This is a genomic window from Phenylobacterium sp. FG114 (genome assembly GCF_057809855.1).
This window is the reverse complement of record NZ_JBMDKU010000001.1, coordinates 273,484-328,324: the sequence shown is the minus strand read 5'-3', so window position 1 is coordinate 328,324 and position 54,841 is coordinate 273,484. Positions and strand designations below refer to the sequence as shown.

General features: G+C 68.5%; 54 protein-coding genes, 2 tRNA genes and 1 pseudogene (2 of these 57 running past the window's edge). 28 read left to right on the top strand and 29 right to left on the bottom strand.

Going from position 1 to position 54,841, the window contains the following annotated elements:
• From ACODSY_RS01725 to ACODSY_RS01710, 4 genes are all read left to right on the top strand, one after another.
• Positions 1-196 carry the 3' portion of a DUF167 family protein gene (locus tag ACODSY_RS01725; protein ID WP_488950152.1) on the top strand. It extends 95 nt beyond the left edge of the window, so 196 of the gene's 291 nt are visible here — the last part of the coding sequence; its start codon lies beyond the left edge, outside the window; its stop codon occupies positions 194-196.
• 170 nt (positions 197-366) lie between these two features.
• Complete coding sequence (locus tag ACODSY_RS01720) at positions 367-717, top strand: BON domain-containing protein (RefSeq protein WP_488949897.1); 351 nt, start codon at positions 367-369, stop codon at positions 715-717.
• Positions 718-742: 25 nt separating this feature from the next.
• Positions 743-1,489, top strand: a complete 747-nt coding sequence (locus tag ACODSY_RS01715; RefSeq protein WP_488949896.1) for an SIR2 family NAD-dependent protein deacylase — start codon at positions 743-745, stop codon at positions 1,487-1,489.
• Positions 1,490-1,567: 78 nt separating this feature from the next.
• Positions 1,568-1,978, top strand: coding sequence for a hypothetical protein (locus ACODSY_RS01710; protein WP_488949895.1), 411 nt, complete (start codon positions 1,568-1,570; stop codon positions 1,976-1,978).
• A gap of 59 nt (positions 1,979-2,037) precedes the next feature.
• On the opposite strand, the gene ACODSY_RS01705 is transcribed toward ACODSY_RS01710, so the two are convergent.
• A complete protein-coding gene (locus ACODSY_RS01705; protein ID WP_488949894.1) occupies positions 2,038-2,859 on the bottom strand; it encodes a LytR/AlgR family response regulator transcription factor in 822 nt (273 codons plus the stop codon).
• Positions 2,856-3,905: a sensor histidine kinase gene (locus tag ACODSY_RS01700; protein ID WP_488949893.1), complete on the bottom strand. Its 1,050-nt coding sequence runs from the start codon at positions 3,903-3,905 to the stop codon at positions 2,856-2,858. The genes ACODSY_RS01705 and ACODSY_RS01700 overlap by 4 nt, the downstream gene beginning before the upstream one ends.
• A gap of 293 nt (positions 3,906-4,198) precedes the next feature.
• Between ACODSY_RS01700 and ACODSY_RS01695 the strand changes: the two genes are divergently transcribed.
• Together ACODSY_RS01695 and ACODSY_RS01690 are read left to right on the top strand one after the other, a co-directional pair.
• Positions 4,199-5,092 (top strand): LysR substrate-binding domain-containing protein, encoded by an 894-nt coding sequence (locus ACODSY_RS01695; protein WP_488949892.1) that lies wholly within the window; start codon positions 4,199-4,201, stop codon positions 5,090-5,092.
• Positions 5,093-5,133: 41 nt separating this feature from the next.
• On the top strand, positions 5,134-5,922 hold the full coding sequence (locus ACODSY_RS01690; RefSeq protein WP_488949891.1) for a transglutaminase-like domain-containing protein: 789 nt from the start codon (positions 5,134-5,136) through the stop codon (positions 5,920-5,922).
• On the opposite strand, the gene ACODSY_RS01685 is transcribed toward ACODSY_RS01690, so the two are convergent.
• Together ACODSY_RS01685 and ACODSY_RS01680 are read right to left on the bottom strand one after the other, a co-directional pair.
• Entirely contained in the window at positions 5,919-6,086 is a 168-nt protein-coding gene (locus ACODSY_RS01685; RefSeq protein WP_488949890.1) for a hypothetical protein, read from the bottom strand. The two genes, ACODSY_RS01690 and ACODSY_RS01685, sit on opposite strands and share 4 nt — an antisense overlap.
• Positions 6,087-6,228: 142 nt before the next feature.
• Positions 6,229-9,237 (bottom strand): TonB-dependent receptor domain-containing protein, encoded by a 3,009-nt coding sequence (locus tag ACODSY_RS01680; protein WP_488949889.1) that lies wholly within the window; start codon positions 9,235-9,237, stop codon positions 6,229-6,231.
• A gap of 504 nt (positions 9,238-9,741) precedes the next feature.
• Between ACODSY_RS01680 and ACODSY_RS01675 the strand changes: the two genes are divergently transcribed.
• Both ACODSY_RS01675 and ACODSY_RS01670 read left to right on the top strand, forming a co-directional pair.
• Positions 9,742-10,518: a response regulator transcription factor gene (locus ACODSY_RS01675; protein WP_488949888.1), complete on the top strand. Its 777-nt coding sequence runs from the start codon at positions 9,742-9,744 to the stop codon at positions 10,516-10,518.
• Between the two features lie 11 nt (positions 10,519-10,529).
• The gene (locus tag ACODSY_RS01670) at positions 10,530-10,772 is read left to right on the top strand and encodes a hypothetical protein (RefSeq protein WP_488949887.1); all 243 of its coding nucleotides are present in this window, start codon (positions 10,530-10,532) and stop codon (positions 10,770-10,772) included.
• Here the strand turns inward: ACODSY_RS01670 and ACODSY_RS01665 are convergent.
• The gene (locus ACODSY_RS01665) at positions 10,769-12,511 is read right to left on the bottom strand and encodes a response regulator (RefSeq protein ID WP_488949886.1); all 1,743 of its coding nucleotides are present in this window, start codon (positions 12,509-12,511) and stop codon (positions 10,769-10,771) included. The two genes, ACODSY_RS01670 and ACODSY_RS01665, sit on opposite strands and share 4 nt — an antisense overlap.
• 208 nt (positions 12,512-12,719) lie before the next feature.
• Positions 12,720-12,789 (bottom strand) — tRNA-Thr (locus ACODSY_RS01660).
• A 210-nt stretch (positions 12,790-12,999) separates the two neighbouring features.
• Here ACODSY_RS01660 and ACODSY_RS01655 point away from each other — a divergent pair.
• Entirely contained in the window at positions 13,000-14,196 is a 1,197-nt protein-coding gene (locus ACODSY_RS01655; RefSeq protein ID WP_488949885.1) for a tyrosine-type recombinase/integrase, read from the top strand.
• Positions 14,197-15,424: 1,228 nt separating this feature from the next.
• Entirely contained in the window at positions 15,425-15,892 is a 468-nt protein-coding gene (locus ACODSY_RS01650) for a hypothetical protein (RefSeq protein WP_488949884.1), read from the top strand.
• A 144-nt stretch (positions 15,893-16,036) separates the two neighbouring features.
• Here the strand turns inward: ACODSY_RS01650 and ACODSY_RS01645 are convergent, their stop codons facing one another.
• Positions 16,037-16,351, bottom strand: a complete 315-nt coding sequence (locus ACODSY_RS01645) for a hypothetical protein (protein ID WP_488949883.1) — start codon at positions 16,349-16,351, stop codon at positions 16,037-16,039.
• 780 nt (positions 16,352-17,131) lie between these two features.
• Between ACODSY_RS01645 and ACODSY_RS01640 the strand changes: the two genes are divergently transcribed.
• Together ACODSY_RS01640 and ACODSY_RS01635 are read left to right on the top strand one after the other, a co-directional pair.
• A complete protein-coding gene (locus tag ACODSY_RS01640) occupies positions 17,132-17,812 on the top strand; it encodes a recombinase family protein (RefSeq protein WP_488949882.1) in 681 nt (226 codons plus the stop codon).
• A 149-nt stretch (positions 17,813-17,961) separates the two neighbouring features.
• Positions 17,962-18,555 (top strand): hypothetical protein, encoded by a 594-nt coding sequence (locus ACODSY_RS01635; RefSeq protein ID WP_488949881.1) that lies wholly within the window; start codon positions 17,962-17,964, stop codon positions 18,553-18,555.
• Between the two features lie 364 nt (positions 18,556-18,919).
• Here ACODSY_RS01635 and ACODSY_RS01630 read toward each other — a convergent pair whose 3' ends face one another.
• Positions 18,920-19,204 (bottom strand): helix-turn-helix domain-containing protein, encoded by a 285-nt coding sequence (locus ACODSY_RS01630; protein WP_488949880.1) that lies wholly within the window; start codon positions 19,202-19,204, stop codon positions 18,920-18,922.
• A gap of 95 nt (positions 19,205-19,299) precedes the next feature.
• Here ACODSY_RS01630 and ACODSY_RS01625 point away from each other — a divergent pair, with 95 nt between their 5' ends.
• Positions 19,300-19,722 carry a hypothetical protein gene (locus tag ACODSY_RS01625; protein ID WP_488949879.1) on the top strand — a complete coding sequence of 141 codons (423 nt, stop codon included), beginning with the start codon at positions 19,300-19,302 and terminating at the stop codon, positions 19,720-19,722.
• Between the two features lie 183 nt (positions 19,723-19,905).
• Here ACODSY_RS01625 and ACODSY_RS01620 read toward each other — a convergent pair whose 3' ends face one another.
• The 10 genes from ACODSY_RS01620 to hemC all read right to left on the bottom strand — a co-directional run bounded on the left by ACODSY_RS01620 (position 19,906) and on the right by hemC (position 27,711).
• Entirely contained in the window at positions 19,906-20,952 is a 1,047-nt protein-coding gene (locus ACODSY_RS01620; RefSeq protein WP_488949878.1) for a beta family protein, read from the bottom strand.
• 10 nt (positions 20,953-20,962) lie between these two features.
• Entirely contained in the window at positions 20,963-21,463 is a 501-nt protein-coding gene (locus ACODSY_RS01615) for an ImmA/IrrE family metallo-endopeptidase (RefSeq protein ID WP_488949877.1), read from the bottom strand.
• Positions 21,463-21,843, bottom strand: a complete 381-nt coding sequence (locus tag ACODSY_RS01610) for a hypothetical protein (RefSeq protein ID WP_488949876.1) — start codon at positions 21,841-21,843, stop codon at positions 21,463-21,465. Before ACODSY_RS01610 ends, ACODSY_RS01615 begins: the two co-directional genes overlap by 1 nt.
• Before the next feature lie 192 nt (positions 21,844-22,035).
• Entirely contained in the window at positions 22,036-22,269 is a 234-nt protein-coding gene (locus ACODSY_RS01605) for a helix-turn-helix transcriptional regulator (protein ID WP_488949875.1), read from the bottom strand.
• A gap of 274 nt (positions 22,270-22,543) precedes the next feature.
• Positions 22,544-22,619 (bottom strand) — tRNA-Thr (locus ACODSY_RS01600).
• A gap of 51 nt (positions 22,620-22,670) precedes the next feature.
• Positions 22,671-23,612 (bottom strand): hypothetical protein, encoded by a 942-nt coding sequence (locus ACODSY_RS01595; RefSeq protein ID WP_488949874.1) that lies wholly within the window; start codon positions 23,610-23,612, stop codon positions 22,671-22,673.
• Positions 23,613-23,622: 10 nt separating this feature from the next.
• Positions 23,623-25,095, bottom strand: a complete 1,473-nt coding sequence (locus ACODSY_RS01590) for a heme biosynthesis protein HemY (protein WP_488949873.1) — start codon at positions 25,093-25,095, stop codon at positions 23,623-23,625.
• Positions 25,092-25,928, bottom strand: coding sequence for a COG4223 family protein (locus tag ACODSY_RS01585; protein WP_488949872.1), 837 nt, complete (start codon positions 25,926-25,928; stop codon positions 25,092-25,094). Before ACODSY_RS01585 ends, ACODSY_RS01590 begins: the two co-directional genes overlap by 4 nt.
• 3 nt (positions 25,929-25,931) lie before the next feature.
• On the bottom strand, positions 25,932-26,636 hold the full coding sequence (locus ACODSY_RS01580) for a uroporphyrinogen-III synthase (RefSeq protein ID WP_488949871.1): 705 nt from the start codon (positions 26,634-26,636) through the stop codon (positions 25,932-25,934).
• Positions 26,637-26,733: 97 nt separating this feature from the next.
• Entirely contained in the window at positions 26,734-27,711 is a 978-nt protein-coding gene (hemC, locus tag ACODSY_RS01575) for a hydroxymethylbilane synthase (protein WP_488949870.1), read from the bottom strand.
• Between the two features lie 71 nt (positions 27,712-27,782).
• On the opposite strand from hemC, the gene tsaD reads away from it, so the two are divergent.
• The 4 genes from tsaD to ACODSY_RS01555 are packed head-to-tail and all read left to right on the top strand — an operon-like array spanning position 27,783 to position 30,515.
• A complete protein-coding gene (tsaD, locus tag ACODSY_RS01570; protein WP_488949869.1) occupies positions 27,783-28,892 on the top strand; it encodes a tRNA (adenosine(37)-N6)-threonylcarbamoyltransferase complex transferase subunit TsaD in 1,110 nt (369 codons plus the stop codon).
• The gene (locus ACODSY_RS01565) at positions 28,889-29,878 is read left to right on the top strand and encodes an NAD(P)H-dependent glycerol-3-phosphate dehydrogenase (protein ID WP_488949868.1); all 990 of its coding nucleotides are present in this window, start codon (positions 28,889-28,891) and stop codon (positions 29,876-29,878) included. Before tsaD ends, ACODSY_RS01565 begins: the two co-directional genes overlap by 4 nt.
• On the top strand, positions 29,879-30,163 hold the full coding sequence (locus tag ACODSY_RS01560; RefSeq protein ID WP_488949867.1) for a YciI family protein: 285 nt from the start codon (positions 29,879-29,881) through the stop codon (positions 30,161-30,163).
• Positions 30,150-30,515, top strand: coding sequence for a Rieske (2Fe-2S) protein (locus ACODSY_RS01555; protein ID WP_488949866.1), 366 nt, complete (start codon positions 30,150-30,152; stop codon positions 30,513-30,515). Before ACODSY_RS01560 ends, ACODSY_RS01555 begins: the two co-directional genes overlap by 14 nt.
• 118 nt (positions 30,516-30,633) lie before the next feature.
• Here ACODSY_RS01555 and ACODSY_RS01550 read toward each other — a convergent pair whose 3' ends face one another.
• Positions 30,634-31,386, bottom strand: coding sequence for a creatininase family protein (locus ACODSY_RS01550; protein WP_488949865.1), 753 nt, complete (start codon positions 31,384-31,386; stop codon positions 30,634-30,636).
• 80 nt (positions 31,387-31,466) lie between these two features.
• Positions 31,467-31,961, bottom strand: a complete 495-nt coding sequence (locus tag ACODSY_RS01545; protein ID WP_488949864.1) for a hypothetical protein — start codon at positions 31,959-31,961, stop codon at positions 31,467-31,469.
• A 157-nt stretch (positions 31,962-32,118) separates the two neighbouring features.
• Between ACODSY_RS01545 and acs the strand changes: the two are divergent.
• The 5 genes and pseudogenes from acs to mdoH form a co-directional block, all read left to right on the top strand.
• Positions 32,119-34,053 (top strand): annotated as a pseudogene (gene acs, locus ACODSY_RS01540) (acetate--CoA ligase); the annotation flags it as partial.
• A gap of 24 nt (positions 34,054-34,077) precedes the next feature.
• Complete coding sequence (locus ACODSY_RS01535; RefSeq protein WP_488950151.1) at positions 34,078-34,461, top strand: AMP-binding enzyme; 384 nt, start codon at positions 34,078-34,080, stop codon at positions 34,459-34,461.
• Entirely contained in the window at positions 34,461-35,432 is a 972-nt protein-coding gene (locus ACODSY_RS01530) for a small ribosomal subunit Rsm22 family protein (RefSeq protein WP_488949863.1), read from the top strand. Before ACODSY_RS01535 ends, ACODSY_RS01530 begins: the two co-directional genes overlap by 1 nt.
• Positions 35,433-35,551: 119 nt before the next feature.
• Positions 35,552-37,000, top strand: a complete 1,449-nt coding sequence (locus tag ACODSY_RS01525) for an OpgD/OpgG family glucan biosynthesis protein (protein WP_488949862.1) — start codon at positions 35,552-35,554, stop codon at positions 36,998-37,000.
• Positions 36,988-38,922 (top strand): glucans biosynthesis glucosyltransferase MdoH, encoded by a 1,935-nt coding sequence (mdoH, locus tag ACODSY_RS01520; protein WP_488949861.1) that lies wholly within the window; start codon positions 36,988-36,990, stop codon positions 38,920-38,922. The genes ACODSY_RS01525 and mdoH overlap by 13 nt, the downstream gene beginning before the upstream one ends.
• 109 nt (positions 38,923-39,031) lie before the next feature.
• Here the strand turns inward: mdoH and ACODSY_RS01515 are convergent, their stop codons facing one another.
• A complete protein-coding gene (locus ACODSY_RS01515; protein WP_488949860.1) occupies positions 39,032-39,997 on the bottom strand; it encodes a LysR family transcriptional regulator in 966 nt (321 codons plus the stop codon).
• A gap of 139 nt (positions 39,998-40,136) precedes the next feature.
• On the opposite strand from ACODSY_RS01515, the gene ACODSY_RS01510 reads away from it, so the two are divergent.
• Positions 40,137-40,802, top strand: a complete 666-nt coding sequence (locus tag ACODSY_RS01510; protein WP_488949859.1) for a glutathione S-transferase family protein — start codon at positions 40,137-40,139, stop codon at positions 40,800-40,802.
• Positions 40,803-40,927: 125 nt separating this feature from the next.
• Positions 40,928-43,756 (top strand): M16 family metallopeptidase, encoded by a 2,829-nt coding sequence (locus tag ACODSY_RS01505; protein ID WP_488949858.1) that lies wholly within the window; start codon positions 40,928-40,930, stop codon positions 43,754-43,756.
• On the opposite strand, the gene ACODSY_RS01500 is transcribed toward ACODSY_RS01505, so the two are convergent.
• The 4 genes from ACODSY_RS01500 to ACODSY_RS01485 all read right to left on the bottom strand — a co-directional run bounded on the left by ACODSY_RS01500 (position 43,704) and on the right by ACODSY_RS01485 (position 49,352).
• Positions 43,704-44,105 carry a PEPxxWA-CTERM sorting domain-containing protein gene (locus ACODSY_RS01500; protein ID WP_488950150.1) on the bottom strand — a complete coding sequence of 134 codons (402 nt, stop codon included), beginning with the start codon at positions 44,103-44,105 and terminating at the stop codon, positions 43,704-43,706. The genes ACODSY_RS01505 and ACODSY_RS01500 overlap by 53 nt on opposite strands.
• A gap of 506 nt (positions 44,106-44,611) precedes the next feature.
• A complete protein-coding gene (locus ACODSY_RS01495) occupies positions 44,612-45,910 on the bottom strand; it encodes an Hsp70 family protein (RefSeq protein WP_488949857.1) in 1,299 nt (432 codons plus the stop codon).
• A 63-nt stretch (positions 45,911-45,973) separates the two neighbouring features.
• Complete coding sequence (locus ACODSY_RS01490) at positions 45,974-47,026, bottom strand: class I SAM-dependent methyltransferase (RefSeq protein WP_488949856.1); 1,053 nt, start codon at positions 47,024-47,026, stop codon at positions 45,974-45,976.
• 34 nt (positions 47,027-47,060) lie between these two features.
• A complete protein-coding gene (locus ACODSY_RS01485; protein ID WP_488949855.1) occupies positions 47,061-49,352 on the bottom strand; it encodes an NADP-dependent malic enzyme in 2,292 nt (763 codons plus the stop codon).
• A gap of 195 nt (positions 49,353-49,547) precedes the next feature.
• On the opposite strand from ACODSY_RS01485, the gene ACODSY_RS01480 reads away from it, so the two are divergent.
• Complete coding sequence (locus tag ACODSY_RS01480) at positions 49,548-50,048, top strand: hypothetical protein (RefSeq protein WP_488949854.1); 501 nt, start codon at positions 49,548-49,550, stop codon at positions 50,046-50,048.
• 59 nt (positions 50,049-50,107) lie between these two features.
• Here ACODSY_RS01480 and ACODSY_RS01475 read toward each other — a convergent pair whose 3' ends face one another.
• Positions 50,108-50,719 carry a TetR/AcrR family transcriptional regulator gene (locus ACODSY_RS01475; protein ID WP_488949853.1) on the bottom strand — a complete coding sequence of 204 codons (612 nt, stop codon included), beginning with the start codon at positions 50,717-50,719 and terminating at the stop codon, positions 50,108-50,110.
• Between the two features lie 76 nt (positions 50,720-50,795).
• Here ACODSY_RS01475 and ACODSY_RS01470 point away from each other — a divergent pair, with 76 nt between their 5' ends.
• Positions 50,796-51,407, top strand: coding sequence for a glutathione binding-like protein (locus ACODSY_RS01470; RefSeq protein ID WP_488949852.1), 612 nt, complete (start codon positions 50,796-50,798; stop codon positions 51,405-51,407).
• A gap of 195 nt (positions 51,408-51,602) precedes the next feature.
• Here ACODSY_RS01470 and ACODSY_RS01465 read toward each other — a convergent pair whose 3' ends face one another.
• A complete protein-coding gene (locus ACODSY_RS01465) occupies positions 51,603-52,589 on the bottom strand; it encodes a malate dehydrogenase (RefSeq protein ID WP_488949851.1) in 987 nt (328 codons plus the stop codon).
• Between the two features lie 79 nt (positions 52,590-52,668).
• Between ACODSY_RS01465 and ACODSY_RS01460 the strand changes: the two genes are divergently transcribed.
• Positions 52,669-53,088 carry an HIT domain-containing protein gene (locus ACODSY_RS01460; RefSeq protein ID WP_488949850.1) on the top strand — a complete coding sequence of 140 codons (420 nt, stop codon included), beginning with the start codon at positions 52,669-52,671 and terminating at the stop codon, positions 53,086-53,088.
• Between the two features lie 51 nt (positions 53,089-53,139).
• Here the strand turns inward: ACODSY_RS01460 and ACODSY_RS01455 are convergent, their stop codons facing one another.
• Both ACODSY_RS01455 and ACODSY_RS01450 read right to left on the bottom strand, forming a co-directional pair.
• Positions 53,140-53,781, bottom strand: coding sequence for a hypothetical protein (locus tag ACODSY_RS01455; protein WP_488949849.1), 642 nt, complete (start codon positions 53,779-53,781; stop codon positions 53,140-53,142).
• Positions 53,778-54,647 carry an HpcH/HpaI aldolase/citrate lyase family protein gene (locus ACODSY_RS01450; protein ID WP_488949848.1) on the bottom strand — a complete coding sequence of 290 codons (870 nt, stop codon included), beginning with the start codon at positions 54,645-54,647 and terminating at the stop codon, positions 53,778-53,780. Before ACODSY_RS01450 ends, ACODSY_RS01455 begins: the two co-directional genes overlap by 4 nt.
• A gap of 60 nt (positions 54,648-54,707) precedes the next feature.
• Here ACODSY_RS01450 and ACODSY_RS01445 point away from each other — a divergent pair, with 60 nt between their 5' ends.
• A protein-coding gene (locus ACODSY_RS01445) for a DUF2237 family protein (RefSeq protein ID WP_488949847.1) crosses the window boundary here: on the top strand, positions 54,708-54,841 show its beginning. The gene runs 259 nt beyond the window's last position; 134 of the gene's 393 nt are visible here — the first part of the coding sequence; its start codon is at positions 54,708-54,710; its stop codon lies off the right edge, out of view.

Below are 54,841 nucleotides of genomic sequence, written 5' to 3'. Positions count from 1 at the left end.
CGTGAGCGCGGCCCCGACCGACGGCTCGGCCAACGCCGCCGTGGTCGTCCTGCTTGCGAAGGCCATGCGGATTCCCAAGTCGGCGGTGCGCATCGCCGGCGGCGAGACCGCGCGGGTGAAGCGGCTCGAGATCGACGCCGACCCGGCGGAATTCGCGCAGGCCTTCGGGAACCCGCCCGATCATCAAAAGTTATAACCGCGATCGTCCAACGACTTGCCTGTCGGACACGGACGATCCGGATCGGCCCGACCAACACCCTGGCATCCCCCCCGACCGAGGTCGGGCCGATCCCCATCCCAGCATCACGGAACGCTCCGCCCGCTCGCAGGTTTTCAAACCGTGCAGCTTTGAGAAAGGAGCCTCCCATGGACGATCGCCAGGGCCTTCACGCCGGCAAGGGACCGCGAGGCTGGACCCTCACCGACAGTCGCCTGATCGACGAAGTCTCGGACCGCCTCATGGAAGACCGCCTGCTGGACGCCCGCGACATCGAGGTGTCGGCCGATGCCGGTGTGGTGACGCTGAGCGGCGAGGTCCCCGGCGCCTCCGACATCGCCCATGCCGAGATGCTGGCCCGGGAGACCGCCGGAGTGCGCGACGTGCGCAACCGCCTCAGCTTCCACCCCGGCCCGCGCGCGGTGGACAAGCTGCGGCCAGAGGAAGAGCCGAACCTCAATGGTCGCTGGGGTCGTTGGGTGCCGCCCTTCATCACCTGAGGCTTCCCGCGCTAAGCTCGCATCCATGTCCAGCCGAGCCGAACTTGCGCGCCTGATCGCCGACGCCCGCCGCGTGGTGGTGTTCACCGGGGCGGGAATCTCCACTGAAAGCGGCATCCCCGACTTCCGCAGCCCCGGCGGGGTGTGGAGCAAGATGAAGCCGATCTATTTCCAGGACTTCGTGGCCAGCGAGGAGCGCCGCCGCGAAGCCTGGGACCGCGCCTTCAGCGGGCGCGCGGGCTGGGTCGGCCGCGAGCCCAACGCGGGGCACATGGGCGTGGCCCGGCTGATCGCGCAGGGCAAGGCGACGTCGGTCATCACCCAGAACGTCGACAATCTGCACCAGGCCTCGGGCGTGCCGGCCGGCCAGGTGATCGAACTGCACGGCAACGCCAGCTACGCCACGTGCCTGGAGTGCGGCCTGCGCCACGAGTTGGAGGACCTCAAGGCGCTCTACGAGGCCACGGGCGACCTGCCCGCCTGCCGGTCGTGCAGCGGCGTCGTCAAGACCGCCACCATCTCGTTCGGCCAGGCGATGCCCGCCGGCCCCATGGCCCGCGCCGAGGCCGAAACCCTGGCCTGCGACCTCTTCCTGGTGCTGGGCTCGTCGCTAGTGGTCTACCCCGCCGCCGGCTTCCCGATCATGGCCAAGCGAAACGGCGCCCGGCTGGCGATCGTGAACCGGGAGGAGACCGAGCTCGACCCGTACGCGGACCTGGTGCTGCACGACGAGATCGGTCCGGTGATGACCGTCGCGGCGCCGGCCAACTAATTTCCGGGTCTGGTCGATTCGTCACACCCGCGCCTTGATCTTCGGGCTATGCGCTGCGGATTCTCATCGGAGTCTTCTGTGATCAGACCTGCCGTCGTGGCCGCCCTTTTCGCCGCCCTCCTCGCCGCGTGCAGCCAGGGTGGCGGCGCCAAGACCACCTCAAGCGACCCGTATGCCGGTCTCGACAGCCAGATCCTGGCGTGGCGCACCGAGATCGAGGCCGGTCACTCCGCCTGCGCCAACAAGGTCGAGGGCAAGGGCTGCCAGGACTTCCAGGTCATGTGCAAGGCCGCGCAGGAGATCACGCCGGACGAGGTCGCCAAGGGGATCAAGGCGCAGGTCATCGCCGCCATGACGTTCGCCGGCCGCAACCCCGACGGCTCGACGGGCAAGTCCGGCTCGGCCTTCGCCACCTTCTCGAAAGCCGGCGACACCTGGACCCGCGCCGAGGCGACGCCGGTCAACCTGTCGACCTGCGCCCCGCTCTAGGTCAAGGAGATCGAGCCTGTTTATTGGGTTGAGATGAGGCCGTCTGAACCCAACAAGCTCTAGCCGAGGCGGGTTCCCACCACCTTGCGCACCTGGGCCGCCTGCCGGCGCGCCACGGGCACCTCGGCCCCAGACTGCAGCACCACGGCGGCCGGCCCCCCTGGTCGGCGCGCGAGGCGTACGATGCGGTCGCGGCGCACCAGGGCGCCGCGATGGACGCGCAGGAAGTCAGCCGGGTCCAGTTCGGCCTGCAGCTTGCGTATCGCCTTGCGCACCAGGAAGCTGCGGCCGCGGCTGTGGATCCGCACGTAGTCGCGTTCAGCCTCCACCCAGTCGATCAGGCTGACGGGCAGGCGCAGGCGGTCGCCCCGGTCGGGCACCCAGATCTCTTCGGCGAAGCCGGTTTCGGGAGCCTCGGCGTCGGCGGCGCGCAGGGCGGCCACCACCTCCTCCAGCTCGGCGATGCGGGACGTCGCCGCACGGGACGCAAGCCTTAGGCGCGCCCTTTCCAGCGCCGCGTGCAGCCGCTCGAACTCGACCGGCTTCAGCAGATAGTCCACAGCCGCCAGCTCGAAGGCGTCGGTGGCGAAGCGGCTGAACGCGGTCACGAAGATGAAGGCCGGCGCCTCGGCCGGATCGATCGCGCGCGCCAGGTCCAGTCCGGACAGCCCGGGCATGCGGATGTCGAGTAGGACCACGTCGATTCCACCGCGGCGGATGAGCGCCAGCGCCTCTTCGCCGTTGCCGGCCTGGCCCACGACCTCGACGCCGTCAGCCTTGTCGATGGCCATCTGCAGTCGGCGCAAGGCCGGTGGCTCGTCGTCGACCAGGGCGACGCGCAGGGGCCGCACGTGGCCCGGGGTGATGCTGCCTTGGATCATGCCCGCTCCAGGGGAATTTCCACCGACGCCAGGAAGCCATGCGGACGCCGCGGCCCGCAGGTGAGCTCAGCCGCCTTGCCGTAGATCAGATCCAGCCGGCGGCGCACGTTCTCCAGCCCCAGGCCGAGCTTGGGGGGCGCGAGGCCCGCGCCGTCGCCACCGTCGTCGGTCACGGTCAACCGGAGCCGTCCGTCCGTCGCCTCCGCCTTGATCTCGATGGTGACCGTGGCGTTCGAGCGCGCCACGCCGTACTTGACCGCATTCTCGACCAGCGGCTGCAGGATCAGACTGGGCGCAAGCACATCGCGCAGGTCGGGTGGGATTGTCTCGACGTAATTCAGCCGGTCTTCGAAACGGGCCTGCTCGATCAGCAGGTACTGGCGCTGGGCCTCGATCTCGTCAGCCAACGGCGCCTTGTCGGGCAGTTCCTTCTCGAGCGTGTGCCGCAGGAAGCTCGACAGCGACAGCACCACGCGCTCGGCCCGCTCGTTCTCCTTGGCGAGGATCAGCGAACTGAGCGCGTTCAGCGTGTTGAAGAGGAAGTGCGGATTGATCTGGTAGCGCAGCATCCGGTTCTGCGCGTCCATCGCCATGGCCTGCGAGGCCACCAGCCGGAGGTTCTTCTCCTTCAGCTCCTCCTCGTAGCGGATCGCGAAATACAGGGCGCACCACGAGATGAAGGTCCAGAAGAACATCGAGGCGGTGTAGGCGATGGAGATCGGCGACCAGGGCTCGACCTTCCACATCGGCCAGATCAGGTAGAAGGCCGCGTAGTTCACCATCGAGTAGGCGAACCCGCCGATCACCGACAGCAGGACGGCCGCCACCAGGCGCCGCCAGACCGGCTGTTCCGCCAGCAGCGACAGGATCTTGCCGATCAACAGGCAGGCCACGAAGCCGAACACGGCCATCCCGAAGCGCCGAACCGCCATGTCCCCGGCGTGCGGCATCGGGTCGGCGAGCATGCGCGCCGTGACGATCAGGTACGTCAGGGCCCAGAGGACGCCGTTGGCGATCAGGTAGTTGTTTGGACGCGACAGGCGCATTCAGCCCTTCCCAGGAGCATTTCCGCCGATCGTTCGGCCGAATTGGCGAAAGGAAATGCTCCGCCCCCGAGGATTTGCGGGCAGTCTGTTCGAACGCCCACACCGTCACATTCTGTCGTAATCCCGTGACAGTCCAAGGCCGCTCGTCGACGTACGGCGCCCGTTCGCCGCAAATGGTCCCATTCGACGGCGCCGCTCGCCCCCTTCGCCGCATTTCGCATGAAGACTTTTCCCAAGCGAGCATCCTCGGCTCGCGGGTCCGTGTTCCCGTGCGTTGAAGAGGGGAAGTCGTCGTGCCGGTGCGTCCGCCATCGCTGAGGGCCATCGCCGCCTTCGAGGCCGCGGCCCGGCATGAGAGCTTCACCAAGGCCGCCGACGAGCTCAACCTGACCCAGAGCGCGATCAGCCACGCCATCCGCTCGCTGGAGCTGCGCCTTGGGGTCGACCTGTTCGACCGTTTCGGCCGCACCGTGGTGCTTACCGAGCCCGGCCGCGCCTTCGTCAGCCGCCTGCGCCTGTCGTTGAACCTCATCTCCGAGGCTTTCGAGGCCCCGGCCCGACCGAGCCGCGCGCGCCTGGTGGTGGCCGCCACCGCCGGCATTGCCGAGCGGGTTCTCGCCAACCGGCTGCCCGGCTTCCTGGCGGGCCATCCCGACCGGGAACTGGAGCTCCGCACCGTGACCGGCGCCTCGGAGGTCAATGCCGGCGAGGCCGACGTGGCGATCCTCTACGGCGCGGGTGCCTGCGCGGGGCTGACCCAGCGCCGGCTGTCCGGGGAGGCGCTGTTCCCGGTGGCCGCCCCGTCCGCCGACCTCCCCCGGCGGCCGGAAGACCTGGTGCGCGCCGCCCTGATCCACCAGCCGGAGCACCCCTGGCGCCTATGGCTCGAACAGGTGGGCCTCAGCGACCTGCCGACCCACGCCACCTTGACCGCCGACAGCCCCTTGGCCGCCCTGGAGCTCGCCCGCAACGGAGCCGGCGTGTGCCTGGCGCGCGGCCTGCTCGTGCGCGACGACCTGCGCTCGGGCCGGCTCGTGCGGCTTTTCGAAGCCGAGGCCAGCCTGCGCGAGGACTACACCGCCGTCTGGAATCCGGCCTCGCCGCGCGCCGACGTGATCCGGCCCTTCGTCGACTGGCTGGCCGCCGCCCTCGATCCAGGCCCGGCCCCGGTGCTCCACGCCGCCTGACGGACGGCAACGCTTGCTGCGGCCACGCGTTGGCCGGTCGCATGCCGTTCCATATCCGCGCCGACCTCACCTACGACTTCGCCGAAAGCTGCGAGGTGCTCCTGCTGCTCGAAGCGGCGCGGGCCCACGACCAGGCGGTCCGGCGGGAACGGCTGACCGTGACACCCACGGCCGACCTGTCGCGACTGGACGACTCCGTCACCGGCGAGCGTCGGGCGGTCTTCACCGCAGAAGGGCGCGTCCAGATCGCCTATGAGGCCGAGGTGGACGTGCTGGCGCGCGACGCGACCCTCGCCGGCGCGGCCGCCGTGGCGATCCGAGACCTGCCGGGCGAGGCGCTGCGCTACCTGCGCGCCAGCCGCTATTGTCCCTCGGACCGGTTCGAAAGCTTCGTGCAACGCGAGTTCGGCGACCTCCAGGGCGGCGACAAGGCCGCCGCCATCGTGGAATGGATCCAGGGTCATCTCGACTATCGCGCCGGCGTCAGCGACGCGACCACCACTGCCCAAGACACCTTCGTGGATCGCGCGGGCGTTTGCCGGGATTTCACCCATCTGGCGATCGCCCTGTTCCGCGCGGCCGACTTTCCCGCCCGCGCGGTGAGCGCCTATGCCTGGAAGCTGAAGCCGCCGGACCTGCATGCGGTGGCCGAGGTCTACCTGGGCGGCCGCTGGCGGCTCGTCGACCCGACGGGCAAGGCGCCGGTCGAAGGCCTCGTCCGCGTCGCGACCGGCCTCGACGCGGCCGACATCGCGTTCATGACGGTCTTTGGCAGGGCGGAGCTGGTCTCGCAGGCGTTCGCGATCCGCAGGGCGGCGTCGAAGGGCTAATGCGCGGCTACCGGGCGCGCCGGGGGCACATCGTAATATTCCGCCAGATGCCGATACTCGGCCGCCACCCGCTCGAACTGTTCGCGGCCCTGCCCCGGGGCGGACTCTTCGGCCAGGCGCTGCACGCGCTCGGCTTCGGCTCGGTAGTACTCGGTACGACCCACGACACTCATCCAACAACCTGCGCTGCCGGAAGTCCTTCGCCGCCAATGGGTTCCCGAACGCCGGAAATGAAAAGGACCCCCGCTGGCGCGGGAGTCCTCTCCATCTCCTCGGGGCGCGGCGGCCGAAGCCGCCACGCTGGTTCTAGAAGTTCGCGGTGAAGCCGATGAACATCTTCCGGCCCAGCAGGTCGTAGGTCGGATAGGTGTTCGGCGAACCCGTCTGGGAGATGCGGTTGTTCACCAGCGGCGGATCCTGATCGAGGACGTTGTTGATACCGCCCCTGACCGAGAACTTGTCGTTCACGTTCCACACCGCCGACAGGTCGATGTAGCTCCGCTCAGGCAGCTTGTGGTTGAACGCGTTGCGGGCGTTCTGACCGATCGTCGGTTCGTCGGTGTCCGCCTCGAAGGTGGTTCCGCCGATGTAGCGCCACGCGACCGAAGCCAGGACGTTCCAAGGCGTGTTCCAGTTGATCCGCAGGGTGTGGCGCCAGCGCGGGTTCAGCGTCTGGCACTGCGGGCCGAACAGTCCGGCGCAATCGTAGTCGTCGTCGCCCGGCAGCGGCGTGGTGGTGAACTTCAGCAGGTAGGACCCCGTCAGGTTCACGCTCACGTCGCCCCAGCTGTCCAGGCCCCAGTCGCTCATCGGCAGGCGGTAGGTCGCCTGCACGTCGAGGCCCGAGTTTTCCTGGGCGCCCACGTTCACGTTCGTGCCGTTGATGTAGCCGGCGCCCGTGACGCTCGAGCCGAACAGGATGCCGTTCGGCGCGCGCCGGATCTGGCTGCAGAAGGTGGGGTCGCCGCTTTCGAGGCAGCGCTGCAGGATCACACCCAGCGGGATCGCGCCGATCACATCCTTCAGGTCGATGTGGAAGTAGTCGACGCTGGCGGTGAAGCCGCGGATGAAGTTCGGCCGGACCGTGGCGCCGATCGAGAACGTCTTGGCCGTTTCCGGGTCGAGCAGCGGATTGCCGCCGTTCAGCACCGAGCATTGGCCCGACGGGCATTGCGGGATCACGCCGTACTGCGCGGCCGTGACGCCGGTGTTCGCGCAGGCGGCGGCCGTGGCCGGATTGACGGCGCCGGCGGCGCAGGGATCCTCCGCCACCTGGCTGGTGTTGGTCACCGCCTGCGGCGTGTAGAGCTCGAGGATCGATGCCGCCCGGATCGCCTTGTTGTAGGAGGTCCGGAACTGGATCTCGTCGGTCGGGGCCCAGAGCAGGCCGAGCTTATAGGTCTCGGCCTTCGCGCCCGTGGAGTACTTGGAGTAGCGGAAGCCCAGCTCGGCCGTCAGCTGGTCGGCGAAGGGCATGTCCTGGACGATCGGCACCCGGGCTTCGGCGAAGCCTTCGTTCACGCGAAGGCTGTTGTTGATCGGCGTGGAGGCGCCGCCCGCCCCCGACAGGTCGCCGGAGAGCTGCGCCGCGTCGGGCTCGTATTCCAGGTGGTCGCGACGGTTGTGGAAGCCGAACGCCACGCCCACGCCGTTGGTCGCCCAAGGCGACTTGATCCCGTAGTCGGTCAGGTCGCCGGTGATGACGGCCTCGAAGATCCGCTCGGTGATCGTGCCGCGCGAGGTGCCCGTAATGTCCAGGTATCCCAGCGCCGCGTCCGTCACGCCGCCGTCGGCGAAGATGTTGTAGGGCACGCACGAGCCGCCCGAGATGCACTGCGGCCCCGTCGGAGTCTGGACGACCAGCAGCGAGTTCTGCAGGCGCGAGACCGAAAGGTAGTTCTCGGCCGCCTGGTTCAGGGACGTGTAGTAGTACGAGCCGTAGGCGTCGTACTTCCACGAGTCGACGATCTCGCCGCGCACGCCGCCGACGGCGCGGTAGTTCGTGTGCTCGTAGAACTGGTTGCGGCCGCCGCCTTCGATGTTCCGGCGGCCGATCAGCAGCTCGCGCGTCGCGCCCGAAGCGATGTCGCCCGCGGAGCAGTTCAGCACGCCGCGCTGCTGGGCGCTCATGAAGGGGTTGTTGCAGTTCACCAGGAAGCCGCCGTTCGCGGTCGCGCCCGTGCCCTGGAACAGGCCGGTCGGCGCGATCAGCACGTTCGAGCGGTCGTTCATGAAGCCGAAGTCCGCGTAGGCCTCGGCGTGCTTGTTCACCTCGTAACGGGCCATGAAGCCGGCCGTGTAACGGGTGCCCTGCTGCATCAGGTACGCGTAGTCGTTGGAGTTGAAGAACGGCGGGGGCGTGGTGCTGGCCGTGCCGCTCCAGGCCGAGAAGTTGTTCCCCGTCACGGCGATCTGGGTCGGGGAGCCCGGCAGGGCGAAGGCCGCGCCACTGGCCAGCAGCCACTGGTTCGAGTTCGGCGAACCGGCGCAGCTCGCCACGCCCGCGGCCGAGGCCACGACCTGGCAGGCCGAGTAGTCGCGCTGGTTCTGCCGGACTGGCTTCTGGTCGTGGTAGGTGAAGTAGGCCGTCACATTGCCGCGGCCCTCATCCAGGTTGGCGCCCATGATGACGCTGAAGTCCTGGGACTCGCCGTCCCACTTGTTGCCCGGCTTGGTCACGCCGCGCGCGGGCAGCAGGCCTTGGACGAACTCGTTGTGCTGGTTGTGCTGATAGACGCCGAAGTTGGCGTCGACCTGGATGCCCTCGAAGTCCCGCTTCATGATGAAGTTCACGACGCCGGCGATGGCGTCCGAACCATAGGTCGCCGAGGCGCCGCCCGTCAGCACGTCGACGCGCTCGATCAGCTGCGACGGGATCTGGTTCAGGTCGGGCGAGGGGTTGGTGTTGCCGGTGTTCGGGTCCCCGATGCCGAGGCGACGGCCGTCGACGAGCACCAGGGTGCGTTGCTGGCCGATGCCGCGCAGGTCGACCGTGGCCACGCCGCCCGGGCCCGACAGCGGGTTCGAGGTGGTGGAGAGGCCGGTCTGGCTGTTCTGCGCCACCTGGGGCAGCTGGTTGATGATGTCGGCGGTGACCGGGCGCCCGCCCAGGGCCACTTCCTCCGAACCGACCATCTGGACCGGGCTGACGCTGTTGACGTTCGGGCTCGGGATCCGGGTGCCGGTGACCACGACCTCGGCGACTTCGTCTTCGCCGCCGGTCTGGGCGAAGGCCGGGGTGGCGAGGCCCAGGAGGGCGACGCCACAGATCATCGACGACGCCAGCAGGTGTTCACGCGTGTATTTGATGTTCAAAGTCCAAATCCTCCAGCGGCCCTGGGCGGCGAGGCCGCCCGGCCGATCCCCACATGAAAAGCCGGCCCCCTGCGCAACCGGACCGACCGGTTGCGCGCCTGAGCGCCGCTGGAGAAAAACTATTGTCGTGTAGAGCGCCTCTTTACTGAATTTGTCTTCTCGTTTTCATGAGGAGGTTTCATGAGGGCCGGCTCTTCGCACCCCCGAATTCGCTCGATGAGCGCGAATAAAGGAATATAAAACAGATAGATGATGGTCCTGATGCGGTTGGGAGGCGCGGCCCCGCCGATGGCGAGGACGGCTGGCGGCGTGAAGTTGTTCCTGGAAGAATGTTGCAAAAAGAAAACAGCCGGGACCTGCCGTTACAATTATCACAGCGAGGGGACATATGAAATGTCCTCATGCAAAGTATGACGAGAAGTCGTCACGAAAGCTCCATGTCCCAGTCTAAAGTCCTTGCGCCAGGACGTGTATCGCCGGCGCCTTGACCGGGACGGAGCCAACATGACCGCAGTCGCCTTCGAATTTGCCGCCGGCGCCGCACCGATTCGGCCGCCCGTCGCGCAAGGATCTCTCCGCGTGCTGTGGATCGACGCCGACGCCGGCGCCATCGAACCGGGCCTCGACATGCTCCGCCGCCACGGCTTCGAGGTGGAACGCGCCGACTCCGCCGCCGAGGCGCAGCCGATGCTGGACGCCGAGGGCGCCGACCTGGTGATCCTCGAGACCGCGCTGCCCGACGCCGACGGCCTGGCGTTGTGCCGCAAGCTCTCCGACGCCGAGACCGCGCCGGTGCTGGTCTTCGCCCGCGCCGCCGACACGCTCGACCGGGTGGCCGGTCTGGAGTTCGGCGCGGACGACGTCCTGCCGAAGACCACGCATCCCCTGGAACTGCTGGCAAAGGTCCGCGCCCTGCTGCGCCGTTCGGCCCGGCAGGCGCGTCAGACGGCCCAGGCCGCGGTGGACACCTGGCGCTTCGACGCCGAGCTCGGCTACGTCACCTCACCGACGGGCCGCACGGTGCGCCTGAGCCCCGCCGACGCCGCGCTGCTGCGCACGCTGGCCGCGCGACCGGGCGAGGTGCTGCCTCGCGACACCCTGGTGGCGCTGCTGCATGGCGACGGGGCCACCACCGGCGGCCGGTCGATCGACGCGCGGGTCGCGCGGCTGCGTCGCACGCTGTCGGCCTGCGACGGCGCGGGCGAGATGATCAAGACCCTGCGCGGCGGCGGCTATCTCTTCCAGGCGCAGGTCACGGCCCGCGCCGGGCTTGCGGCCTAGGCGAGGTGGCTATGATCGCCGCCCTCTCCGTCGCGCTCCTGCTGGCCCAGGGGACAGCCGGCGACAGCCCGTCCGCCAAGGCGGCGGCGCCCGCCAAGGACCCCATCGTCTGCCGCTCCGAGACGCCCATCGGCTCGCGCCTTCCGCAGAAGACCTGCATGCTGAAGAGCGAACGCGACCGGCTGAAGCGCGAGTCCCGCAAGCGCCTCGAGGACATCCAGACCTCCAGCCACGGGCCCTTCAAGACCGACTAGCCGCCCCGCAGCCCGGCGATCAGTTCGAACAGCGCCGCGGCGTCGACAGGCTTGCGCAGCACGCCGTCGGCGCCCGCCGCGAGATAGCTGTCCAGGTCCTCGGCCGCGACATTGGCAGTCAGCATCCAGATCGGCGTGCGCCGGGCCACGTTTTCCGCGCCCCGGATCTCGCGCACGGCTTCGGCCCCACCCATCACCGGCATGTTGGCGTCCATCAGGACGAGGTCGTAGGCCTGCGCACGCCACGCCGCCACGGCCTGGGCCCCATCCTCGGCGAAGGAAAGCTCCACGGCCGCGCCGTCCAGCAGCGCCGCGAGCACCCTGCGGTTGGCGGCGTTGTCCTCGGCGGCCAGCACGCGGAGCCGGCGGGTCGGCGCGCCATCGGCGATCGCGGCGCCCTCCGGGAACACGTGCCGCGGCGCGTTGAACGCCAGCCAGAAGACCGCGCCGTCGCCCCCGTTCGCCAGGTCCTCCACCCCGACCTCGCCACCCATCAGGCGCAGGCTCGCGGCGCAGGCCGCCATCCCAAGGCCGCTGTCTCCGACCAGCCCTCCTCTCGCGGTCTGGTCGAACGCCTCGAAACTCCGCGCGCGGTCCTCGGCGGTGAGCCGCGGGCCGCTGTCGCGCACCTCGACGATCACCCCCAGCATCTCGTCCCGCGCCACGCCGGCGAGACGCACAGTGACCTGTCCGCCAGCCGATGTGGCCTTCAGGGCGTTGGCGACCAGGGTCACCAGCGTCTGCTCCAGCCGGCCGGCGTCGGCCACGACTGCGAACTCGAGCGACGGATCGGCGTCCTCGAAGCCCAGGTCCACCCCGATCGTCGCCGCATGGCTGCGCCAGACCCCGATCACCGCCACGACCAAGGCCCGCAGGTCGAGGGGAGCCGGGTTCAGCTGGGCGACGCCGGCCTCGGCGTCCGCCAGCTCCAGGATACCGTCCAGCAGACGCGTGAGCTGCTCGCCGCCCTCGACCACACCGCGCGCGAGGTCGGCCTGGGCGGGCGTGAGCGGCTGGCGGCGCAGCGCTTGGCCGAAGCCGAGCACGGCGTTCAGCGGCGTGCGGATCTCGTGGCTCGCGACGGCCAGCAGGCGCGTCTTGGCCCGGCCGGCGGTCTTCGCCTCCTCGATGGCCTGGCCCAGCGCCAGGTTCTTGCGCACTAGCGCCTGCATTGCCCGGGTCAACGCCCGATCGGTGGCCTGCTGCCGGGAGGTGGCCAGCAGGACGGCGGCGACGAACAGCAGCATGGCCAGGGCGTAGTGGTCGTCGAGCAGCGGCTGGTCCAGATCGATCGCGATCCACAGCAGCGTGACGGCAGGGGGAACGATTCCGACGACGTAGCTGACGCGGCCGATATGCACCCGCAGCGCCGCGAACAGCAGGACGCAGATCGCCAGGAGCGCCGCCTCGACCTGCATGATGGGCTCGCCGTAGAGCCGGATCTGCACCGCCAGCCAGCAGGCGTTGGCCACCAACAGCAGCATCAGGACGTCGGTCTGCCAGCGCAGGCGTCGCGACGCCGCCAGCCGATCGCTCCGGCGAACCGCGACCTCGGTCGCGACGAGCATGGTCAGGTAGAGACCGAACTCCAGAACGCCCAGCAGGGCGATCCGCCAGGGGGTGAAGGCGGCCAACAACGCGACGAAGGCGGCCACCAGGGCGAGCCGTGTCAGGGCGACGGTACGCGAGTACCGGATAAATCCATCCGGATCCGCGATGTCCGCAGTCGACTCTAGCATGCTGGTCCCGTCCCCCGATCGGCGGCCGGCACCAAGCATGGGTTGAATCGAGACGCACGTCTGCTCGCCCTTTGCGCGAGCCGCGCCTGACTCAGGACCGGCAGCAGGCGAACTTACGTTGGGGAAAATCCGGCGACCGCAACCTCAACAACGCGTGCGAATTCTCGGCGCGCCGGGCGTGTGGAGCCTGGATTTTGGAAACCCCGGATGGTGCCGCCTAGGTGACTCGAACACCTGACCTACGCATTACGAATTTGCGTCCCGTAACTACGGCGGGCTACGGCAGAGACCGGCGTGCTTCTGGTATATCCATTATTCCAATATGTTAGCCCATTGTTACCTACGGCGCACTACGGCGCATAACGGTGACGCTCGGTCCACCATGCTTCCATCTTGCTTCCACGACAGGTCGCAGCCTAAAGCGACGCCTTGAATGCAAGTGGGGGTGTCGCGTGCCGCGTAGATCGAATGTCCGCCTAACCAAGACGGTGGTTGATCAGGCTGCCAAGGGGTCAGTTACCTTCGACGCGGACCTGCCGGGGTTCGGTGTGCGCGTGACGAACGCTGGCACAAAAAGCTTCATCGCTCAGTATCGTACGGCGTCCGGCACTCAGGGCAGGATCACCGTCGGCAACTACCCCACCCTCACCGTGAATGAGGCCCGCGATCTAGCGCGAGCGGAGCTTGCGAAAGTGAAGCAAGGCGTGAACCCGAGCGCGGAGCGCCGCTCATTGCGCGCCGCACCGACCGTCGCCGCGCTATGCGACCATTATTGCAAGGACTACGCCGTGGCTGCCGCCCTCCGACCGCGCACCGTGCGGGATGCCCGTCACGTACTCGAAAAGTATGCCATCCCCAACCTTGGCTCTCGGAAGGTTGCAGAGGTCCGCCCGGCCGACATCCGCCGACTGCACGGAGACGCAAAAGCCGCTGCTGGCGTCTACCAAGCAAACCGGCTGCTCGCCGTCTTGAGCAAGATGTTCAGCCTCGCCATTGAGCACGAGATGCGCTCGACCAACCCCTGCAAGGGCATCAAGAAATTCCCGGAAGACCAGCGCTGGCGAAACTTCTCGGATGACGAGGTCGTCCGCCTCCTTACCGCGTGTGATCAATATCCGAACCAGAGCCCAGCGAACGCCATCCGTTTGCTCTTGTTCACCGGTGCTCGGTTGCAGGAGGTCGTGAAGGCCGAATGGACTCAGTTCGATCTAGACGAAGGTGTCTGGGAAAAGCCGTCGTCGCACACGAAGACCAAACGTCAGCACCGCCTACACCTCGACGGGCCGTCCTTGGAGCTGCTCCGCGACATGCGATCCAACGATCCGCTAGGGCGCTATCTATTCCCGGGCAAAAACGCGAAGCCTGATCCCCGGAAGCCAAGCCTCGATGTCCGACGCCCGCGATCCGACCTGAAGCGGGCCTGGGCCTGGATCATTGCGGAAGCAAAGATCGAGAATGCACGGACACACGATCTGCGCCGAACGACCGCCAGCTTCATGCTGGCCGAGAACGTGCCACTCGCCACCATCGGAAATGCACTTGGTCAAACCCAGGTATCGACAACTGCTCGCTATGCCAGACTCCGGGAGACCGACCAGCGTGATGCCCTACGCAAGGCCACCGAGCGCATGACAGCTCTGCGAGCGCCCAAGACCGAGGCCTTAGAAGACATCGACGAAGCGTGACCCCGGTCCCATGTGTTGGCGGCCACTTGCCATGCAGGGTCCCTTATACCCCTGGTTGGGGTGGCAGCTCTGGTGACCGTCTCATATCGGACGCGGGTCGTCCCTTTCCCAGCTCAAAACAAAAGCGGAGCTTGGCCTGCTCCCACCGCTCAGCCGCGAACAGCCAAGGATCGAGCAGCGGTCTCCGTCGCGGCCCTGTCGTTCGCCCTAGGTATAAGGCTCGACATGAGGGTGGGCACCTCTCGGGATTAAACGGGTGCGTTCAAGTTTTTCCTATGTGTGGCGAAGCACGGCGCTTACCCCTGTGTAGGTGGCCGCCCAGGCGATCGCACGTCGCCGGCGGCCGGTCGCTAAGCGGACCGAGAGGGTGGTTTGCGGACCTTCGCACCTGGGCGCTTTTCAGACATTCTGCGCCCGGTGCCCGCGAGCGGACCCCCCGAACGTCCGCGACGGGTGTACCGGACCTGCGCCCGTCGTCCTAGGGGCGGATAGTACCGCGCGTCTCGCGCGCGGTACTTTCAAGCTAACTGACGTTGGTGATCGTGTAACCGTAATACTCAAACGGAATGCTGGTGGTTTGTTGAGAACATCCCACATTCTGTTGCTGACCAGGCGCCAAATTATAGTCTCTCGAAAACGATCCATGTTCGCCGCGGGAATTGTCAACGTCGACCCTAATCGTGATTCTGGCGGACCTATTACTGTTATTCACGATAGCCCATAGCGTACCGCCGCCAGAAACCGGACAGTCTCCCAGCGATACAAAATAGGCATTCAGCGATTTGTCGGCTTCGTCATATCTCTCGGAACCCGGAATAGGAGACAAGCTCTTGTCAGCAGCAACTGGCCCCCCAGATTCTCCGAACGGTACCTCAGATTGCATTATAGACCTCCCATAGAAGATTTATATTGCGCGCAGGCTGGTATCTTGCTGTCAAGGTTGAGCTGGTATGCCTAATTTGCCTTCGATCCCGCGTTGAGTGCGTCTCGTGTGGCGTGACTCCTGGAAGGTATCTCGTCTCTGGGTTGAAGATGCTCATCCGATCTGATCGCGGCCATGACCAAGCGAACCTAGTCCGGCGGGCGCGTCGTCGAAGGTCTTAGATGGGTCGATCCCGGACAATCTCGTCGCTGATCAAAGCGAACGTTCGCGGGCCGCCTCGGAGGCGGGCCTCGCGAACGTCAGCGAGGGGTGGATTGCGGTCGTGCGCGGACGTAGCTTCGCAGCATGTCGACACTTGAATTAGAAGGCTACTTAGCTCTCGTGTCCAAAGCCGACTTCCACGTCGATTGGAGTAGGACCGATGTTGACCATTGCGGGAGTTGGCTAATTGGCTTGTCTCGACACGATCTCCCGGAACAGCTCCTGATTTGGGAAGGTCGAGATCGCGCTCTCACTATTTATGCCGCTGAGGACCGCTTTCTGAAGTGGGCCGGTTCGATAGATTCGCCGGACATCGCGCTCGCGCAATTGGAAAGGCCGGTAACCAAACAGTGGCTCGCAGAGCAGAGGCGGGAGCGCGATGAAGGCCTGGCAAAACGCGACCTTCAGCAGGCCCTCTCGATCGCAGCTCGTATGTGGGAGCAGGGCCGCTACGCTGAGTACGTCAAAGTATTGACGCCCTTCAGGGGGTGGCTTTCGCCCGCGCAGGTGAAGCGTATTGACCTAGCGGTCCGACGATCAGACGGCGGCTAACGTCATGGCCAGCCGATGCCGCTGCTCCCTATTGCGGACGTTCTGAAATTCAGCGAGGGGTCGATTTCAGGCGACGGCGCGGGCTCCCGAAGCTGACCTTCGTCGTCCGCGCCGTCAGCGGACGCGGCGACCCGAGGCAGACGTCTAGCCGATAATGGCGGCGATAGCTCCTAGGGCTGACACCAAGAGCTCCAAGAGCAGCCACATCGCGCCAAGCACTCCGTAAACTACCGCCCGGACTGGCTTCATCGTCGTTGCTGCTACCGCCGCTGCTAAGGCAAGGGCTGTTGAGGCGAAAAGCATGGCGCTCGAGCCGGCACGCCACAGCACGCCAAGGAGCAACTGTACGAGGAGAAAGGCGATGACGCCCGAGACGGCGGCGGCCACTAGCCTGCGAAGGAGCGTCGGCTCGTTAGCGAGCGCGGCGACCTTGTGATACCTCGCCAGTCGATTGGTCATGGGTGCATCATGCTGCGATAGGAGCGTGACCGGCAACTTCCGCTCCCCACCCGCCAACGACGTTCGCGACGCGTCTCCGCGCTGCTGCCGCATAGCGGACACTCACCGCCCATCCGTTTGGGGGACCTCCTCATCGTCGCGACGGGGTGGGACGCCGACCTTACGGCTCCCGCCGCGTAGTTGGGTCTTCTCGCAGCCGAGCAACGAGGTCGTGAGCGGCATCCGCAAAGGTGCGAAAGGCTCTCAGCGAGTTCTCGTGCCCGCGCTCGGCATAGAAGGTCACCCACCCGCCATTCCGCTCTCGCAGAGCGTAAGTCTCGGAGGGCTCCCGCCCCGCCTCACCGAGGTCGTAGGCGTCGGCACGGAAGCCTTCTGACGAAAGAACAGAGCGCAGCGTTGAGAGGTCCATGGTCGAGCTTCGCGCGCTGAACGTCCTGTCGCAAGCGCGTCCACCGAACGTCGCCTAAGGGTCGAAAGCCCCATTTGGCCTCGCACCGCGAAGCAGACGTTCGCTTGGCCGCAGGTAGATCGTTACCGCTGGCGGCGGGTGGACGACTGTCTGACTGCGCACGCCCCTGAGGCACCAAAGCGTTCATGATAGCCCGTCATCGACGCCCCCTCCCCCGGTCTGCCAGAGCGTGGACCGGTCTGCCCGGCCCCAGACGGCCGTGAAAGTCGGGCTATCGTGAACCGTTTCACAAAGCCGACATCCAACCCTTGGCTCAGACTCTCCGATGTGTGACATCTGGTTCAACGTTCGATGGAACAGGTGCCACACAGATGAAGCGATACGTCGCCTACTACCGGGTCTCCACCAAACGTCAGGGCGAGAGCGGCCTCGGGTTGGAGGCCCAGCAGGAGGCGGTTCGGCGGTTCATCGGCGGCGACGCGCTGGTGGGCGAACACGAGGAGGTAGAGAGCGGTGGTCGGGCCGATAGACCGGCCCTAGAGGCCGCGCTGCGCGACTGTCGTATCCATCGCGCCACCCTTGTGATCGCCAAGCTCGACCGCCTCGCCCGGTCCGTCGCGTTCATTTCGAGGCTCCAAGAGCACGGCGTCGATTTTGTCGCCGTGGATCTACCGCACGCCAACAGCTTCACGGTCCAGATCATGGCTGCTGTCGCCGAGCATGAGCGCCGGATGATCGCGGAGCGAACCCGGGCAGCCCTACAGGCCGCCAAAGCCCGTGGCGTGAGCCTAGGCGGGCGTAGACCAGGGCATCGCATCGAGGATCACTCGGAGCGCGGGCGTAAGGTTTCAGCGATGGTCCGAACAGCGGCGGCGGAAGCCGTCGCCGCAGACCGAATGGAGGTCATCGCAGCGATCCGCAACCAAGGGACCGCGACGCTTCATGGGCTCGCGCGGGAACTCAATGCGCGAGGCGTGCCGGCACCTCGCGGCGGCGCATGGTCGGCAGGTCAGGTGCGGCGCATAGTCCAGCGCGCCGCTGAGCAAGCGTGACTTCTGGCCATTCTTCCGCTATCATTTCATTGATTGTGGAGTCCCCACGCGCGGCGCTTGTCGTCGGCTCACCGGTTCGCCGGCCCTCCACAGCCACGCGAAGCCCATCCCAACATGATCGAAGGTCTTCACGACGCGACCGCTGACGTATGACGTTCGCGGTCAAGCTTGCTGCGGCAAGAGCAAAGCTGGCAGCCACGCGGTGCTCGCTCCCCGCGGCGCTGGTCGACGCCTACGCCCAATTCTGGGCCGATAACGGGGCCGGTCACGAGCTGACCATCTCACTTGGCGTTCACCCGAACAGGTTCGATCCGGAAACCGAGTTCATCCCGCAGATGAGGCGCCTGGTCCGTGGGGTCACGCAGGGCCTACGCGGCATTCCCAAGCGACGACTTCTCAGGCTCACTCCGGATGAGGCGGTATGGATGGCTGGGTTTTATGAGCCGACGATGGCGGGCGGCATCCTTTTCCCGCACTGGCACGGCGTCATTGCATTGCGCGAAGGCGAGGAGCCGGTCCTGCGCTCGCTTCTGGTCGACTGCGTGGGTGAAGACATGACGCCGGGCTCAATCGGGCCTTTCGAGACATCCCGGCCCATCATCACGACCCCCAAGGCCAAGCCCACGTTCCATCTCGCGCGGTTGCAGACGCCCGAGCGATACGTCGCCTATGCCAACAAGGGGGTTCGAGGCGGCGATCCTGTCCACTGGACCACAGCCGACTTCCTCCCGCGCCTGACCTAGCAGCACGAAGCCGGGCTGTCCTGATAGCACCCAAAAGCACGAAAGCACTCACGCCAGCCGCAGATCACGAGCGGCTCGGTCAATCCTCTTGAATTGCCGAACCGCCTCCTCAGCGAGGGACAGGTGGACAGGGGGTCGCGGTGGTGGATTGTCCATAGCCGCGAACTACAGACCGGAGCCTCCGACTAGGCGACCGGACTGTGCCGCAACCAGCGCGGCTTGAAGCCCAGCAGCATGTCGCGCTCGCAGAATGCGGGCGTCGGCCCTCGTGGCCGGACTCGTCCTCCAGAGGGACAGAGAATGGCGGATCGGGAGCGCGCCCCGACCGCCAGTTCTCGTCATGGCTACAGAGAAGGATGCGACGTCACAGGTCGAGGGTGTCCGGTAGAGCGGCGATAATCTCGTCCAATAGGGTGCTCGGCACCACTCCCAGAGCGCGGGCAACCGCGATGAACTCAATGATGTCCAGCCGCCTCTCACGGTTCTCGATCTTGGAGATGAAGGACCGAGGCTTTCGAAGCCGCAATGCCAGCTCGCGCTGGGGAATGCCACAAGCCTTGCGGACTTCGATCAGCTTGGTGATCGCCGCCTCGTATGCCGAAGACGAGACCCACGGTCGTGGGCGCCCGCGAGGCCTTGTCGCTTCCATGCGGCTTGGTAAGAACCGCGAGGTATGCACCCATCATGGGTGCGCCGAGGGGTGGAGCGTTGAACCGGGTAGTGGGTGCTGCAATCGCACTGGCCATGGTCGGCGTCGGCGGGTGTCAGCCGAAGGGCCCGGATCAGGCAACCGTGGTCGAAGAGGCGCTTCGCGCCCAGCTCAAAGACCCGGAGTCGGCCCTCTTTCAGAACGTTCGTGGGATGAACGGCGTGGTGTGCGGTGAGTACAACGCAAAGAACAGCTTCGGGGGCTACGTGGGCTTCGAACCGTTCTACGGCCGCGTTGACCAGACCGGGAAAGCCGAGGTCTTCACGGCCGACCGGAACCCCTACGGCATGCACTTCGCGGAGGTCTTGGGTCAGGCCTGCAAGGACCTTTCCCACCTGATGCTCGATGAGCGGCAAGCGGACCTGGACCGCAGGCTCAACGAAAATGCGGAGTGGCTTCGAGGGGTCCATGACAACGACTCGACCGGCGACCTCGGAGCGACTGGCGACGGTCACTGACAATCGCGGCGCCGCAAGAGGCAAGTGCTTCCTACCGACGCCCAGAATGCTCTGTGGCGGGCTGGAAGAGGTCTCTAGCTAGGGGTAGCTGAGGCCCAACTTGAAGTTCCCAAGGACCGACTCAGCGCGCACAAATCGTCCCGCGGGTCCTCGGTACGGTCTCCTGCGCCATCCTCCAAGACACTAGATGTCGACGTAGGGTTCTTCGGGATCGCCCGGCACCTGCGCCTCGCCGACATACGCCTGCCGGTGGAGGTGAATGTTGATCCTCGCCGCGGCAGCAGTCCCCGGACTACGGATCGCGCCCGGCAGGCCTTCGGCGGTGCAGGTTATTAAGTAGGTGCCCCAGATCGCTAGTTCGGCGGGCCAGGCGGAGTCGCTCATCAGTCGCTGAGCTAGCTCCGGATAACCTTCCTCATCCTCTTGTCGCCAGCAAATCCACTCTGTCTGAAATGGGAGATCGATGCGTGGAACGTTCCGCATCGGCACCGCCTCCGCGGAGGGAGGCCTAGTGCTACCCCAATCGCCGTAGATGAGCGTGGCTGCGTTGTGGCGGCGTACCAGATTTGTGTGGAGCCTCCTCTCCACGACGGGAATGCGGCCCCGCCCCCGGATGCCGGCAAACGCGTCTGGGAAGCTGCTGCCTGATACGACGATCTCGATCTCAGGTCGCACCTCCGTAATCGACTGAACCATGGATGAGGCCCACAATTCACGACCTAGCAGGTCCGTCGACCATCCGGCGTCTACGAAGACCACCACGTCGGGCGAGCGCTCGGACAGGATGCGCGCCGCCTCGATCACTTCTGCTGCAGCGCCGAACTGCAAGCGTATCACTGCGCCACGGTCTAGGCGGCTGATGTGCTCGAACTGCCGCTCTAGCTGAATTGCCGTCGGGCGGAGGACTGGAACGGCCCCTGCAACCGTTTCGACATAGCGGTAGTAGCTCGCATGCCCATCCGCAGGGTCGAAGAGGCGATCAAACTCCTCCCCCGCAGGCGTCGTCGAAGCGCCAAACTTCGTCCGGTCCAAATCTAGGGCGAAGCGCCGGCCCGAGAGGGCAGCCGCAACCTTTTCACCCGTGCGCGCCAGTGCGCGGGCGTTGGGCCACGGGCGCCAGACGATAATCGGGAAGAGGCGATCCTTCGTCTCGCCCGAGAGCTGAAGAAGCGCCTTCACCTCCGCGACGCGAGCGTGAAGTATGGGGCAGTATCGAACGTCTTCGAGCATCTAGCTCCTGTCAGGTAAGGCCGAGTCTTACCTTCATGGCCGGAGTCGACACCTTAAACAATTTGGCTAGCTCTTCCACTACTCCAGGGCGACTCCCCCCTCCCCTTAGCCTCGCTTCCCTTAGAAGCAACGCCTCGGGCATTATGATCGCCGCAGCTAGGCGGTTAGCTTCCGTTTCTTTACGCGAAGTGAGATTTGAGCGGTAAAGAACACTATCTACGACGCCGCTTCCTATCTCGTCGCGGTGAAGAAGGTAGTGAGCAAGTTCATGCGCAATCGTGAAGCGCTGTCGCTCCGGTACTTCGTATTTGTTGACCTTAATTTCGAAACCCGAAGGCGTGTCGGGAGAAGGGCGAATTAACCCAGAAACCTTTGGTTCGAGCGGCGCAGTGACCACGCGCAATCCCAATGCTGTAGCGAGTTCGCCGACCTTCACTGGCACGCTAGTGATGTGCTGCTGAACGATCTCCGCCTCGCGCGGATCAACACGTTGCCAAAGGTAGTCCTTCATTACGCTGCGCCTTCTTCGTCGGCGGTGTCGTCAGCCTCCAGCCCAACTGAGTTCATGCCTGCATAGGTAATCTCGGTGACCCGCGTTTCCACCATCGCGTAGAGATGATTTCCCTTCTGAAAGCCATCCTCCAGAAAGTCCTCGGTCCTCCTTCGAACTCCGTTGGCAATGGCGTTCCACCCCAGGACGCCAAGCACAGCCAGAAAGATCGTCAGCAAGGTCAGCAGGACTGACACGGCGGTCAGCATCACCGAAATGAAGTCCGCGTATGAGATGGTGTAGCTGCTCGTACCGAACCGGTGGCTCAACGCGCCACCAGCGACAGCAGAGATGAGGCACATCACCATCACGCCGACCACGCCGAGCGTGATCAGGCCCATTCGCTTTGCCTGCACGGATGGCCCCCTCCCGAAGGAACGAAACCGGAACTATAATTCGATTTGTCGAACCTGACAACAGGAGCTGGTCTTGCTACGCGGCACCGCCACACCTACCGTTTTGCTTCGCTCGCGGGCCCAGCGAAGCCTTGTCAGCAGAAGCGCTCGCCGGTGCTTGGGGTTAGCCTCCTCCCCTCACCGCTCCGGCATTGCACCGCCAGTGTTGGTGCGGGCCCCTGTCTCGACAAACGCCACCAGATCGGTGGGCAGGTAGCGCACGAGCCGCCTACCGACCTTCCGAAAGACCGGGCCTCCGCCGCGAAGTCGCCAATCCTCCAGCGTCCTACGAGAGACGCCAAGAAACTCTGCCGCCTCCTCCGTGGTGAGGAGCGGGGCCGAACGCGGCGGTTGATCCTTCAAGTGGTACATCGACGCTGCTGGCTCATCGCTTCAGTGCGTCGATCTATTTATACCAAAAATTCCGAGCTGGTTTTGGCAAATGCACGGGCGCATTCCGCTGCAAATTCTGCTGCTTACAAGCGCGCTAAGGGGAGCTGCCCCATTTTTCGCGGTTTTCGGACATGCCTGACGCAGGCAGCTCCGCCGCTGCCTGATGGTTCCACCTTGCTTCCACGGTTCCAATGGGCACGACCCGTTCCCGCGCCAGTCGCCCGTATTGTCTAATGATTTCATCGAGAAGGAGTGGTGCCGCCTAGGTGACTCGAACACCTGACCTACGCATTACGAATGCGCCGCTCTACCGGCTGAGCTAAGGCGGCTCCTGTCCGGGGACGCGGGCTTTTACGTGAAAGCTCCCGATTTGCAAAGCGTCACGCCGCCACGCCCATGCGGTCGCGCCAGAAGCCGGCCAAGGCCTGGACGAAGGCGGCGTGGCTCCACTGCGCAGCGGTCTGGGCGGCCGCGTGGCGCATGAGTGCGGCCGCCCCGTCGCCGCGCTCGGCCAGGACGACGGCGCGCACCAGGGCGTGGGCGGCGGCCTCGCAGTCGTCCTCGTCGACCCAGATGCCGTTGATGCTGGTGGCGAACTCCCGCGCGCCGATGCCGGTGAAGCCGGCCAGCAGGCATTCGCTGGCCATGGCCTCCAGGGTCGTGAGGCTGAGCGCTTCCATCTTCGCGAGGCTCAGGAACACCGACGCGCGGCCCATGACGTCGGCGACCTCGGCTTCCGACCGGGTCTCCAGCAGCTCCCAGCGCCAGGCCGTGGCGCTGGGGTGCAGGCGCTCGAACATGTAGCGGATGGTCGCCTGCTCGACCCGGCGGCGGCGCGGCGAGCAGGCAATGATCTGTTCCTTCGGCTTTGGCGCGAACACCCGCTCGTCGGCGAAGCCGGGCACGACCGAGATCAGGTCGTAGTCGAAGTAGCGCGCGATCAGACCGCCTGCCCCGACGCCGCAGGCCATGAAGGTCCGGTACTGCGGCTTCAGCTCAGCCGGCAAGGCGGCGAGGCCATGACTCGCCAGGGCGTAGGGGTCCTGACAGAACACGACCTTGCGGTTCGGGAGAGCGGCGCCCTGCTTCAGCGCCTCCGGCGAATCCTCGGGCAGCACGAGGATGTCGTCCCTGCCCAGCGGCGCCGAGCCGTCTTCCACCGGGGCCCGATGGTCGAACCAGGCGGCCGGCGCGACCTCGGCGGGACGGCGGACCACAGCGTCGAAACCCAGCGCGCAGAGAGCCTCGACGTGGCGGAAGATCATCTTCACGCCACCGGTGCGCGCGCCGGCGAAGGGCGCGAGATAGACGATGCGGGTCATTCGCGGCCGCTTACTTCCGGGCCCGAGACGCGCCGGTGCGCCGCGAGGGAGGCGCGGTGTCCGGCTCGTCGTAGCCTTCGTCGACCGGATAGAGCACGGGTTCGGTCAGCATGGGCCCCGCGTCGGCATAGGCGATCGGCAATTCCGGCAGTTCGCGCAGGCTGCGTTCGCGCCGCTCCAGGCGGGGGTGCAGGAGTTCACCCGTTTCGGCGAACGCGATGGCCAGGCGGGCCCAGTCCTGGGCGTGGTAGGCGAACGGCCGGCCTTCCGGGTCGAGGTCGGACCAGTCGGGCTCCGGCGGCGCGTTCATCCCCTGGGCCAGCCACATCCGCGCTTCGTCGATGGCGCCGGCGGCATAGGCTGCGCGGGCGATCAGCCCGGCCACGCGGGCGGTGACCGGCTGACCTTCCAGGGTCCGGGCGGCCTCGCGCGCCGCCGGCGCGTCGCCGGCGACCAGCGCCTGTTCCACGTACAGCAGCAGGCTCTCGCGGTGGGTGGGGTTCACGGCGGCGAGCTGGCCCAGGCGCTGGGCGCGCTCGCGCGGCGTCTCGTCCGTCTTGAGGTCGCGGTACGCCAGCCACAGGGCCGGATGCGGCGCCGCGCGCCAGGCATTCTCCAGCAATGCGGCGGCCCGGCCCAGCTTGCCGTCGTCGGCCAGCAGCCGGGCGGCCATCACGACCCCGGGCGCGAAGCCCGGCTGCAGGCGGGCGGCCTCGGTGGCCTGATCCAGCGCCTGGGCCCGGGCCTTGGGCTCCGGGGCATGCTCGAGCTGGGCGGCCGACGCGGCCAGCAGGGCCGCCCGGGCCCGCTCGGCGACGATGGGCGGCACGATCTTGCGGTCCAGCGCGCCCTTCACCAGGGCCAGGGCGCCGTCCCAGTCGGCGGCCTCGAGCCGGGATTCCAGGATCGCCCGCCACGCCCAGCGCGCGGTGCGCGCCTCGCCATAGGCTTCCTGAGCGTGGCGCAGCGCTGTCTCGCGCGCGCCCTGCGCAAGGGCGATCTGCATCAGCCCCTTGTGCCCGGCGAGCCGCATTTCCGGGAAGCCCAGCATGGCGGTGTAGGCCGCCTGGGCCTGAGCCATGTCGCCGGCGGCCTCGGCGCTCTGCGCGGCCAGGACCCGGACGAGGCCGGGCGAGTCGGGGGCGATCTCCGCGGCCTTCTTCGACAGCCGCAAGGCTTCCGACCCGTCACCGGCCGCGACGGCCAGGAAGCCCCGCGCCAGCACCTCGTTCGCCTGCCGCCGCCGCGCCTCGGCGCGGGCGCGCTCGGCCCGCCGCGGCGCATCCAGGACCCAGAGGATGGTGCGCCACACGACCGCGGCGAACAGGCCGAAGCTGAGCGCGATCAGGATCGCCGCGGCGGCGGTGGAGTCCGCGCGCCAGCCCAGCCAGACGACCGTCGCCCGGCCGGGGTCGTCGCTCAACGCCAGCGCCCCCATCGCGATGGCGGCCATCAGGATGAGGACGACGCCGGCGCGGATCATGCCGGGGGTCCGGGCGCCTGCAGGGCCCGGACGGCGCGGGTCCTCAGCGCGGTGATCTCGCGGTCGATCTGGGCGCGTCGCTCGGCCTGCTCCCGCCAGGGGGCGATGGCCTCCCGGGCCTTTGGCGGCAGGGTGTCGAGCGCCTTCAGCGCGGGCGCCACCTGGCCGTCCTGCAACGCCCGCTCGGCGCGGGCGATGACCGCGTCGGGGCTGTTCCCCGTCGTCTCGTCCACCCGGCGCACGGTGACCACCTTCGCCGCCGCGTAAGCGATGCGTTCGCTCAAGGTCGCCCCCTCGTGCGGCTTGCGCGCGCGGCTGGCGGCCTTGGCGGCGTAGGGCGGGAAGCTGGCGGCCAACGAGGTGCGGCTCGGCGCGCCGGTCTCGGCCAGGCGGGTCAGGGCGGCGAGTTCGGGCAGGCGGGGCGCGGTGGCCTTCAGCGCCGACAGTTCGCGGCCGAACGGCCCCGATCCCTGGCTGGCGTCCACCAGTTGGGCGGCGGCGAGCGCGGCGGCGGCGGCCTCGGTCGTGCGGGCGCCCTGGTTTTCCAGCATTGCGATCCGCGCCTGAAGCCGCGTGACCTCGTCCGCCGTGGGTGACGCGACGACGACGGGCAGGGCCTCGGGCGGCGGGGCGACTGCGGAGACCCTCTGCGCCGGCGTGTCCTGCGGCGCGGGCTTTGCGGGGAGCAGCTTCGGACCCAGCACCGCCACGCCGACGCCCGCCAGCACGCAAAGCACGCCGAACGCGATCAGCGCCCAGAACCCCACGCCCATCAGCGGCTTCGGCCGGTAGTCGGCTGGGTCCTTCGGCAGGTCGGGTTCGTCGGCGCTCATGGATCAGGGCCGCCGGTCGATAAGGTTGAGCAAGGCGGCCTCCAGCGGGAACGGCGGAAAGGCCTTGGCCGCCATCCGAGTGCGGGCCAACGGCTGGACGACGGCCTTCGAAAGGCCCAGCGCCCGAAGGTCGGGCGAGGGATGGGTCTTCAGGATCTTCGCCAACACCTGGGCGGCCCGCGGGGAGTGGAGAAGCACGGCGTCGCTCTGCGTGAGGCGATCGGCCTGGGCCTCGGTCAGGTCGACCGGCGCAGTCTCGTAGAGGACCAACCGCCGCGCCTCGACGCCCTGCTTCTCCAGGGCGCCGGCGAGGTCGCCCGCCGGCTCCAGGGCGCCCGGATGCAGCACCGCGCCGCGAAGTTCGCCACGCCGCGCGGCGATTCCCTCGGCCAGGGCCTCGACGTCGCCATCCGCCGACAGCACCGACTTGAAGCCCGCCGTCCGCGCGGCCTGGGCGGTGGCGGCGCCGACCGCGAACACCTTCAGCGCCCGTTCCCCGTTCGCGTCGGCGAAGGCGCGCACGCCGTTGGCGCTGGTGAAGGCCAGGGCGGCCACGCCGTGCAGATCGACCTGAACGTCCGGCAGCACGCGCACCGCGAGCAAGGGCGCCACCAGCGCCTCATGCCCCAGCGCGCGCACGCGCTCGGCGGTGACGTCTGCGCCCGGCTGGGCGCGGGTGATCCAGATTCGCTGTCTGCGGGCCGCCATCGGGCGATCCTGTTAGCTGAGCCGTTGAACTTTCACCAACGACGATGCGGCGCTGCGCGCCATTGTTCAACGAACAAGGCGGCCCAGCTCCGCCTCGCTACAGCACAATGGCGTCGCCTGCCTCGGCCTTGATGGCGTGGCCCAGCGAGGAGCCCAGGTCGCGGGCCGAGGCCATCGGGTCGGAGAGCTGGCTCAGCTCGGTGTCGCCAGCGTGGCGGAAACGCGCCGTGCCGTCGGGCGCCAGAGCCTCGACGATGAGCTGGATAAACCCCGCCTCCAACCAGGCGTGAGCGCCGATCGGCGTCTTGCAGGATCCCTCCAGCGCCGCCAGGGCGCCACGCTCGGCCGCCACACAGAGCGTCGTGGTCTCGCAGCGCAGGCCGGCCACCCACGGCAGGTCGCGGTCGGCCTCGCGGGTCTCGATGGCCAAGGCGCCTTGGCCCGGGGCCGGCGGGACCTCCTTCGGGTCGATCAGGCTCTTGGGCAGGTCTCCCAGGCCCAGCCGGCGCAGGCCGGCGTAGGCGAGGAGGATGGCGTCGGCTTCGCCCGCGGCCAGCTTCGCCAGGCGCGTGTCGACGTTGCCGCGCAGCATCTGCACGTCGAGGTCCGGCCGGCGGAAGAGCGACTGCGCCTGGCGTCGGAGACTGGCTGTGCCGAGGCGCGCACCCTGGGGCAGGTCCTCCAGCCGTTCCACGTCCCGGCTCAGGAAGGCGTCGCGCGGATCCTCGCGCTCGGGGATCGCCGCGATGCACAGGCCCGGGGGCAACTCGGCCGGCATGTCCTTCATCGAGTGGATCGCGCAGTCGATGCGGCCCTCGATCAGCGCCTCCTCAATCTCCTTGGTGAAGAGTCCCTTGCCGCCGATCTCCAGCAGCCGCCGGTCCTGCACCCGGTCGCCCGTGGTAGTGATAACCGTCAGCGGTGCGACCGCCTCAACTTCGACGGGGTTCGACGGGTCGGCGCCGAGCGCGGCGGCGATGCGACGCTGCATGTGGCCGGCCTGGGCCAGGCTGAGTTTCGAGCCGCGGGCGCCGATACGCACTTGGCCCGGGTTGGCGGCAGGTTGCGAAGGCACGGTCGGCGGTCTACCTCGGGAACGGAAACGTAGCAGGCCTGCTACAGTAGCAACCTGCCACCGGCAACCGGATGACACTCGCCCCAACGATCCCCGGCGCCCATACCGTCCTGGGATTGGAAACCAGCTGCGACGAGACGGCCGCCTCGGTCGTGCGCCTGCACGGCGACGGCCGCGCCGAGGTGTTGAGCTCGATCGTCGGCAGCCAGATCGCCGAGCATGCGCCGTTCGGCGGCGTAGTGCCCGAGATCGCCGCCCGCGCCCACGTGGAAAGCATCGACGCCATCGCCCGCGCCGCGCTCGACGAGGCCGGCCTGGGTTACGAGGACCTGAGCGGGGTGGCCGCCACCGCCGGGCCGGGACTGGTGGGCGGGGTCATGGTCGGGTTGTCGTTCGGCAAGGCGGTTGCGCTGGCGCGCGGCCTGCCGCTGGTGGCGGTGAACCATCTGGAGGGCCATGCCGTCTCGGCGAGGCTGGGCGCGGATCTGCCCTATCCCTTCCTGCTGCTCTTGGTTTCGGGCGGGCATTGCCAGCTCCTGAGCGTCGACGGCATCGGCGCCTGCACGCGGCTGGGCTCGACCATCGACGACGCCGCCGGCGAGGCCTTCGACAAGATCGCCAAGGCGATGGGCCTGCCCTATCCCGGCGGTCCGGCGCTGGAGCGACTGGCGCAGGGCGGCGATCCCACCCGGTTCGAGCTGCCGCGCATGCTGCTCGGCCGCAAGGACTGCGACTTTTCCTTCTCGGGCCTCAAGACCGCCGCCGCGCGCCTCGCCGAGGGTGTCACCACCGACGAACAGCGCCGCGACCTGGCCGCCGCCGTCCAGGCCGCGATCGCCGGCCAGCTCGCCGAGAAGTCCGATCGCGCCATGAAGGCCTACGCGGCCGAGCATGACGGCAGGGCCCTGCGCTTCGTGGTGGCGGGCGGCGTCGCGGCCAACCGGGAGGTCCGCGCGCGGTTGGAGGCGACGGCGTCGAGGCGCGGCTTCAGCTTCGCCGCCCCGCCGCTGGCCTACTGCACCGACAACGCCGCCATGATCGCGCTCGCCGGCGCCGAGCGACTGGCGGCCGGGATCTCGGATCCCCTCGACGCCGTTGCGCGTCCACGCTGGCCGCTGGACGCCGCGGCCGCGGCCGCCAGTCCGACACACAAGGCCGGCCGAAAGGGAGCGAAAGCATGAAGCGCGCAGGGGTGATCGGCGGGGGCGCCTGGGGTACGGCGCTCGCCCAGGTGTGCGCCCGGGCCGGCCGCGAGGTGATCCTCTGGGCGCGAGAGCCCGAGGTGGTCCAGGCGATCAACACCACCCACGAGAACGCGGTGTTCCTGAAGGGCGTGCCCCTGGACCCGATGCTCCGGGCGACCGGCGATCTGGCCGACCTGGCCGGCTGCGACCTCGTGCTGGCGGTTCCCCCGGCCCAGCACATGCGCGCCACCTTGACGGATTTCGCACCCCACGCCCGCGACGGACTTCCGGTCGTCCTGTGCTCCAAGGGCGTGGAGCAGGGCTCGCTGAAGCTGATGACCGAGGTGCTGGCCGAAACCCTTCCGCGGGCGCTGCCCGCCGTACTGTCGGGCCCCAGCTTCGCCGGCGAGGTGGCGCGCGGCCTGCCCACCGCGGTCACCCTGGCCTGCCGCGACACCGCCTGTGCGGAGAGCCTGGCGGAAGCCATCGCCACACCGACATTCCGGCCCTACTTCGCCACCGACATGATCGGGGCCGAGGCCGGCGGGGCGGTGAAGAACGTCCTGGCGATCGCCTGTGGCGTAGTCGAGGGCCGGGGCTTGGGCCGATCCGCCCACGCCGCCCTGATCACCCGCGGGTTCGCCGAGCTGACTCGCCTCGCCGTCGCGCTGGGCGCGGAGGCCGAGACCCTGGCCGGGCTCTGCGGCCTGGGCGACCTGGTGCTGACGTGCTCCAGCCCACAGTCGCGCAACATGAGCGTGGGCCTGGCTCTGGGCGGCGGGCAGACGCTGGAAGAGGCGTTGGCCGGCAAGCTCTCGGTGGCCGAGGGCGTCGCTTCGGCGCCCGCCGTCCGGCAACTCGCCCACAAGCTTGGCGTCGAGACCCCGATCTGCGAAGCCGTGGCCGCCATCCTGGCCGGCGAGGCGGGCGTCGACGACGCGATCCGGCGCCTGCTCTCCCGTCCCCTCCGCGAGGAAAACTGAATGCCCACCTTCGTCCTTCACTGCCTCGACAAGGCCGACTCGCTCGACCTGCGCATGGCCACGCGCGAACGGCACCTGGCCTATGTCCAGAGCCGGGCGGCCGACGTGAAGATCGCCGGGCCGATGTTCAACGACGACGGCGGGATGGCCGGCTCGATGTTCATCCTGGACGTGGCCGACAAGGCCGCGGCGAAGGCGTTCAGCGACGCCGACCCCTACACCCAGGCCGGCCTATGGCGGCAGGTCGAGCTGAACCCGGTGAAGATCACCTTTGGCCAGCTTTGAGCCGAACAACCCGGCCCGCCCGCCATCGGGCGTGCGCCTGTGTTCGCTGGACGAGATCAAGGACCCGGGGGGCAAGTCCTTCCGCTTCCGCCAGGACACGCGGATGTTCGCCGGGTTCGTGATCCGCGAGGGCGCCACCGTCCGGGGTTACGTGGACAGCTGCCCCCACGCCGCCTGGCCGCTGGCGCCCCTGGACGACCGCTACCTGACCCGCGACCACCGCCACATCCTGTGCGCCGGCCATGGCGCGCTGTTCACTCTGGACGGGCTGTGCGTGGCAGGACCGTGCGCCGACGAGCGTCTGGCGGTTTGGGCGGTTGAACTACGCGACGGCGAAGTCTGGACGGCCTAAGCGCCTCCCTTAACGGGGAGGGACAGATCCCGTAGCGACCAGGGTGGGGATTGCTGGATCAAGCTCGGGCGCGGCCGTGACGTCCCTACCCGCCTCGCTTCGCTCGCCAACCTCCCCATTAAGGGGAGGGAGATTTCTCCGCCCCGAACTCGGCTACGTCCTGCAGCAGGGATGCCGCCGCCTGCTTGACCAGTTCGCCGCCCTTCTCGGGCGTGGCCAGGCCAGGATCCGAACCCATACGCCCGTCCGCATAGCGGGCGCGGAAGTCATTCGCCTCGCGAATGGGGCCAGTCGGCGCAATCTGCGGCGCGTAGTTCGCCGACTTGATCGAGTCCGGATACGCCCATTGGGTCACCGCGATTTCCGACGGCGTCGCATGGCTGCCATGGCCGACGGGGAACTGACGGTTCGCCAGCGCGGTCACGCCGGCCAGGTCCCACCAGTTCTTCAGCTTGCAGGCGAAGCCGCGGTTGCGGCCCGCGTAGCTGGCTTCGGCGTAGAGCTCGGAGAACGCGGCTTCGATGGTGGCGACGTTCCCGCCGTGGCCGTTCAGGAAATAGAGCTTCTCGAAACCCGCGTGCGCCAGGCTGCGGCACCAGTCGCCGATCGCCAGCATGAAGGTCGACGGACGCAGGGCGATGGTGCCCGGGAAGTCGAGATGATGCTGGGCCATGCCGATGTTGAAGGTCGGGCCGACCAGGATGTCGCCGGTCTTCTCGGCCTCGTGGGCGATGATTTCCGGGCAGAGCCAGTCCGTGCCCAGCAAGCCCGTGGGACCATGCTGTTCGTTGGAGCCGATGGGGATCACGACCGTCTTCGACCGGCCGAGGAACCCCTCGATCTCGGCCCAGGTGGACAGGTGCAGCAACATGCGGAGAACGCCTTCGCGTGGATTCGTCTGGCCGAATCCATAGGCGCGCCCGGCGGGTACAGTAAATTCCGAACTTGGGGTCAGTTCGTCGTGCTGGCCATCTGGATACGCAGGTCCATGGCCTTCATGCCGACCAGCCGCCACTCCCGGCCGTCCGCCTTGGCAAAGGTCAGCAGGCAGGCGTCGCGGGCTTCCGCATCCCGCAGGCAGGCCTTGCGGTCGCCCACGGATTTCATCAGGGGCGCCACCTCACCGGCGGACGGCGCGTGCGTCAGCCGGTGGCCTTGGGCGTCAACCACCCTGACGGCGTCAGGGCTGATCATGCGGTCGAGGGCGAATTCGGACGGGCCACCCTCCACGTCCAGCGCCGAGCCGCGGGCCATCTCCGACACCTGGCGGCGCACATCGTCGCGCACCGCGGCGCGGTCGATCTCGGCCTCGAAGGCCACGCGGTCGTTCTTCATCGCCGCGGCGAGCAGCCGGCTGGCGGTCTCGGCGGCGCCCTTCGGCGCGTCGCGACCGCACCCGGCGAGGGCGACGGCGGACAGCGCGAGTACGAGGGGCAGGCGGAGCATCGGCGCAAAATCCTCCCGAGCTTGAGTCGCCGCAAGCGGAGCCATCGCCGCATCCACCGTTCTTTCGCGCGCCCGAACGTCGCGTCAGGCGTCGACGGACGGTTGCGTACGGGCGGGCGCGCGGATACTCGACCGGGAGCGATCCTTCGGAGGTTCAGTGGTGTCCGACGGCGAGGTTTTCCCGGTTCCCGAAACCTGGGCCAAGAAGGCCCTCATGAATGCGGACGCCTATGACGCCGCGATCCGGCGCGAGGACGCCGATCCGCAGGGCTATTGGGCCGATCTCGGCAAGCGCCTGGACTGGATCCAGCCGTTCACCGAGGTGAAGGACGTCTCCTTCGACAAGGACACCTTCCGCATCCGCTGGTTCGCCGACGGCGTGCTGAACGTCTCGGCCAACTGCCTGGACCGGCACCTGAGGTCGAACGGCGACACCGTCGCCATCATCTGGGAGAGCGACGACGGCCAGACCTATGACGCCCTGACTTACAAGCAGCTCCATGCCGAAGTCTGCCGCTGGGCCAATGTGCTGAAGGCCAAGGGCGTCAGGAGGGGCGACCGGGTCACCATCTACCTGCCGATGATCCCCGCCGCGGCCGCATCCATGCTGGCCTGTTCGCGCATCGGCGCGATCCATTCGGTGGTGTTCGGCGGGTTCTCGCCCGACAGCCTGTCGGGTCGGATCCAGGACTGCGACTCGAAGATCGTCATCACCGCCGACGAAGGTTTGCGCGGCGGCAAGATCGTGCCGCTGAAGCTGAACGTGGACGAGGCGCTCGAGAGCTGTCCCGGGGTCACGGACGTGATCGTGGTCAAGCGCACCGGCGGGAACGTGCCGATGAAGGCGGGGCGCGACGCCTATTTCTCGGATCTCAAGCAGACGGTCTCCGCCGAGTGCGAGCCCGAGCCCATGGGCGCGGAAGACCCGCTGTTCATCCTCTACACCTCCGGCTCGACCGGGAAGCCCAAGGGCGTGCTGCACACCACGGCCGGCTACCTGGCCTGGGCGTCGTGGACGCACGAGGTGGTCTTCGACTATCGGCCGGGCGAGGTGTTCTGGTGCACCGCCGACGTGGGATGGGTCACCGGCCACAGCTATGTGGTCTACGGCCCGCTGGCCAACGGCGCGACCAGCCTGATGTTCGAGGGCGTGCCCAATTTCCCGAGCTCGTCGCGGTTCTGGGACGTCTGCGACAAGCACAAGGTCGAGATCTTCTACACCGCGCCCACGGCGCTCCGGGCCCTGATGCGCGAGGGCGATCTGCCCGTGCTGCGCACGTCGCGCAAATCGATCCGCCTGCTGGGCACGGTGGGCGAGCCGATCAACCCCGAGGCCTGGCTCTGGTATCACCGCGTGGTGGGCGAGGGCCGCTGCCCAATCGTCGACACCTGGTGGCAGACCGAGACCGGCGCCTGCCTGATGAGTCCGCTGCCGGGCGCGCACGCCCTGAAGCCCGGCTCGTGCGCCAAGCCGCTGCCCGGCGTGAAGCCCATGCTGGTGGACGCCGAGGGCAACGAACTGACCGGCGCGATCAACGGCAACCTCTGCATCACCGACAGCTGGCCCGGCCAGATGCGCACGGTCTACGGCGACCACCAGCGCTTCATCGACACCTACTTCACCACCTATCCCGGCAAGTATTTCACCGGCGACGGCGCCCGCCGCGACGAGGACGGCTACTACTGGATCACCGGCCGCGTCGACGACGTGATCAACGTCTCAGGCCACCGCCTGGGCACCGCGGAGATCGAGAGCGCCCTGGTGAGCCACCCGGCCGTGGCCGAGGCGGCCGTCGTCGGCTATCCGCACGATATCAAGGGCCAGGGCATCTACTGCTACGTGACCCTGAAGGTCGGGATCGACGCTACGGACGCGCTGATGGCCGACCTTCGCAACCACGTCCGCCACGAGATCGGGCCGTTCGCCGCCCCCGACGTGATCCAGTTCGCCCCCGGCCTGCCCAAGACCCGCTCGGGCAAGATCATGCGCCGCATCCTGCGGAAGATCGCCGAGGACGACCTGGCCAACCTAGGGGACACCTCGACGCTGGCCGAGCCGGCCGTGGTCGAGGACCTCGTCAACAACCGCGCGTCGCGCAAGGGCGACGACGAGGTCGTGGTGGCCGGCAAGCGCTTCTCCTGCGCCGAGCTCGAGGCGACGCTGAAGAGCCACAACGCGGTCGCCGAGGCCTCCATCATCGGCGTGCCCGACGCCCATAAGGGCGAGGCGCTGTGGGCCTTCGTCGAGCCGGATCCCGAGATCATGGCGTCCGATGTTCTCGGCGCGGAGCTCAAGGGCTACATGCGCCGCGAGCTGGGCGAGGCCGCCGCGCCGGCTCACGTGTTGTTCGGACCGCTGCCGAAGACCGCCTCGGGCGCTATCGTGCGGCCGGTGCTGCGACGCATCGCCGAGACGGGAGATCCGGGCGACCTGTCGGGCCTGGCGGACCGCGCGGTCGCTGCGCATCTGGTGAAGCTGCGGGCCGACGCCCTGAGCTGATGTCGAGCGAGCTCCCGCCCGGCCTGCGGGCCGCCATCGACCGGGAGCTGTCCGGAGCCTCGCGGCGCGACCTCGCCCAGCGCACCGCGGCGACCACCGAGGCCTATCGCGCCGGGCGCGGATCCTCGGCAGTGATCAAGGGCCGAGACGACGCCCTGGCCTATGCGCTGGCGCGGCTCCCGGCCACCTACGCCGCCGACGCGGCGGTGTTCGACGAGGCGCGCGCGCGGGCTCCAGGCTTCGCGCCCAGGACCTTGCTGGACGCCGGCTGTGGTCCGGGCGGCGGAAGCTGGGCGGCGCTCGAGGCGTGGCCTTCGCTGGAGCAGATCACCTGGTTCGACGCCAGCGACCCGTTCCTCGAAATGGCCGAACGGTTGGCCGCCGACGCGCCCGAGCCGGTGCGCGCCGCCGCACGCAAGAAGGGCGACCTCACCACCGGGCCCTTCCCCCGCGCCGAGCTCGTACTGGCCAGCTACGCCTTGGCCGAGTTGCCGTTGGCCGCGCAGGCGAGGACGATTGAACGCCTCTGGGACGCCTGCGATGGCCTCCTCGCCCTAGTGGAGCCCGGCACGCCGGCGGGCTACGACCGGATCATCGTGGCCCGAGGCGTGTTGGCCGCGGCGGGGGCTCGGCTCCTGGCCCCCTGCCCCCACGCCGACGCCTGCCCGCTCTATCCGCCCGACTGGTGCCACTTCAACGTCCGCCTGCCCCGCTCGCGCGACCACAAGCTGGCTAAGGGCGCCGACGCCCCGTTCGAGGACGAGAAGTTCGCCTACCTGCTGGCCGCCCGGCCCTCGGTAGGCGGCGAGGCCGTGGCGGCGCGCGTGCTGGCCCATCCGTGGGCGGGAAAGCCGGGCATCGAGTTCAAGCTCTGCGGCGCCCAGGGCCTGGAACGGCGCTTTGTGCCCAAGCGCGACAAGGGCGAACACGCGCGCGTCCGCCGCCTCGGCTGGGGGTCGGCTTGGCCATAGGCCATGTTTTCGCCCCTCGCCTGGGCGAGTGAGATCACACTGGGGTGATCTGAATACGGGATGCCATGCCGCAAAGTTCGGCGACGGCGCGCAGTCTGCGCCGGCGAGATGTATTGGCGATGGCGCCGGCCGGCCTTGTCGCCACCGGTTGGGCCAGCCCCCAGAGAGAAGGCGACGCCGTGCGCCGCCGCGCCCGCGCGTTGGCGGCGGCGCCGTATCGCGCGCCCACCCGCCCCTTGCCGCCTTTCCTCGCCGGCCTCGACTACGACGGCTACCGCCAGATGCAGTTCCGCCGCGAGCGGGCGGTCTGGAGCCGGGACGCTCTGCCGTTCCAGCTTCAGATGTTCCCCCGCGGCTGGCTGCATCGCGACGCCGTGGACCTGTTCGAGATCGAGCATGGCGCGGCGCGAACCATCCCCTTCTCGAGGGACGACTTCACCTACGGCCGCCTGACGCCCGGTCCGCTGCCCGCCGACCTGGGCTTCGCCGGGTTCCGCTTCCTGTCGCGCCTGAACGCAGCCGACCGCTTCGACGAGGTCGCAGCCTTTCTGGGCGCCAGCTATTTCCGCGCCGTCGCCAAGGATCTGAACTACGGCCTGTCGGCGCGCGGCCTTGCGGTGGGCGCGGGTGAACCCGGCGAGGAATTTCCGGCCTTCCGCGCCTTCTGGATCGAGCGACCGGCGCGCGACGCCCGCAGCCTGGTGGTTCATGCGCTGCTGGACAGCCCTTCGGTGGCGGGGGCTTACCGCTTCGAGACCACGCCCGGTGTGAACACCGTGATGGACGTCGAAGCCTCGCTGTTCCCGCGTCGTCCCCTGGCGGCGGCGGGCCTCGCACCCTTGACCAGCATGTACCTGTTCGGCCCCGAGCAGCCGCGGCGCTTCGACGACTTCCGCCCCGAGGTGCACGACAGCGACGGCCTGCTCACCGACGACGGCCGCGGGCGGCGCATCTGGCGGCCGCTGGTCCACACGCCCGGCAGCCGCATCAGCGACCTCGACCCCGGCCCGGCGCGCGGCTTCGGCCTGTTGCAGCGCCAGCGCGCGTTCGAGGCCTATCAGGATCTCGAAGCCCACTACCATCAGCGGCCAGGCGTCTGGGTCGAGCCTTTGGAGGGCTTTGGCCAGGGCGTCGTGCGTCTCGTGGAGCTGGGGGCGCGCGGCGAGATCGAGGACAACATCGTCGCCATGTGGCGTCCCGCCGCCCCGCTCCCGGCCAAGCGCGAGACCCGCCTGCGCTATCGGCTGACCTGGGGCGCCAATCCCGAGCCCCCCACTCGGCTGGCCCGCGCGATCGCTTGGCGCGGCGGGCGAAGCGAAGGCGCGCGGCGCCGGTTCATCGTCGATTTCGCCCAGCCGCCCGGCGGCCTCGACGGGTTGCAGGCCCAGGCCAGCGCCTCGACGGGAAGCATCCGCGTGGAAACGGTGCAGCCGAACGCCTCAATCGGCGGCGCCCGCGTGAGTCTGGAGCTGGACCCCGGCGGCGCGACGAACAGCGAGCTGCGCCTCACGTTAGGGCGCGGGCAGACCCCCGTTTCCGAGACCTGGATGTATCGATGGCTGGCGTAAAGCAGCAAGTGTCCGAGCCCTACTTCCGCTCCATGCCCGCCGGCGCGCCGCTGGACATGCCCGAGCAGGACCTGCAGTCAGGCCCCGCCCGCCTCGCCACCCTGCTGGCGGCGCGTGGGCGCCGCATCGTGCTGGTGGGTGCGATCGCCGCCCTGACCGCCGGGGCCGGCGCCGTCGTGGCTGACCTCCTGTCCGCCGGCGGCTTCACGCCGCTGGACGTGGGCGCGTTCATCCTCTTCGTCGGGCTGTTCGCCTGGACCGCCTTCGGCTTCGTCAGCGCCGCCGCCGGCTTCGTCGTGGCCTGGAGCGCCAGCCGGCCGCGCCGACCCGATCCGCAGCCCGTGATCCTCACGCGCACCGCCCTGCTGCTGCCCACCTACAACGAGGACCCGGGCCGGGTGCTGGCGGCGCTGCAGGCGATCCGCGAGGAGCTGATCGGCCTGGGCGTCTCCGAGCTCTACGACCTGTTCCTGCTCAGCGACACGCGAGACGCCGCCATTGCGCGCGCCGAGGTGGTGGGCATGTTGCGGCTGCGGGCCCGCCTGGGCGATGCGGCGCGCATCTTCTACCGCCGCCGCCCCCAGAACACCGACCGCAAGGCGGGCAACGTGGCCGACTGGGTCCGCCGGTTCGGCGCGGCCTATGAGTCGATGATCATCCTCGACGCCGACAGCCTGATGAGCGGCGACACCATCGTGCGCCTCACCGCCGAGATGGAGGCCGATCCGAAGCTGGGCCTGCTGCAGACTTCGCCCACCCTGGTCGGCGCCGAGACGCTCTTCGCGCGCCTCCAGCAGTTCGCCGCTCGCACCTACGGCGGAATGTTGGCCGCGGGCCAGGACTGGTGGTCGGGCGCCGAAGGCAACTACTGGGGCCACAATGCGATCATCCGGGTGAAGGCGTTCGCCGCATGCGCCGGCCTGCCCCACCTGCCTGGGCGCAAGCCCTTTGGCGGCCACATCATGAGCCACGACTTCGTCGAGGCCGCCCTGATGCGTCGCGGCGGCTGGGCGATCCGCCTGACGACGCGCCTGACCGGCAGCTACGAGGAAGCGCCGCCGACCATCGTCGACATGGCGCGCCGCGATCGGCGCTGGTGCCAGGGCAACCTGCAGCACCTGGGCGTGATCGGAGCCAAGGGCATCCATTGGGTGAGCCGTCTGCACATGGCGCGCGGCGTCCTCAGCTACGTCACCTCGCCCCTGTGGCTGCTGCTTCTGGCGTTCGGGGCCACGGCCTGGATCGGCCAGACGGGCGCGCCGCTGCGCCTGCACGGCCATGCGGCGGTCTGGCTGTTCGCGGTCACCATCGGCCTGCTGGTGGCCCCGAAGCTGCTCGCGGGCGTGCTGGCCATGCGCGAGGGCCATGTGCGCGGGCTTCGCCGCACGGCCGGCCTCTGGATTGGCGTGGGCCTCGAGATCGTGCTCAGCGCCCTGGTCGCGCCGGTGTTGATGCTTATGCAGAGCGTCGGCGTGTTCGACGTCCTGCTCGGCCGCGACGCAGGATGGAACGCGCAGCAGCGGGACGCGGGCCGGCTCTCACGCCGCGAGGCCTGGCGATCGCACCGCGGCCATGTGGCCATGGGACTGGTCGGCGCGGGCATCGCCTGGATGCTGGATCCGGCGATCTTCTGGTGGACGAGCCCGGTGTCGCTGGGTCTTTTCCTCTCGGCGCCGCTGTCGTTGCTGATGGCGCGTACCGACGTCGGCCACGCGTTCCGGACCCTGGGCCTGCTCACCACGCCAGAGGAGCGCCAGGCGCCCGCGGTGGTGCTCCGCGCCGTGGAGCTGCGCGCACGCTACGACCGTGAACACGCGGCGCGCATCGAGATCGAGCGGCAGCTCCGGGCGCCCGTGCCGGTCCACCAGCCGCAGGTCGCGCGCCGGATCGAGAGCTTCGCGCCCAGCGCCGCAGCGGCCTAGAGCGCGTTGGCGAAAGTGGAAGCCGGTCCCGCCCCCAAAACGCGCTCTAAATTGGAAGGATCGAGCCTGCTTATCGGGTTCAGATGATTCCATCTGAACCCGACAGGCTCTAGCCGGCCAGACCGGTCTTCGTCGGGAACGGCACCACGGTCGCAGCGTCCTCGGCCAGCCGCAGGCGGCCGCGCTCCTCGGACCTGCGCAGCTCCTGCTGCAGGTGCGGGGCCATGAAGTCGATGAAGGCGCGCACCCGAGGCGTGTCCTTCAGCTCGCGGCGCGTGACGATCCACGAACTGGACCGCCCCTCCTCGATGATGTCGGAGCAGCGGATCAGGTCGCGGTCGGTGTCGGCGATGGTGCACGGCAGCGCGCCGATGCCGAGGCCGGCCTTCACCGCATGCATCAGGCTGCCCATGCTGTTGGAGCGCGTGATCGGCGGCTTGCCCCCGGAATGCTGCATCATCCAGGTGGCGCCCGGCAGTTCGCCCGCCTCGGTCGTCACGTCGATGAGATCGTGATCGCGGAGCCGTTCGGGGCAGTCGGGGAGGCCCCGGCGGCTGGCATAGTCGCGGCTGCAGTAGAGCGCCATGTCGTGGTCGCCGATCTTGCGCGCCACGAGGTCCGAGGCCTCCAGCGCCCGCGTCGTGCGGATGGCGAGGTCGGCCTCCCCGGCCTCCAGGTCGAGTTGCCGGTCGGTGATCACCAGATCGACCTGCACGTCGGGGTGCACCTTGCGGAACTCGACCAGCGCCGGAATGACCATGGTGTTGGCCACCAGCTCGTTCGTCGTGAAGCGCAGCGCGCCCGACACGCCGCGCATCTGGGTGGCGGCTTGGTTGGCGAAGCGGATGGCGGCCCGCTCGACGTTCTCGGCCTCGGCGATCAGCCCCTGGCCGGCCTCGGTCAGCCGGCTGCCGGTCTGGCCGCGTTCGAACAGCTTGAAGCCGACGTCGTGCTCCAGGCTCTCGATCCGCCGCGCCACGGTGGTCTGGTTGACGCCCAGCGCTTTCGACGCCGCGAGCGTCGAGCCCCCGCGGGCCACGGCGAGGAACGCCTTCAGGTCATTCCAGTCGAACATTCTGCTATTCTGCGGTTGTGCAGACCTCTCCTGCAAGAGCGCCGATTGCCCAGAGGTCAGGCTGGACCGTATCTCCAGCCTCCCCCCGGCGGAGGGTGGGTTTCAACCGTCCCCGTCCGCAAGACATAAGGTGTGTATCATGAAACTCTACTGCGACCCGATCTCGACCACGTCGCGCCCGCTGCTGATGTTCATCGCAGACCAGGGCCTGGATGTTGAGATCGTGAAGGTCGACCTGATGGCCGGCGGCCATCAGACGCCGGAATATCTGGCCCTCAACCCGAACGGGATCGTGCCCTTCCTGGTCGACGGCGATTTCAAGCTGGGCGAGTCCGCGGCGATCCTGAAGTACCTCGCCATCCGAAGCCACTCGACCGCCTATCCCGAGGCGCTCGAGGCCCAGATGAAGGTCGATGAGGCGCTGGCGTGGTTCTCGACCCAGTTCCACGAATATTTCTGCGTGATGGTCTGCTATCCTCACATCGGCGTGCCCCACGGCATGCCGGCCGAGCAGCTTCGCGACCTGGTGGCCTACGGCCGCGAGCACGCCCCGCGCTGGCTGAAGGTGCTCGACGAGCACATGCTCGCCGACCAGCCCTACACCTGCGGCGACCGCATCACGATCGCCGACTACCTCGGCCTGTCGTTCGTGCTGTTGGGCAAGCTGGCGGCGTTCGACTTCTCGCCCTATCCCAACATCCAGACCTGGATCGCCCGCCTGCAGGCGCGGCCGTCCTACGTCACGACCTATGCCGCCTTCGATACGTTCGCGGCCTTCGTCGCCGGCCAGCAGCAGGCGGCGTAACCCCGTCAGACACGAGCTTGCCCGGACGCGGGGACCTTCCCCGCCCCAGATGACATCCTCGTAAGCTTCCCGCGTCCCGGTTGGGTGCTAGACAGTCCCCACCTTGCCCCCAATCGGGATGCTCCATGATCCGCACCTTTCGCGCCGCCGGCCTCGCCGTCCTGCTCACCACCACGGCGCTCGCGCCCGTCGCGCTTTCCAGCCCGGCCTCCGCGGCTGAAGTCCCTCCGATCAAGTTCACCTCACGCACCCTGCCCAACGGGCTCAAGGTCTACGCCTCGGTCGACCGCTCGACGCCGAACGTCTCGGTGCAGGTCTGGTACGGGGTGGGGTCCAAGGACGACCCGCAGGGCCGATCGGGCTTCGCGCACCTGTTCGAACACCTGATGTTCAAGGCCACGCGCAACATGCCGTCGGAGACCTTCGACCGCATGACCGAGGACGTCGGCGGTTTCAACAACGCCTCCACCGCCGACGACTTCACCGACTACTACGAGGTGGTGCCGGCCAATCACCTCGAGCGCCTGGTCTGGGCCGAGGCCGACCGGATGAGCACGCTCGTGGTCGACGAGGCGGTGTTCAAATCCGAGCGCGACGTCGTGAAGGAGGAGCTGCGCCAGCGGGTGCTGGCCTCACCCTACGGCCGGCTGATGGCGCTGTACCTGCCGCAGGCCAGCTACACGACCCATCCCTACAAACGTCCCGGCATCGGATCGATCGAGGAGCTGGACGCCGCCACGGTCGACGACGTGCGCGCCTTCCACCGGACCTTCTACCGTCCCGACAACGCCGCCCTGATCGTCGTCGGCAACTTCGATCCCGCCCAGTTCGACGCCTGGGTCGACAAGTACTTCGGCGCCCTGAAGAACCCCGACCAGCCGCTGCCCAAGGTGACGGCCAAGGAACCTGCGCGCACCAAGGCCGGCGTGTTCGACGGCTATGGGCCCAACGTGCCGCTGCCGGCGATCGTGCTGTCGTGGCAAGGACCGGCCGCCTCGGATCCCGACGCGCCCGCACTGAAGGTGCTGGACGCCATCCTGTCGGCCGGCAAGTCCTCGCGGCTCTACAACAGCCTGGTCTACGACCAGCAGATCGCCGTGGAATCCTTCTCCCAGGCCGACCTGCCGCAGGACCCCGGCCTGTTCATGGTCGGCGCCATCATGTCGACCGGCAAGACGATCCAGCAGGGCGAGAAGGCGCTGCTCGCCGAGGTGAAGCGCCTGCGCGACGCCCCGCCCACCGACGCGGAACTGGCCGAGGCCAAGAACGAGCTTCTGACCGGCGCCTTGCGCGAGCGCGAAACCATCGAGGGTCGCGCCAGCGCCATCGGCTACGCGCTGCGGGTCGACGGCGACCCGAACGCGGTCAACACCGAGCTCGCCAAGCTGCAGGCCGTCACCGCCGCCGACGTCCAGCGGGTGGCGAAGAAGTACCTGGCCGAAGAGCGGCGCATGACGATCCGCTACCGCCCGGAGAGCGAGCGGCCCAAGGGCGAGGCCCCGCCGCCCGCGCCCACGCCGCCGAAGACCGTCGCCAACTACACGGGTCCGGTCTTCACGCTCGCGCCGGAAGCCGAGCGCGCGAAGCCGCCGGGCATCGCCGAGCCCGTGCAGCCCGTGCTGCCCAAGCCGGCCGAAAAGATCCTGCCGAACGGCCTGCGCGTCATCGTGGCCCGCTCCTCCGACCTGCCGTTGGTCACCGCCGACCTGACCGTGAAGACGGGCGCCTGGGCCGACCCGAAGGGCCTTTCGGGCGCCACCAATATGATGGCGGGCATGCTGACCGAGGGTACCAAGAGCCGCTCGGCCCAGCAGATCGCCAGCCAGGTCGAAAGCCTGGGGGCGAGCCTATCGTCGGGCGGCGGCCTGGAGTCGTCGTCGATCACCCTGTCGGCCATGCCCGACAAGATGGCAGCCGGCCTCGCGATCATGGCCGACGTGACCGAGAACCCGGCCTTCGCCGCCGAGGAGCTGGACCGCCAGCGCGAGCAGGCGCTGGACGGCCTGCGCGTGGCCTATCAACAGCCCGGCTCGGTGGCCGGGTTCGCCGCCGCGCCGGTGATCTTCGGGGGCACCCCGTTCGGCCACGTGCCGCAGGGCACGCCTGAATCCCTGCTGAAGCTGAAGCCCGTGGACCTGGCCAAGCTGCATGCCGCCTGGTTCCGGCCCGACAACGCCGTCCTGGTGCTGACCGGCGACATCTCGGCCGAGCAGGGCTTCGCCCTGGCGGAGACGGCGTTCGGCGGCTGGAAGAAGCCGGCCGCGCCGCTCGCGCCGGCTCCGGCCATCGCGCCGACCGGCAAGCCGCGGGCCGTGGCCATCGACATCCCCGGCACCGGCCAGGCGTCGGTCAACGTCATGAAGCCGGCCATCGCCCGCGACGACCCGGACTACTATCCGGCCATCGTGGCGACCACCGTACTGGGCGGCGGCTATTCCGCCAGGCTGAACCAGGAGATCCGCATCAAGCGCGGCCTCTCCTATGGCGCCCGCGCCAGCCTCTCGACGGCGCGCACCACCGGCTCATTCCGCGCCAGCGCGCAGACCAAGAACGAATCGGCTGGCGAGGTGCTGGATCTGATCAACGCCGAGCTGACCAAGCTGGCCGCGGCGCCGGCCGGGGCCGACGAACTGAAGGCCCGCAAGTCGGTGCTGGTCGGCGACTACGGCCGCGACCTGGCCACGTCTGGCGGCCTGGCCGACATCCTGGGCAACCTGGCGCTCTACGGAGTCTCGCTCGACGAGATCGGCCGCTACACGGCGAAGGTGGAGGCGGTCGACGCGGTTCAGGTCCAGGCCTTCGCCAAGCGCGCTTTCGACCCGGCTCAGGCGAGTGTCGTGGTGGCGGGCGACGCCAAGGCGTTTTCGGCGCCGCTGAAGGCCAAGCTGCCGACCCTGGAAGTTATTCCGGCCGACCAGCTCGACCTCGACAGCCCGACGCTTCGGAAGAAATAGAGCGGCGCAGCCGGGCGCCGAGGAGGCCGAAGCCGGTGATCATCAGGAGCCAGCTCGCGGGCTCCGGAACCGGCGTCACAGGTGGGCCGATCACGGGAGGTCCGATCGGAGGTTGGAAGGGCGGTCCCGGAGGGAACAGCCCGGGCTCGTCCGGGCCAAGGCCGGGTTCAAGGGGCAGCAGAGGGGTCAGGACCGGCCCACCGGGCTCGCCAGCCGGCAAGTCCGGCGACCCCAGCGCGAGCGTCGGGGGGCTCTGCCCGACGTCCGCTGCGGGTCCGGTCTCGCAGATCGTCGCGCTGATCAGCGCATAGGATAGCGGCGTCGCCAGTTCGGCGGCGGCCGTTTGCATCGGCGTCGGCGCGCGCTGCGGAACGACGGGGGGCGTAGGCGCCCTCGCCACGTGTCGCACGCTCTTTCGGCGGATCGGGCGATGGGTCGAGGAGGTGCGAACCGGTTTCGCCTTGCGCTTGACGCCAGCCGACGCGTTGACCGCCTTGCGCCGCGCGGGCTTCTTGGGTCCGGCGTTCGGAGCCGCACGCAACATGTTGGCGCGAAACCCTGGGCTGGGCGGCGAGGCGGCCGGCGCCATCGGTATGCGGCTCATGCGGTCCTGGCATCCGGGTTGTGCCGCCGCGGGCGACCCGACCAGGGCCGTGAGCGCCATGGTCGCGACCGCCAGCGGCAAGAAGGTCGGCGCCGGCCGGGTGATTTGTTTGATTCTGACGTCCATCGTGGGAGCCAAAAAGGCTCGCCGACCGAAGTGTTCCCCTGGCCGCGCTTCTCAGGACGCTGACATTATTGGGATGAAACCTTTCGGCGCATCAACGGGTTATGCCCGACATCCAAGCCCAAACTTCAACCAACACGTGTAGTCCAGCGGGATAGATCTCGTTCTCGCGCCATGAGCGCCAGCCCCGCCGCGATGGACTCGAGCTCCGCGCCCGTCTCAATACGGCGACGGTCAAATCTGCGGTGGAAGACTTCACGCACCGCCGGAACGAGCGACGAACCGCCGGTGAGGAAAACCCGGTCCACGCCTTCTGCGGTCAGCCTGGCGTCGGCCAGGGCCGCGTCGACCGCCGTCTCGATCTGGGCGAGCTCGGGGGCGATCCAGCCTTCGAATGTGGCGCGTTCCACATTCCGCACGATGCCGATCGAACCGGCTTCGAAGCGGAACTCGGCTGCAGGTTGCGACGACAGCGCCTCCTTGAGCTTCGAAACGGCGCGGTAGAGACGATAGCCGTAGTTTTCGTCCAGGGTCTCGATCAGCCGGGCGATCTTCTCGGGCTCCACCGCCTCGCGCTCCAGCTTGCGGATCTCGCGCATCTCGCGGCTCGCGCGCAGCAGCGCCAGCTGGTCCCACCGCGCGAAGGCGGCGTAGTACTTGTACGGGATCGGCAGGTTCTTGCCGAACGAGACGTAGTCGCCGCCCTTGCCCAGCTCGGGCGAGACCAGGTTGTCGATGATCCGGTAGTCGAAGGCGTCGCCGGCCACGCCCACACCCGCGCGGCCCAGCGGGATGGCCCGCATCTCGCCGGCGTGCCGCTCGAAACGGATGATCGAGAAGTCCGAGGTGCCGCCGCCGAAGTCGCCCACCAGCACCGTGGCGTCGTGATGCAGCTCCCGGGCGAAGAAGAACGCCGCGCCCACCGGCTCGTAGGCGTACAGCACCTCCTTCACGCCCATCCGGTGGAACGCGGTCTCGTAGCGCGACAAGGCCAGCGCCTCGTTGGGCGCGCCGCCCACGAACCGCACCGGCCGCCCGACGATCACCCGCTCGGGCAGGTCGCCGAGCTCGCCCCCAGCATAGTCGCGCACCTTCAGGAGGAAGGTGGAGAGCAGGTCCTCGAACTTGTAGCGCCGCCCCAGGATCTGGGTCTCGGTAAAGCTCTCCTGCGCGGCGAAGCTCTTGAACGACTGGATGAAGCGGGTCTCGGCCGGATCCTCCACATAGGCCTCGATCGCCCACGGGCCGGCCGCGATCTGACGCTCGCTGGGCAGGTCGTGCGGGGCGTAGAACGACAGGCACGAGCGGAAGGCGAAGAGCTCGCCTTCCGGAGCCGGGAACTTCACCAGGTGCGCCGGCCCGCTGGCGTCCGCCAGGCTGAGCACCGTGTTGGTGGTGCCGAAGTCGATACCCAAGCTGTAGCTCATCTTGCCCTCCAGGCGCGCGGCGGCGCCCGCCCGGGCAGGGCGGCCGTCAAGGTTTGGCAGGTGTCAGACGCGTCGGAGAAGAACCGAATCCTGCGTGTCGTTCAGGTCGTGCCCGCCGATGGCGAGCACCTCGAAACCACGCGCCCAGGCTTGGCGCACGTAGTCGTGCGTGTGGTAGGCGAGGCGGTAGAAGCTTGGCAAGCCCTCCGTCTCCGGCGCATCGCCCCAATAGGCGAAACCGGTCTCCGCCGCCGCGGTCTTCAGCGCCGCGGGTAGGTCGTACGCGCTCGGGTTCATGATCGTCGTGATCAGCAGGCGCCCCTGCTTCAGGACCCGGCGCAGCTCGTCCAGCCAGGCGAACTGCAGGTCGGCCGGCATGTGGGTGAAGGTCGACAGGCTGTAGATCATGTCGAACGATCCGTCGCCGTAGGGCAACGGCGGCAGGGCCTGGTTGACCGCGAAGGCGCCCAGGTCGCCCATCCGCGCCTGACACCAGCCGATCGCCTCGGGGTCGATGTCGGAGCCGCAGAAGTGCGTGTCGGGATGACGTGGCGCCAGCGCCGAGACCATCCGGCCGGGACCGCAGCCAAAGTCCAGCACGGTCTGCCCCGCCTCGATGGGATCGCCGACGCCCGCGGCCAGGGCCTCGATGCGTCGCGCCTCGACGTCGCCCTGGGCGTAGAAGGCTCCCGCCGCCGCACCCGCCACCCGGATCTGCAGATTGGCCGGCGCCACGGGGCGCGCTTTCAGGGGCTCGCCGAACACCGCCGCCATCCAGGCGTCGCTGACACCATACTCGAACGTGCGTTCCCGATGATCCGACCGCACGCTCACCCGCAGCAGGAAACCGCCCTCGGCCTGCTGGGTGTCGACCCCCGCCAGCGCCTGCCGGAAGTCCACCGCCGCGTCGATGCTCCGCACCTGCAGGCCAGGGAAGTAGCGTCGCACCTGCGGCCGCGGCGAGAGCTGGGCGGCCACTGGCCGGCCGTTCATCCGGACTTCGATGTCCGGCGCATCCTCGTCGTCGACCTCTGCCCAGCCCCGGAACGTGAACGTCGTCGCGTCGTCGGCCAGCACATAGGGCGGGTTGAGCGTGATGTGCCAGGCTTCGCCCATTCCTCCGGAATGCGAAGCTTGGCCGCCGGGTTCCCTACTCCGCGATGTCGACCAGGGCGCGGTCGTAGGCGCAGATCGTGGCCATCTGCAGGATGCGCGAGACCGAAGCGCCCAGCGGGCAGATCTGCACCGGCTTCTCCAGGCCCAGCAGGATAGGGCCGATCACGTCGGCGCCGCCCAAGGACTTAATCAGCTGCGTCGAGATCGCCGCCGAGTGGATGGCCGGCATGATCAGCACATTGGCCGGTCCGGTCAGGCGCATGAACGGATAGGCGCCGCGGCTCTCGGGATCGAGCGCCAGCTCCGGCGGCATCTCGCCCTCGTATTCGAAGTCGACGCCCTCCATGTCGTCCAGCATCCGCACCGCCTCGCGGATGCGTTCCGAACGATCGCCCATCGGATTGCCGAAGGTCGAATAGCTCATGAACGCCACCTTCGGCTCGTAGCCCAGGGTGCGCACCGCCCGCGCCGCCTCGATGGCGATCTCCACCAGTTCCTCGGCCTCGGGCATCTCGGTGACGTTGGTGTCGGCCACGAAGATGGTCTGCCCCTTGGCCATCACCACGCTCATGCCGATGACCCGGCCGTCGGGCGCCGGATCGATGACGTTCAGCACCTCTTCCAGCACCTGGTCGAAATTGCGGGTGACGCCTGTAACCATCCCGTCGGCGTGGCCCAGCGCCACAAGGGTGGAAGCGAAGGCGTTTCGGTCCTGGTTGATCAGGCGCTGCACGTCGCGGCGCAGGTAACCCTCGCGCTGCAGCCGGCCATACAGGTACTCGACCGAAGCTTCGTTGTGGTGCGAAACCCGGGCGTTCATCACCTCGATACTGGCCTCGTCGGGATCGAGGCCCGCGGCGCGCATGTTCTCGTGCACCAGGTCCTCGCGGCCGACCAGGATCGCCTTGCCCAGGCCTTGGGTCTGGAAGGCGTAGGCCGCGCGGATCACGGACTGCTCCTCGCCCTCGGCGAAGACGATCGTCTTCTGCGGGCCCGAGAGGACGCCCCCCTGCATCTTCTGCGAGAAGGCGGCCGTCGGGTCGAGGCGCTGCGCCAGGCGGGCGCGATAGGCGTCCATGTCGGTGATCGGCTTGCGGGCGACACCCGTGTCCATGGCCGCCTGGGCGACGAAGGGCGGGATGTAGGCCAACAGGCGCGGATCGAAGGGCGTCGGAATGATATACTGCGGCCCGAACTTGAGCTGGGCGCCGTGATAGGCGGCGATCACCTCGTCCGGAACGTCCTCGCGCGCCAGCTGCGCCAGGGCGTTCGCCGTGGCGATCTTCATCTCCATGTTGATCCGGCGGGCGCGCACGTCCAGGGCGCCGCGGAACAGGTAGGGGAAGGCCAGCACGTTGTTGACCTGGTTCGGATAATCGCTGCGCCCGGTGGCCACGATCGCGTCAGGACGGACGCTATAGACCTCCTCCGGCGTGATCTCGGGATCCGGGTTGGCCATCGCGAAGATGATGGGCTGCGGCTTCATCGTCTTCACGAGGTCTGGCGTGAGCGCGCCCTTGGCCGACACGCCGATGAACACGTCGGCGTCCACCAGCGCTTCGGCCAGGGTCCGCTTGTCGGTGTCGATCGCGTGGGCCGACTTCCACTGGTTCATATCTTCCGCGCGGCCGCGGTACAGCACGCCCTTGCGGTCCACCGCCGTGACGTTTTCGTGCTTCACGCCCATCGCCTTGATCAGCTCGAGCGTGGCGATGCCCGCCGCGCCGGGGCCGTTCAGGACCACCTTGATTTCGCTGAGCTTGCGGCCCGTCATCTCGCAGGCGTTGATCAGGCCGGCCGAGCAGATGATGGCGGTGCCGTGCTGGTCGTCATGGAAGACGGGGATGTCCAGCAGCTCCTGCAGCTCGGTCTCGATCCGGAAGCAGTCCGGACTGCGGATGTCCTCGAGGTTGATGCCGCCGTAGGTGACGCCGATGTTCTTGACGACAGTGATGATCTCGTCGGGGTCGGTGCAGCTCATCTCCACGTCGATCGCATCGACGTCGGCGAAGCGCTTGAAGAGGACACCCTTGCCTTCCATCACCGGCTTGGACGCCAGGGCGCCCAGGTTGCCGAGGCCCAGGATCGCAGTGCCGTTCGAGATCACCGCCACCAGGTTGCCCTTGGACGTGTATTCGTAGGCGAGCTCCGCATCCTTCGCGATGGCAAGCACGGGGACGGCCACGCCGGGCGAATAGGCCAGGCTGAGGTCGCGTTGCGTCCCCATGGGCTTGGTCGCCGTGACACCGATCTTCCCCGGAGTCGGATAGCGGTGGAAGCTCAGCGCCTCCTCGTCGGTGAAGGTGCGTTTCTCGACTTGGTCCATGCGCGCTTGGCCCCGTCCCCTTGGGCTATTCCCTGAAATCGAAGCGGCCAACCTATAGGCCGAGTGCGACAGGGACAACGCTTGCTGCGGCGGTCTGTCGCCCTAGGTGAACCCCTGCCGGCCGGAACCATCGGCGCCGCCGTGGGTTTTGAGGAGCCGGGTTTGGGGGCGCGCATATGGGAGCATGCAACGCCTATGAACAAACGCCTCGCTTTCGCCGCCACCGCGGTCCTCGCCCTCGCAGCCGCACCGGCTCTGGCCCAGACGCCCGCGGCTGACCCCGCGGCTCCGCCGTCGACTTCGGCCATGCCGCCGAGCACGTCGGCTCCGGCCACCACCTCGGCTCCTGCGACGACCGCGCCCGCGACTAGCGCGACGACGCCGCCGGCTGAAGAACCCGCCGATAACCCGTCCACCAGCCCGAGCGCGAGCTCCAGCTCCAGCTCGGCCGCCAGCGCTACCGCGGCGGGCGCGGACGTCAGCGTCACCACCGGGATGGACGTGAAAGACAACACCGGCGCGACGATCGGCAAGGTGTCCGACGTCAAGACCGGAGCCGATGGCAAGAAGACCGCCACCATCAAGATGGGCGCCGAGACCTTCGCCGTCGACACGGGCAGCCTCGCCGTCGCGAACGGCTCCGCCCAGGTCAACGCCACCCAGGCCGAGATCCAGGGCATGCTGAAGAAGAAGTAGTCTCTTCGGCTAAACGCCTCGAGGAGGGCGGCCTGTGGGCCGCCCTTTTTGTTTACGCGCTAGATCGGACCGCAGATCAGCGCCACGGCGGCGCGGCCGATCGCCTTCAACTCGGCCTCGCCAGCCCCCGTGCGGGCCCGCACCGCCAAGGTGTGGAAGGTGCTGGTGGCCATCGGCCCGGCGATGGCGGCCGTCACACCCGGCGCCAGCTCGGCGGCGCTGCGCTTGAAACGGGCCGTGAAGGCGGCGTCGGTCTCGGCGATGAACCGGGCCAGCAGCTCGCGCGCGGCCGGATCGTCCACCGCCTGGGTCACCGCCGTTCCGATCAGGAAACAGCCGCGCTGGCCCACCTCCCCCGCACGATAGATGTCGACCGCGCGGTCGAAGATGACCCCCATCAGCGGCCGCAGGGGCGCATCGGTCGCCAGGGCCGCGCTGACCGCCGCCGTCGCCTCGGCGCGCGAGCGCTCCAGGGCGGCCATGTAGAGTGCGTGCTTGTCGCCGAACGCCGCGTACAGGCTGGGCCGGTTCAGGCCCGTGGCCGCCGCCAGGTCGTCCAGCGACGTGGCCGCGTAGCCCAGGTTCCAGAACACGGCGCGCGCCTTGTCCAGGACTTCGTCCGGGTCGAACGACCGGGGCCGTCCCCGGGGGCGCGCCTCTTTTTGTACCATTCCGCAAAGAATCCTTGACCGCCGCTATTTTGTGCGGAACGGTACGAATATCAACCACCCCCAGGGAGGCTTCCCCATGGACATCTATTTCTCGCCGCTCGCCTGCTCGTTGGCCAGCCGCATCACGCTGTACGAAAGCGGGCAGGATGCGACGTTCCAGAAGGTGGACACCAAGGCGGGCCGCACGGCGGCGGGCGAGGACTACCGCAAGATCAATCCCAAGGGTCTGGTCCCGGCGCTGCGAACTGACGACGGCGCGGTCCTGACCGAGAACGCCGCGATCCTGCAGTACCTGGCCGACCGCAAGCCCGAGGCGGGCCTCGCGCCCACGGGCTTCGCCCGCTACCAGCTCCAGCAGTGGCTGAGCTTCATCGGCTCCGAGCTGCACAAGAGCGTCTTCACGCCCTTGCTCTCGCCGACCTGGCCGGCGGACGGGAAAGCCAAGGCGAAGGAAGAGGCGGCCGCGAAGCTCGCGTATCTCAACGCGCACTTGACCGGACGCGATTGGCTGCTGGACGACTTCAGCGTCGCCGACGCCTATCTCGCGGCGGTGCTGAACTGGAACATGGCGGTGAAACTCGACTTCACGCCCTACCCCGCCATCCAAGCCTACCAGGCCCGCCTCGCCGCGCGCCCGGCCGTGGGCAAGGCGATGCAGGAAGAGTTCGCGCTGTTCCAGCCGGCGTAGCGTCTTGCTTCGCCCCTCCTGCCCTTCTGGGAGAAGGTGGCTCGCGGAGCGAGACGGATGAGGGGTCACGCTGCACTATCGGCCTCTGCTCACCTAAACGAAGAAGGGGTCGCCGGACACGCCGCGCGACCCCTCATCCGTCAGCCTTCGGCCGACACCCTCTCCCGCGAGGGGAGGAGGACCGTCAGAGCTTGATCAGCCCAGCATGTCCTTCACGGTATCGCGCTCACCGATCAGCTCGTCGTTGGTGATCTTGATCTTCGACTTTGCGAAGTCGTCCATCTCGTACGAGGTCAGAACTTCGTATGCGCCCGGCACCGTGGTCTTGACCGGCATGCCGGCCCACACGCCCTCGGCGAAGCCGTAGCGGCCCTCGCTGGAGACGGCCACCGAGTGGATCGCGCCGGGGGTCGACAGGTCGCGGACGTGGTCGATCAGGGCGTTGGCCGCCGAAGCCGCCGACGATTGGCCGCGCGCGTCGATGATCGCTGCGCCGCGCTTGCCCACGGTCGGCAGGTATTCGGTCTCTAGCCACGCGCGGTCGGTGATCACGTCGGTGACCGCCTTGCCGCCGATCTTGGCGTGGGTGAAGTCGGCGAACATCGTCGGGCTGTGGTTGCCGTAGATGAACAGGTCCGAGACATCGTTGATCGAGACGCCGGCCTTCTTGGCCAGCTGGGCGCGGCCGCGGTTCTCGTCCAGGCGCACCATGGCGGTGAAGCGGTCGGCGGTCAGGCGCTTGGCCTGACTGGCGGCGATCATCACGTTGGTGTTGCAGGGGTTGCCCACCACCGCGACGCGGGCGTCGTCGGCGGCGACCTTGTCGATCGACTGGCCCTGGGCGATGAAGATCTTGCCGTTGTCCTTCAGCAGGTCGGCGCGCTCCATGCCGGGGCCGCGGGGCTTGGAGCCCACCAGCAGGCACCAGTTCGCGTCCTTGAACGCCACGTCGGCGTCACCGGTCAGCACCATGTCCTGCAGCAGCGGGAAGGCGCAGTCCTCCAGCTCCATCGCCACGCCCTTCAGCGCCTTCTGCGGGCCTTCGACCGGGATCTCCAGCAGCTGCAGGATGATCGGCTGGTCCTTGCCCAGCATCTCGCCCGAGGCGATCCGGAACAGCAGCGCGTAACCGATGTTGCCGGCCGCGCCGGTGACCGCCACGCGAATGGGCTTCTTCGCCATGATACTGCTCCGTGTTGAAATGTCGGCGGGTCCGTAGCCCGTTGACGCTCATGCTGCAATGCCGCAGGCGCAGAGGACGATGTTCGAACTTCATCCGGCCTTTCCGCCGACCTCCGAACCGCTCGGCGACCTGGCCCTCTGTCACGCGCGCCTGCAGGCCGACGCGCGCTATGCCTGGATCGTGCTGATCCCCCGGATCGCCGGGGCGCGCGAGCTGGAGGACCTGTCGCCCAACGACCGCGCGGCGCTGACCGAGGAGATCGTGCGGGCGGGCCAGGCGGTCCGCGCGGTGGGCTCGGCGCTGGGACGGCCCGTCGAGAAGCTGAACGTGGGCCAGCTCGGCAACGTGACGCCGCAGCTGCATGTGCATGTGGTCGGCCGCCGCGCCGACGATCCCGCCTGGCCGGGCCCGGTCTGGGGGGCGGGAACGGCGGAAGCGTACGCCCCGGATGCGCTCGCCGCGGCCCTGGCGGCGGCCAGGGACGTGCTGGGGCTGTAGTCCTGTTTGCTATCGTGCGGCCTCAGGCCGGACCGGGCGGCTGACGAGCTTCTATTGTCGCCGCGCCAGGGTCACCGCCTCGCGCCGCCCGGCCTCGGTCAATTCGCCGGTCCACGCGCCACCGCGGGCGTGCAGCACCGCCACGACGCCATCGGTGAAGCGGAAGGTCAGGCCGCCGTCGGTCCGCTCGACGATCTCGAAGAAGCCGGAGGCGTCCAGCGCGCCTGCGCGGCGCAGGTCGCGCCAGGCGCCGTCGACGGCGCCATTCCGGTCGATGAGCTGGAAGGCGTAGAGCGGCCGTCCGCCGGCCGAGAGCGTCCAGCCCCCATCCATCGGGCCCTGGAAGCCCTGCACCGAGGCGGCTGACGAACGCAGGCGGCTGTCGTAGGCGGCCTCGGTCGGCGTGGCCGGGGCGTCCGGGTTCTTGCCGGTCTCGTTCACGAACACCGGCGACGTCAGCGTGGGGTGCGGGGGCGGAACGTAGCGCTGGTAGGGCTGAGGCCCCGCGGGCAGGTCGGGATCCGGCTCGAACCGCGATCCAGCGGCAGCTGTGTCGGGCTCTTCGACGTCGGCGTCCTTGGGCAGTGGCCGCAGCAGGACGTCGATGGGATCGGAAGGGGGCGCCTGCGCATGGGCCGGCGCCGCCGCGAGGGCCGCCAGCATCGCCGCCGCGATCGCCCTCACACGGATCATGCCGCCTCGCGGGCGGCGATCGCGTCGGCCACCGAGAGAAGCCGCTTCGCTTCGGCGAAGTGCAATCGCTCGACCATCCGGCCGTCGACCTTCAGAACGCCCTTGCCGGCCGCCTCGGGCTGCTCGAAGGCGCCGACGACCGTGCGGGCCCAGGCCACAGCCTCGGGCGTCGGCGAGAAGGCGGCGTTCGCCGGCTCGACCTGCGTGGGATGGATCAGGCTCTTGCCATCGAAGCCAAAGGCCGCGGCCTGGGCGCACTGGCGGGCCAGCCCTTCGGCGTCGGCGATCTCGTTATAGACACCGTCGAGGATGGCCAGCCGATGCGCGCGCGCCGCCATCAGGCTGAGCGAAAGGGCCGTCAGGAGCGGCTCGCGGCCGACCGTCAGGTTGCAGCGCATCTCCTTGGCCAGGTCGTTCGAGCCGATCACCCAGGCCTCGACGCCCACGTTGACCGACTCCGCGCCCAGGGCGTCCAGGCGGAACATCGCCGCGCAGGTCTCTATCATCGCCCAGATCGGCAGCCCCTCGCCCAGCCGGGTGCGCACCGCCGACAGATCCTCGGGCGCCGAGATCTTGGGGACCAGCACCGCGTCGGGACGCGCCTGCGCCGCGGCGGCCAGGTCGTCGGCGCCCCACGGCGTATCGAGACCGTTCGCCCGGATCACCAGTTCGCGGCCGCCGAACCCGCCGGCCTTCACCGCTTCCACCGCGGCGGCGCGCGCCTCGGCCTTGGCGTCGGGCGCCACCGCGTCCTCAAGGTCCAGGATGACCACGTCGCAAGGCAGCGACCGCGCCTTGTCGACCGCCCGCGCATTGGACGCCGGCAGGTACAGGGCGCTGCGGCGGGGACGAGCGGGCGGGTTCATGTGGACGGCGGCTCCTTCGCACCTTGGCGATACGTGAGTCTTAGCGTTTAGGATGGGCCCATGGCTACGCGCCCGATCCGCTATGACGCCGGGGCCCGCAACGTCCTGGGCGGCGAACTGCTCCCCTGTTCCCTCGATCCAGTGACGGGGTTCTTCCGCAACGGCTGCTGCGAGACCGGCCCCCACGATGTGGG

Coding starts and splice junctions, on each gene's coding strand:
- ACODSY_RS01500 (WP_488950150.1), bottom strand. CDS start 44,105: ATGCAAACGGCCGCCGCCGAACTGGCGACGCCGCTATCCTATGCGCTG.
- ACODSY_RS01495 (WP_488949857.1), bottom strand. CDS start 45,910: ATGAGCTACAGCTTGGGTATCGACTTCGGCACCACCAACACGGTGCTC.
- ACODSY_RS01595 (WP_488949874.1), bottom strand. CDS start 23,612: ATGACCCGCATCGTCTATCTCGCGCCCTTCGCCGGCGCGCGCACCGGT.
- ACODSY_RS01705 (WP_488949894.1), bottom strand. CDS start 2,859: ATGATCCAAGGCAGCATCACCCCGGGCCACGTGCGGCCCCTGCGCGTC.
- ACODSY_RS01475 (WP_488949853.1), bottom strand. CDS start 50,719: ATGGTACAAAAAGAGGCGCGCCCCCGGGGACGGCCCCGGTCGTTCGAC.
- ACODSY_RS01665 (WP_488949886.1), bottom strand. CDS start 12,511: ATGCTAGAGTCGACTGCGGACATCGCGGATCCGGATGGATTTATCCGG.
- ACODSY_RS01505 (WP_488949858.1), top strand. CDS start 40,928: ATGATCCGCACCTTTCGCGCCGCCGGCCTCGCCGTCCTGCTCACCACC.
- ACODSY_RS01610 (WP_488949876.1), bottom strand. CDS start 21,843: ATGGGCCTGATCACGCTCGGCGTGGTCGGCGTGATGGTGATGTGCCTC.
- ACODSY_RS01525 (WP_488949862.1), top strand. CDS start 35,552: ATGGCGCCGGCCGGCCTTGTCGCCACCGGTTGGGCCAGCCCCCAGAGA.
- ACODSY_RS01465 (WP_488949851.1), bottom strand. CDS start 52,589: ATGGCGAAGAAGCCCATTCGCGTGGCGGTCACCGGCGCGGCCGGCAAC.
- ACODSY_RS01510 (WP_488949859.1), top strand. CDS start 40,137: ATGAAACTCTACTGCGACCCGATCTCGACCACGTCGCGCCCGCTGCTG.
- ACODSY_RS01620 (WP_488949878.1), bottom strand. CDS start 20,952: ATGCTCGAAGACGTTCGATACTGCCCCATACTTCACGCTCGCGTCGCG.
- ACODSY_RS01565 (WP_488949868.1), top strand. CDS start 28,889: ATGAAGCGCGCAGGGGTGATCGGCGGGGGCGCCTGGGGTACGGCGCTC.
- ACODSY_RS01560 (WP_488949867.1), top strand. CDS start 29,879: ATGCCCACCTTCGTCCTTCACTGCCTCGACAAGGCCGACTCGCTCGAC.
- ACODSY_RS01450 (WP_488949848.1), bottom strand. CDS start 54,647: ATGAACCCGCCCGCTCGTCCCCGCCGCAGCGCCCTGTACCTGCCGGCG.
- ACODSY_RS01700 (WP_488949893.1), bottom strand. CDS start 3,905: ATGCGCCTGTCGCGTCCAAACAACTACCTGATCGCCAACGGCGTCCTC.
- ACODSY_RS01625 (WP_488949879.1), top strand. CDS start 19,300: ATGGTCGGCGTCGGCGGGTGTCAGCCGAAGGGCCCGGATCAGGCAACC.
- ACODSY_RS01640 (WP_488949882.1), top strand. CDS start 17,132: ATGAAGCGATACGTCGCCTACTACCGGGTCTCCACCAAACGTCAGGGC.
- mdoH (WP_488949861.1), top strand. CDS start 36,988: ATGGCTGGCGTAAAGCAGCAAGTGTCCGAGCCCTACTTCCGCTCCATG.
- ACODSY_RS01480 (WP_488949854.1), top strand. CDS start 49,548: ATGAACAAACGCCTCGCTTTCGCCGCCACCGCGGTCCTCGCCCTCGCA.
- ACODSY_RS01720 (WP_488949897.1), top strand. CDS start 367: ATGGACGATCGCCAGGGCCTTCACGCCGGCAAGGGACCGCGAGGCTGG.
- ACODSY_RS01550 (WP_488949865.1), bottom strand. CDS start 31,386: ATGTTGCTGCACCTGTCCACCTGGGCCGAGATCGAGGGGTTCCTCGGC.
- ACODSY_RS01515 (WP_488949860.1), bottom strand. CDS start 39,997: ATGTTCGACTGGAATGACCTGAAGGCGTTCCTCGCCGTGGCCCGCGGG.
- ACODSY_RS01645 (WP_488949883.1), bottom strand. CDS start 16,351: ATGACCAATCGACTGGCGAGGTATCACAAGGTCGCCGCGCTCGCTAAC.
- ACODSY_RS01630 (WP_488949880.1), bottom strand. CDS start 19,204: ATGGAAGCGACAAGGCCTCGCGGGCGCCCACGACCGTGGGTCTCGTCT.
- ACODSY_RS01670 (WP_488949887.1), top strand. CDS start 10,530: ATGATCGCCGCCCTCTCCGTCGCGCTCCTGCTGGCCCAGGGGACAGCC.
- ACODSY_RS01590 (WP_488949873.1), bottom strand. CDS start 25,095: ATGATCCGCGCCGGCGTCGTCCTCATCCTGATGGCCGCCATCGCGATG.
- ACODSY_RS01615 (WP_488949877.1), bottom strand. CDS start 21,463: ATGAAGGACTACCTTTGGCAACGTGTTGATCCGCGCGAGGCGGAGATC.
- ACODSY_RS01490 (WP_488949856.1), bottom strand. CDS start 47,026: ATGGGCGAAGCCTGGCACATCACGCTCAACCCGCCCTATGTGCTGGCC.
- ACODSY_RS01580 (WP_488949871.1), bottom strand. CDS start 26,636: ATGGCGGCCCGCAGACAGCGAATCTGGATCACCCGCGCCCAGCCGGGC.
- ACODSY_RS01530 (WP_488949863.1), top strand. CDS start 34,461: ATGTCGAGCGAGCTCCCGCCCGGCCTGCGGGCCGCCATCGACCGGGAG.
- ACODSY_RS01650 (WP_488949884.1), top strand. CDS start 15,425: ATGTCGACACTTGAATTAGAAGGCTACTTAGCTCTCGTGTCCAAAGCC.
- ACODSY_RS01715 (WP_488949896.1), top strand. CDS start 743: ATGTCCAGCCGAGCCGAACTTGCGCGCCTGATCGCCGACGCCCGCCGC.
- ACODSY_RS01485 (WP_488949855.1), bottom strand. CDS start 49,352: ATGGACCAAGTCGAGAAACGCACCTTCACCGACGAGGAGGCGCTGAGC.
- ACODSY_RS01635 (WP_488949881.1), top strand. CDS start 17,962: ATGACGTTCGCGGTCAAGCTTGCTGCGGCAAGAGCAAAGCTGGCAGCC.
- ACODSY_RS01585 (WP_488949872.1), bottom strand. CDS start 25,928: ATGAGCGCCGACGAACCCGACCTGCCGAAGGACCCAGCCGACTACCGG.
- ACODSY_RS01455 (WP_488949849.1), bottom strand. CDS start 53,781: ATGATCCGTGTGAGGGCGATCGCGGCGGCGATGCTGGCGGCCCTCGCG.
- ACODSY_RS01460 (WP_488949850.1), top strand. CDS start 52,669: ATGTTCGAACTTCATCCGGCCTTTCCGCCGACCTCCGAACCGCTCGGC.
- ACODSY_RS01690 (WP_488949891.1), top strand. CDS start 5,134: ATGCCGTTCCATATCCGCGCCGACCTCACCTACGACTTCGCCGAAAGC.
- ACODSY_RS01605 (WP_488949875.1), bottom strand. CDS start 22,269: ATGTACCACTTGAAGGATCAACCGCCGCGTTCGGCCCCGCTCCTCACC.
- ACODSY_RS01470 (WP_488949852.1), top strand. CDS start 50,796: ATGGACATCTATTTCTCGCCGCTCGCCTGCTCGTTGGCCAGCCGCATC.
- ACODSY_RS01545 (WP_488949864.1), bottom strand. CDS start 31,961: ATGCTCCGCCTGCCCCTCGTACTCGCGCTGTCCGCCGTCGCCCTCGCC.
- tsaD (WP_488949869.1), top strand. CDS start 27,783: ATGACACTCGCCCCAACGATCCCCGGCGCCCATACCGTCCTGGGATTG.
- ACODSY_RS01675 (WP_488949888.1), top strand. CDS start 9,742: ATGACCGCAGTCGCCTTCGAATTTGCCGCCGGCGCCGCACCGATTCGG.